Genomic DNA, 48,067 nt, shown 5'->3' with positions numbered 1-48,067 from the left:
TAAGCTTTGCAGAAGCAATTGCATTAATGAAGTTTAAATGATGACTTAAAGCAAATTAGATAGATTACATTACGGATAACCATAAAGTTGTTTTGAGAATTATAGTTTCATTTAACTAAAAATTCAATACTCAATTATGAAAGGTGGTATATATCTTAAAAAATTACGTCTAGAGGCAAATTTGTCTCAGACTCAAATGGCAAAAATTATTGGTAAAAGAAACGAAAGGATTTCAGAGTGGGAATCCGATGTACATTCAATAAAATTAATTGATTTTATTGAAATAGCTAAGAAACTAGAAATTTCCGACTTTAATAAAATTCTAAACGTTGGATAATCGAATTATACTCTATCGATATGAAAAAATTTATAATCTTAATAATGCTATTTACTGGGTATAGTATTTTTTCACAAGAACAAAAGATATCCCCATCTAAAGAATATGCTTCTGTATATCTTAAGGCTTTTTATCAAGGTAATACTATAAGTTATGATAGGAAAGGAGCTTCTAAATCACCATTAATATCAATGCCCGATGGGAAAACATATATATTAGAAAATTTTAACGATCCTAAAAACCCCTTAGAATTTCAATCTGTGAATCAAATTCTAAATTATATGGCTTCTTATGGATGGAGTTTAACGAACTCCAATATTTTACCCTATGAAGGAGGGGGAGGAAACGATAGTAAAACAGTGCTTTTAAATACAAATCAATATTGCCAATATCTAATATTTGAAAGACCCTCTAATAATTAGTTTAACATAAAAAATAATCATGGACGAAAAGAAAGAACCTAAAAAACAAATCCCTCCCTTAAGTGAAAGGGATAAAAAGCTATATGAACTTCTGACTAATCCCAATATTAAAATTAACCTAGTTTCAAAATTTAAATGTTAGGTAAGCTCTTAAGATGTTTAAAATTAAATACATAAAAAAAGAGTTTAAAAAAAACAAAAAACTACCTCTGTCTAAAAGAGAATATCAAATTTTACATGAGGATTTTGAAATGTTTTTAGATATTTCTCTGGAGAAAAGAGATAAACAAATGCAATCTTTATTAGCTGAAGTTTATAATTTCAAAAAAGAAATATCCTTTATTACAATTGCTTTTATAGTAACCCTTTTTGCCTATTTAATCCAACGCATATATGGTGCTGCTGCACTATATATTTTTTACCTAATACTAGCTATTGATATATTTATTCTACTAAGTGTTATAAAAAAAGGAATCAGTTACTTAAAATCCTTTATATCACTAAGCAAAGAAAAAAAGCGGTTTAAGAATTATTACAGCTATCATTATAAAATCATCTTTGGAACAACAAGCTATCAAAGCTATCTGGAGCGATTAAAGATGAAATCCTAAATATCAAGAAAACAAAAGGGATAAGGATCTATCGGTTTACTATTTTTTAAAATTTCAAAATGCAGGTGCGGTCCAGTACTTTTTCCTGTATTTCCAACAAAGCCAATAATATCACCTTTTTTGATGCGCTGCCCTTTTTTAACTACTGAAATATACATGTGAGCGTATCTAGTTGAATATCCATAAAGATGATCGATAAAAACCTGGTTCCCGTACCCTTTATTTGATTTGATTACAGTTTTGACAACTCCTGAAGCTGCTGCATGGATAGGAGTACCTATCTTGGCCGCAATATCTAAGCCTAAGTGCTGTTTATATCTCCCATCAATAGGGTGGAAACGTCTACCAAATCGAGACGATATTCGCTTTTGTTTCTTAGGGTTTAACGGGTTGATCGAGGGAATATAATTGAACAATACTTTATACTTTACGTAATTCCCTTTAAGCCCCTTTTTTATGGTGCATATAGCTGTAGTATCATTCGATGCAATTAAGGCTTCATTAATTAGCTCTTTTCGTGTCTGAGCTTGTATAAGGCAATAAAAGAAAATAAAAAATAGTGTTTTGGTCATAGAAGTATAAAGCCCCCCTAAAGGGGAGCTTTTGCTAATTAATTATTACTAAGGTCTGTTATTTATATCCGCCCTAAGTGTATAGGTATAAATAACTGGTTCTGTCGTTGTCGTATGTATTTCACCTACTAAAAACTTGGTTACTCCATTATCACTTGTATATCCTTTTACATTAATCATCGTTCCACAATTACAAGTCATTGCAATAAATTGTGAAAGAATTGAAATAGACCCAATCAGATCATTTTCAACTTCAATAGAAAGCATATCCTGACCATAAATAAAACCATTTGGAAAAAGTGTAATATCACATACCTGAGTACTATCATTTTTCACAACTGTATTGGTTTCGGGTGAAAACACATAAAAATCATCACGATTACAATCATCAAATCTAACTAATGAGTTTGTTCCATTGGATGAATTTATACTTTCAATAAACCATTTTTCACCTGTTATAAAATCAATTGAAATAGGTTGTTCTTTTGCTTCACTATCCCCATTATCATCATCACTGTTACATGAAAATAACAACAATGAAGCAAGGATAGTTAATTTGAATAGCTTTTTCATAAGATATACTTATAGGATTAATTTATAATTTGACCATTAAATAATCGCTGAACACGAACACTAAATGGACGTGATTTAAAACCATTGTTATCTATAACAACAACATCAATAAATACATTATTATTAATACGTCTGATATAACCACAACCAAAGCGCAATGAAGAACTGCTTCCACAATCAGTATCGTTAGTAAAAGAAAATTCAGTATTAGTAAGGTTTACATTATTTACTAGCACTCCATTAATTTCATAACCTACTATTCTTGAAGAAGGGTCTTTATCGAAATTCACCTCTATTTTAGACGAGTAATTTCTATTTCTAATGCTACCACTTCCCGCACTTCCATATCGAGCTGCTGTAATAGTTGGTATTTTATAAAAATCAACGTCTATAGTTTTAGTGACTTCTACTCCATTACTAGCAATAAGGGTAAAGTCAATAAAATTATCACCTGCAGTAGAAGATGCAACCCCTAACCTATTTAAGCCAGTATTAAAGTTAAAAGCAGCTCCTTTTGTTCTTGAAATCCCTTGATAAATCATATTTATATTCTGAGCTGAATCGACTCTTAATTGATAGGTTAGCCCACTAGCCAACTGATTCGTTGAAATTTCAAAGGTTGAAAACTCCCCTGTTCTAAATGTGGTTGAAATAGGACGAACCGTAAAATCAAAAGTAACGGGTTTAACAATTATTTCTATCTCTACAGGATCTGGTAATGTGTCTCCAAATTGATTGACAAGATTAAAAGTCATTTTTACTCTACCTGGTTCTATCGCTTTAAAAGACCAAGAGAAAGTTTTATCAGTAATATCATAATCTGTATTGGTAGAAAGTGTTGCTCCAGAAGCATTTTTAATTTCTTGATCTGGTCCTGTTATTGAATAGCTAATATCAAAAGTTGAAACACCTGCTAGTTCATTAATTACAAAATCTAGATCCATCGTATCTCCAACCGTGATTTCATTATTTGTAGTAACATCTAATGAAAAACGTGCGCCCAAATACTCGATTTCAACCTCTTTCGATACGGTCAGTCCATTACTTTGGGCAACCATATGAGTGGTCACCTTGTGTGTTCCTTTAGTTAGCCCTTTATACGTTCCTTTAAAATTCAGTGAAGGAACAGTGATAACTTCACCCGCATTATACTCAACACCATCAACAACCATAGTTCCATTAGATGAAGACTCAAAAGTCATTGTATAGTTATCAGGAGAAGTACCTCCTTCTTCTGTAGTTACATAAGTAATATCAACACTATTTCCTATGTCTACTGTCGCTAAACTTCGAGTTGCTGTAAAATCAAAAGATCTGTCTTTTACTTCAATTTCTATGACGATATCTTTCTTAACACCACTACTATTAATTGCAGTAAATTTGAATTTAGGTTTTCCAATTTTCGTTGGTCTAAAAATCCAAGAAAAAGAGCCAAGAGATACATCTACATCATTTCCTGCAGTAATTTGATTTACTCCGCTAAAAATTTCTGCTTCTGGTTCCTCAATAACATAACCTAAAGTATATGTAGCGTTTCCTCCATCGGGTTCAAACAATGTGAAATTTAGAAGTACGTCATTCCCTAATGTTGTACTTAATTTTTCTGGTGCACCTCTAAACTCGAAATTAATAACACTTACAGCAAACTCTTGTGTGGTTTCTACCTTTTGACCATTACTATCTGTAACCTCTAAACTAATAACATTAACTCCTGTCTCTTCTAAAGTGACTTGATAGTTATAGGTTCCTGGTAAGAGTTCAAAAGTTTTTTGCTGATCTATGGTTCTAACGACTTCACCATCTTGATTTAAGACTTGAATTTTACCTTTCCCTTGTGATAAGAAAACTTTAGCAGTATAGGTAACGGATTGATCTTCCCCTTGATTATTTAAAAGGATCGTAAAAGGTTTTGCCTGATTCAAGGTCGCCATACCATTTATGGCGTTAATATCTATTGTAAAAGGATTTTCTCTAATTAGGTAAGTTAACTCTAACTTTTCTTGTCTTACTTTATCTTTTACAAAAACAGTGACTTTAGCTTCTCCGCTTTCTGTTCCGACAAAATCATAATTAAAGTTGAGATCCTTTAAAACCACCCACTCATTTTGTGGTATTCGAGTTCCGTCCTCTCTTTGGTAAAAGCCTTTACCTTTATCTACCGAATATTGAAATTCATAGATTACAGTAGTAACTACCTTTTCAGGTTGAACTTCAAATATGGTTTGTTCCGGAACGTTAATCGTTAAATTCTCTCTATGGTTCTCCTGAAGCTCGAAAGGAAAAGAGTCGATTACAATAAAATCTTTTTGGCAAGAATCTACCACTAAACCTAGTAAAGTGATAAATAATATTTTAAGTAGTTTCTTCATAATGTAATATTTAGAAAACATAATATTTGATACCTAGACCTACGTATGTAGCGTAGTTTCCAAGGTCACTATTAACATGATAAAATTGATTTGCTACTAAGGAAACTGTAAAAAAATCAGAAATGAAATAATTAAAGTTAGTTCCTATGTATGCACCGTATATAACTTGGCTTTCACCCTCAATTACAGCTCCTGTGTCAAGCTCTTCTTTTCCATCATTTAAAATTTCATAACCTATCACACCACCGCCACCGATTTCATTGGTAAAACGACCATCTTCAAAATTGATAAGTCTACGATAGTACCCTACATTAAGGGTGATATTGTTATAATCTAGGGTTTCTGTGCCTTGATCTATCGATGCTAAAGAATAGTACACTGAAGAGTTAATACTATTCTTTTCTTTCCAGAAATGGTTGTATTCAACCATAGCACCAAAGCCATTTGAAGTATATCCTCCAGATACCCCTACAGAGGATCTTTGAGCCTGCATATAAAATGGCGAGAGTGCAAGCAGGATATAAATGAGGTTTTTCATAGTAATTAAAGTTTTACAGGGTTATTAATAATTTGATCTTTAATATTTATACCGAGGATTCTTTCTCCTCCTAACTCCTTTACACGTACGGTTATTGCCTTATTTTCACTAATTGATGTTTTAGCAATAACGGCAATGAAGGTGTGGCGAGATTTTCCTTCTACACGTTTAGGGTCATTATGTATATAAGTTGTGGGGATGGTATTCCTTTGATTGGTCGAATACCCTTCCATATCGTTAGTGCTTTTATAGTAGCGTATCCATTCAACATCATAAGCCTGGCCGCCTTTATTTTTTAAGTCAAAAAACAAATAAATATGATCGTCCAAATAGGCTACATCTCGTAAGGAAAATATCATTTTATATTTCTTTTCAAGCTTCCCTACAATACGTTTGGATCTTTTGGTTTGTCCAGCACAAGCCTTTTTAATTTTTTCTATAACTGGATCAAACTCTCCTTCTTCTGATACATTTAGATTCGGTTCTGAGTAGGTAACACTTGCCAAAGAATTATCATTTTTAATAGCCTTTGACTTTTGCTTTTTAACTTTTAGTGTACCTTTTACTGTGGCTTCTGCACGAGCAATAGGATGAATGTTATTAGTCACCACAGTTTTGACAACTAGATCTAACTGGTAGATACTACCATCAGCCGTAAAGACAATAATATTTGTTCCTTTCTTTGGAAAAGCTTTTGGGTTAATATTTAACTCAATAGAAGTTTCCCCTCCTTTTTTAGCTTTAAACTCTAAAGGATTTCCATTTTTAACATCCTTTATCGGATCTTCAAAAATTAACATAGAGGTATAGCCTTTAGCTATCTCTATTGTTTTTTGCCCATAAGAAAAAAGACTTATAAGCAATGTGGTGGCGAGAATAAAGAGTGTTTTCTTCATAAATTAATATTTGATTTTTAGGTTAACCTGGTGATCGTTATGGAGTAATATTTTTTCTTGTTTTCTAAGCTTTAAAGATTTAAAGAAAGAGCCTACATCTCGTATTGCATTTCCTAACAGTCTATTGCCTGTCGATTCGCTAATAGCTTCAGAAGCTTCTTCTCTTGCAGTATCTTCCTGAGCTTGTTTGTATGCTCTCCAAAGCTCTCCCGCTCGTTTAGAATAAATACCTTCTCTATAATCATAAGCATCATAGGATCTAATCTCTAAAGGAACTCCTTCGATGTTGGCAATATCTAGCATGACCCTTGTTTGATTTATAGAGATATAAGCGAATAAGGATGTACCACTTAAAAACGTTTTGCCTTTGATCGTTAAAGGTTCATTAAGGATCAATTCCAATCTATCGGTGGGAAGTATATACTGATCTCCAAAAATTACGGCTCTTACCGTAATGAATTCAGGTGAATTACTCTTAGAGATTGCAGACTTTGATAATTCGTCTTTTTCCAAACGCTCTAAATATTGAAGGTGTTTTTCCTCTTCACTTAAGGCAGGTTTTGAAGTCTTACGTTCTGAAGTAATATCTATTGTTGCCGGTGTACTGGTATTCTGAGCCCCTGCAATTGCAATAGTATTTTGTCTTTCTATTCTACGACGTTCGGCCTCCAGCTCCTGAATCGCTTTTTGCATCTGCAGGGCCGCATCTGAATTTTCATTTGCATAAATATCATCTTCTGTTATCGGTGTTTGCTCTGTGGTTTGTTGAGTATAAAAATCATTAGCGTCTTCTGTAGAAAAGGTATTTCCTTTTTCAGAATTCATTAAGTCCTCATAGGTAAAACTGTTTTCGTCAATTTCATTTTCAAACGATGGAAAATCACCATTATCACTTGACTTTGGCAGACTTATCAGTACTATTGCTAGAATCAACAATCCCCCTAACACCCCAAGTATAATTTTTAGTTGTTTAGTCATTGGCTTTAAAATTTTGTAGATAATCCGTCATGTACCACCCTAAATACGATTCAGGATATTTTGCAGATCTTTCTGTAATTTTTCCTTTAGCGACAAAGGGTATTTTTCTAGAAAGATTTGCACCTTCATAAACCTCTAGCTCGCCTAAAAACTGAACAGCATAAGGTTTTTGTGATAGATCCATTTTGAGCATCTTAATAAACTTTCCCTTATAGGCATACCCTCGATATAATGCGTCATTGTAATGCTTGTTTTGCTTGAAAAAACCCCACAAGCGTAATGCGCTTTTTTCCTCCATTATGAATTTAAGTTTCGCCTGATTTTCTTTAAGGGTAATACGATCAAAGGTGTTTCCCAAATAGGTAGTTTCACTACAAAATTTGGTAACTGTAGTTTCTAATACTTTTTCTCGTGTGGTAATATGACTTTGAACCTCATTACCTTTTTGATCGATAACAACAAGCTTGTCCATTGTAGAAGAAAAGATCATAAAAGCAAATACCAGCACCATTGCTACAATAGCCACGCAACCATAGACGTATAACTTTGTTTGTTTTGCACTACTTTTTTTACTCTCTACAAGTCCATTATATAACGTTTCTTTGTCCATAATAATTAAATAGTTCTATACACGTATTGCCCTGACTTGGCATATAAAAAGATCTTAATCACCAAAATGAATAAGATGGTAAATACATTATCATAACCATAATCATTTGATATGATCCTCTGTATAATTTCAGCAAAGAGATTTGCGATTATAAAAGCAGCTCCTAACAGGTGACATTGTATCATATGTCTGAGCCACGTTTTCCAAGTCTCCTTATAATTGTTCTTATCATCACTCATAAAGAGCGCTAACATGGCTATGGGTGCTGTAATTTCTAGAAGGACTAGCCACATGTAACGTCCAAGCAGCACTAAGGAATATAGATACTCGTCTATGATCCCTACCCCAAACTTAAAATTCGCTCGTATAACAGAGGCTATTTGATCTTTGATCGATTCCAAACTTCCTAAAAAGCCCTTAGATAAATCTGCTCCCCAATGACTAGGATCATCGGGTGTTCCGTCCATTGTAGCCTCTTTTCGTACAATATCACTTATAGAGACTTCTTTAAAACCAACCAAATTATAAATAACACGCTCCCCGTATGAGATCATAATTTCTACAATACTAATGATCGAGGGGAATAAGAATAGAAATGCGATATAAGGCCCTAGTGGTTTGAGCAGGTTTAATATAGCTTTATAGTCTATTCCTTGCTCGCTTTCAAGTCCTTTTCTATACTCAGCGACTATTTGCCAAATACACCAGAGTAAAGCGAGAATAGTAACTACTGTCACAAACGCAGTTCGAACACCTGTTGCAGCAACTGAAGTATAGGCTTTTCGTGCTATTTGTTCCCCTATATGGGTAGTCTGTAAAAACATCATTACTTAAGCTTTGCTAATAGTTTGCGATTGTTATTCAGGGTACGAAGTCTATTTTCAGTGTGTCGTGCTGATGCTGTAACAGCGTCCAGCTCTTTTGATATATCATCTATATACCTCAATCGCTCAGAATCATTCATCTTAAAAAGATCAGAAGTCAAAAGATCTTTTACTAATGCTAATAGCTCATTGGTTTTCGCTACATACTCTAAATGCTTATTGAAAAAGATTTGAAGATCATCCTGACCTAAGTACCTCATGGATTCAATTCTTTTTTTCGATTTTGACATATTGACCAGTAAATCAGCACCTCTTTTTAAGGTTCTATAGACCTGAGTGGAAGCCGTAACTTTACTATTTACCTTATCGATTAACTCTTTACTATCCTTCAATAACTTTAAAGACTTTCGCATTGTCTCTGTCTGAGCGATAGATTCTTTTAAGTTGGCAATACTCTTTTTGAGTTTTGTACTTTCGATCGTCTCCAGCGTTGGCGCACTGGTGATAACGACAGCTCCTGTTTGTGCGCTCAATAGACTGCTAATGAGTAGGCACAAAAACAAAATCAGTTTTTTCATTTTTGTAGTTCATTAAATTATTAATACTTGATGGCATATCTTTAGTTACTTTATAATCATCGGTGAGATACTGCCAATCGGCACCATCTGTTTGAAATGCATAAAGTTTTTGTTTTGAAAATTCTAAACGTCCTACGACAGCGTATTTTTCTAGAAAACGAATAAATACTTCTGAGTACCTTGGCAAAGCACCCGTAAAGTTATTTTCAATAGATCTCATCAGATCGATATGCTCTTGATCTGTGATTTCAAAATCTTCCGCTATGGCATTATACACCACATTAGTTGATGGAAGTACATACAACAATTGTGTGTTAGATATAATCCCCTTAGTGTATTGGTCTGGTGGTAGTTGTTTAGTGGTTTGAAGTATAATCCCTATAAAGGCATTACTCTTTCTAAACTTTTGGAATCCGTACGCTACCGTTGGATGTATAGCTTCCCCCGTATAATCATCCTGAATCATTACAGTTTCCCCATATTCATCATAGATAAGTCCTCCACGAATATTTCGGTCCTTTATAATTTTCTCGTTTACCGTGTCCTGAAGGATGGTATAAATAAGGGAGATCATAAAAGGATCTTCTTTGATTTCGGTAAGCTCAAAAACAATCAGATCTTTTTCCTTGATAGAGCCTTCAATCTCAGGATTTGGTGCACAAATATTCGCATACATCTCTCCTGGTAAGAAATGAACACAAACATTTAAAAAGCTTTCTAAATCAAAGCTACCTTTAGGAATTTCTCTACGAGCAGCAATATCCACATAATGTTGTTTCACGTAATTGTAAAAACTTGGAAAAGAATAATCTTCACCGCTATAATTCTCGTAGTAATCTGAAATAAGTTTGACTATGGCACTATTAAGATTACTATCCTTTCTAGCATCCATATTAAGCCTCCAATACTTTAGAATAATTTGATTTAAAGAAACCAATTGTGAAGGTTCTATAGTATTGGGGTCAATATCAAAAGGATTAATACCCAAAGGGGTATTTGATGTAAACTTAATTTGTACACTTTGCTCTGGATACAGTTTAGTCAAATTTGCTGCGGATTCTCCGAACTCTACATACACTATTTTAGTATTGTTCTGCAGGTGTTGGTTTACTAGATCCTGAGCTAGTGAGGACTTTCCCCCCTCAGTAGGTGCAACTATACAAAAGTTCTTGGCGTGTCCTCCAGTTCTGCTTCTACCTACAGTATCTCTTAAAAAGGGTTTGTTATGAATACGATCAAAAAGTACGATCCCCTCCTGATCGTCTTTAAAGTCACTGTAATTGGTAAAAAGACCTAAAGAGGTTTCTAAATCGGATAAGAAAAAATAGGATTTGCTAAGTAAAGAAGCTCGCCCAGGTATCGATCCTATAAAAAGATTTTCAGCGCCTTCAAAACTTGGAGAATAGTAAGTCATATCTTTATTAGAAAAAATATCCCTAAGCTTTCTTTTAGCTTCCAACAAACGCTCTTTATCTTCATGGAAAAGCATTACATTAAAGTGAGATTTGACTAAGGTTAAATCCCCTTCAATAACATTTTCCTGATATTCGGATAATCGTTTGAATGTTCTTAAAATACTACCTGAGTATTTTTGATGTTTACCAAATTTTGACTTTCGTTGCTCCAGCTCATCTCGTAACCTTTTATTTCCTTCAAAGTATAAGAGTTGATTGTAAATATGATTATACGGGAAGTACACGCCTAAATCATCCATAAAACCACGTTTTAAGGTTACATTTCTACGCCTTAAACTGGTGTCTTTAACAACATTTGAATATTCTTCAGGGAAATAACTACCATCAGATAAAGCAAAGAATTCATACTTTTTACTCCCTACAAAAGAGTGCTCTGTAAAAGAGAGATCAACTAAAGCTCCTTCTTCAGCAAAGCCATTGACAAACCTATCTACATAAAAACGCACTTCATTTTCTTGCATTTCGGAAACTAAAGTTTCCTTAAGTCCATTTAAAACACCGATACCACTGGTTACGGATTGATGAAAGGCATAAAAGCGTTCTTTATCATTCTTTTCTAAAGCTTCTTTATAAGACAAAGGCTTACTTTGATATGCAGTTTCAAGAGATCTTAAATTAGAAATTGTAAAGACCAGCACGCAGGTATGATCGGTATAAAATCTATTGTTTAGGTGGTGTTTTTGTGCCTGAGATAAGTAACTATCATCGTAATAATGAAAGTTAGGATTATACCGCTTTTCAATACAAATGTCTTGCTTTAAAAAATAAGAATCCTCCGGCATAGCATTACGCAAAGCCACAGAAAAGGCGGCCAAGCGATCGTCTAAAATCTTTTCACTTATAGAATAAGGTTCAGGATTTTGCATAAAATACAAAAGTGATATATCACCATTTTTAGATAAAATGGCATTGCCTTTAATATTTAAAATGCTATATGCAGCTTCAGATGTTATCATAAGTTTTCTCTTAAATCACGATTGGTTATATAGCGGGATTTTTTGGTAAAGGAATATTTCTGATACTTAGATTTTTTTCTAAAAAATCCATAAAGAGCAAAGAAAATAACAGCGAAAAAGACAGCTAGGAGAATCAGTTTTAAAAAAGCTCTAGAAGAAGCATTAGAACCGACTACCAAGATCATAGAAGCTAGAATAAACCCCATGCACATCACAACAAGCATCATTAAATAGAAGTACTGTGGTGTTAGACCATACAATAAAGGTTCATGTTCTATTTTTCGTTGTATTTTAAACTTTCTAGCCACCTATATTAATTCTAATAGAAGTCGCTAAACCAACAGCAATACCTAGAACAGCGACAAATAGATACACATAAAAAGCAATCATTGCAGCTTGTTTTACACCCTCCTTTCGTTTTCCTTCATCATGCGGGTCATTGATATTTTTCCAGTTCTTTCCTAATCCTGCTGCAGCCCCTATAAGGATTATAAGAATAACAGCCGGTACAAAGTATTGATTAATACCTTTTTGTACTTCATCTCTAAAAGATTGGGCATTTGCCAACATAGGCAATAGTAGTAGTAGGGAGATAAATAGTTTTCTCATAATTGGTTCATTAATGTTAAAATAAGTTTTGTACTGTTTCTATAATTTTTTCAAAGTTTTTATATAAGGTTTGATCGTTAACCTCTCTTACTGTGGGTACTTGGTAACTTTCATCAATTAAAAATTGATTGAATTGTAAATGAAAGTCTAAGAAATTTGAGTTTTGGGCATTCCCTACAAATTCTCCTGGTCTTAGATGTTGGAAAAAATGCGGTTCATATTTATACTCTTCTTTCAAAGTGTAGCTCATACCAGAGGTCGTTCCCCCTTTGGAGTTAGCACTTTTCGATTTAGTTTTCTTTATGATATCCTCTTTTGGAAATTGCTCAGAAAATACTTTTTGACTGTAGCTTTCTGTGGACTTTCCTATATATTGGTTTCCAAGATTACTCAGCAAACTTCTGCGCTCTGCAACCGTATAAGGAATTTCAATTTTGGTTATGGATTGAGTGATAAAAGTAAAGGACACCTTATATTCACGAAGCACCGAGGGCATTTCCTCAAAGTTCTTTACCTTAAAAGTTGTCGCTTCATCAAGGAAATAAACAAAATCAATCTTGTTATGAAGCGAAAAACGCCTTGCTGACATTTGTATCATCATCGATATTACAGGCGATACAATATCTTTTAATCCATAGCTATTACTAACGCATAACAGTTTTGGTTGTGCTGGGTCTATTAAGTTAAAATCGAAATCATCTCCACTAAGCACATAACAGATCTCTTTATTAAACGCAAATTTTCCTAAGATTCCAGATATGGAACTTAAATAAGAACCCGCAGCTTTTGGGGTGCTTTGTGAAGTATCAATAAAAGCTTTTCCAAGCGCCTTACTTTCTGGACGGCCTTCTAAAAAGGTTTTTACTCGACCACTAGAATTTTGAAGTATAAAATGAGCAATGTGAGGCAGTGTACAATACTGTGGGAAATCATAGTAAAATCGTACCCCTACCCCTTTTAAGATCCCTAAACCTCCCTCAAACCATTCATCTTCTTTTGCATCTTTTCCCATATAACTACGTGCAAAATCTTCCAAATTCTGAACAATATCATTGACCTTAAGTAAGCTAGGTTTGATAATATTACATCGATAGGATTTTGAAGGATCAACAAAATTCATGTAGTAGAAAGTGAAAGGATAATCCACTATCACCTTTTCTAATAAATAGGCTACTACCCTTGTATAATCAAAATCTTTAAGATCATACACAAAGCCTGCAAAATCGAATTTTATATACTCTCTTAAAAGTTGACGACCTATACTTTTTGTCTTTCCTGAATTGGCTCCAGCTACCACTAGAAAATTATCGTAAGGATCTGAATGAACTAGGTCTTTATCCCCTGAAGTTTCAATAGTAAATCTAAAATTATTGTCCTTTAATTTAGGGGTACGGGTAGGCTTTCTTTTCTCTAAAAGTTCTTCATCATCTTTGGTAATAAATGAATATCCAATGTAAAATGAACTTGCTAAAGTACCAGGAATAAACATGTTATTGATATAGGTTGTAAGACCTATAGGAATCACAAAACGATTGAAAAGTAAATAGCCTAATAAACTAAGGACAAAACCAACAACTACAGAAAGTAAAACTCTAACGATAAATGTTTTAGATAATTTAATCTGAAAAGCGATCGTTATCATTGAAAAACAAAGTAGTACTCCAGAGAGCGTAAACAATATTAGTTTGTAATTTCCACTATTTAGTACCTCAAAAAATTTCATTTTTCTAGCGATTTTCCAGTCAGTATTCCTTTTAGTTGTTGTTTTATATTGAGCGTCAATTCCCTTTTACGCAGCTCTTTTTTTAGCTCTTTTACAGGTGTAAATGCACGTCGTATTACCTTCTCTTCAGTCTTAAATGTGCCTTGTAAAATATGGTGCTTGGCTTGCTGTAAAGCCCTCTTGGTTTTCAGGTGTATCTCTTGTTTTTTCGGATCTCTTTGATACTCCTTAGCACTAGAATCAAATTGCTCTTTCTCTTGTGATTTATAGTCATATTTCTCATTAAAATACTCAGCACTCACCTCTTTAAATACCTGTTGATTAAAACCAATAGTACAGTCTTTATCATTACCAGGTACTTTATGTTTTGTGTTAAGTCTTGGCTTGGCAAGTGGTGAGAGCTTCATGTTTTGGTCCTTATTATTTCTACTAACAACTACATGAATATGAGAGTTAAAACCTGGTTTTTGATCTCCTTTTTTTATGATAGAACCATCAGCATGCCTTTTATAATCTCCTAATGATTTTAGCTCTTTTTTAAGGGCTATTTTATCGACAATACCAGCATTTCTAATCTTAAATTTTAGTTGGTCAATTGCACTATTATGCATCACATTTGGATCTTTATGATTATAGTGTCTTTGGTGTTCTACTTTTGCCACATACACCAGATCATTTGCCGTAATACCACGATTAAAATTAGCAGCATATAAATTCATAACTCCCTTAGTATACTCTTGTAGTTCTTTTTCAAAAAGTTCACGTTCTTTTTGGCTTAATTCTTCCAAAGAATTTACCTCCCTTTTTACCCCAATATGAGCCAAAATATGTTGCTGTTCTCTTGCTGAAGGACTAATCGAAAGTGAATAAAATTTAGCATCATTAGTACCTAAATTTTTATGGTTATTATCCAGCAAATCCATTGCCTGATTTTTATATAATTCATCATCATTTTGATTAAAAAAACGAGATTTATCTTCATCATCTTTACCCTCGTTTTCCTTCTCCAAATAGGTCAAAATATTATACGATGATCCTTTATTATCACCTCCAATATTTTCATATGGCCTATCGATTTTAACGAACATATTTTGAAACTATTTGTGTTATTTTCTTAATACTATCTGTAAAAATATTTCGATTGATAAGGAAGGAATCTCGTGCCATTTGACTACTCATTTTTGACTCTTCTAGATTTTCAATAATTGATTTTATCTCTTGAAAATCGCTGATATCAAAACTTGAATCTTCTTCATTTTTTGATAATTTTTGACCGTCTCGTATAGTGGTTTCTAACTCAGAAATTTGCTGATCTTTCTTTTTCAACTGCTCCCCCATTGCCGCAATTTGTTCTAATTCTTCAGCAGAAAACGGAACTTCTTTTTGAGTAGAAACCACTCCCCTGCTTTCATAAATTTTCTCTGAAATTTTTAATAAAGGATCAATTTTTTTAGTCTCAATACTGCGCAATATTTTAACAACTCGCTCAACTTGTCTTTCAACTTCGACGGTCGGATTTGCAATTCTCTTTTCAGGATTTGCACCCGTAGCATCGAAGTAATCGAGCATCAAAATAATACGATGCTCATAGGTTTTTCCAGGCATTAATTTTAGCCTGTTTTGAGTCGCCGAAGTGATTCTCATTGGTTGATTAAAAAGCGGTTGTGTACAATTTGTGAACGCCCTAATCCCTTTATTATTATAGGTTTAACGTAATTTTAAGAACAAAATGTTTACACTTTGTAAAACACCAAAAACATAAGTAACTGATATTGTGTGTATTATCGTATTCTATACGATACCTGCTTGCTCTATCCATATACGGTCAAAGGAATTTGACCTTATGGATCTTACGAAGGGCTGCGCCCTCCGCTTCTTTCCCCTACCTGAAGGCACGAAGGGTTGGGGTTAAGAAGTGGAAAAGGGTGGAGCTCTCGTCAAGATCCATAAAAAAGAAGTACCTCATTCGGTTGGCTCCTCCCCATAGTGAAACGAAGGGTAGGAGTTAATCGAATAAGGAGGTACTGCGCCCTACCAAGAATGTCCACAAAAAATTAACCCGACGGGAAGAAAACAACAGAAATAAAAAAAGACAATTTGAAAAAATAATTGTAGCGTACGCTACACAATTTGTTTTTGAAAAGCATACTGAAAAAAAATAGTCGGATTGGCGAGATTAACTATTTATCGGGGAGTACCCCTCAAAAGAAAAAATATAGCGTACGCTACACAAAAGCAATCAAAGTCAACATAGGAAAATAGAAAAACAAGGGTGATCACATGAATCATTTATTTATGATCTCCAGATTAAAGTAACATACAAATATTTGGACTGCAAAATGCATTAAGGCGCTGCCTTAACAACCGGGCTTTTACCTCCTACTGGAATATGAAAATTTACTCTAGCGAACCCTACACAATATTGACTATATTTATACGTCTTAAAAATGTAGCGTACGGTACAAATTATGGAAACACATAAACCCACTGAAGAGTTTTATTCTCTATTTCAATTTTTATACGATTTCCTGAATCAAAAGTTATTTGATAAACAACTACCTGCCTGCATGATAACAGTCACTAGAAAAACCAATACTGCAGGATATTTTCAGCCTGAAAGATGGATCAACGATAGTAAAATTAAGAGCGATGAAATCGCCATAAATCCCACCTATTTTGACCTATACCCGCTCGTGGAAATTTTACAAACATTAGCACATGAGATGTGCCACTTGTGGCAATATCATTTTGGAGAACCATCCAAGCGCACGTATCACAATAAAGAATGGGCTGAAAAAATGCAAAGCATTGGACTCATGCCCTCCAGAACAGGAGAACCAGGAGGAAAACAAGTTGGCCAAAATATGAAGGAGTATCCAATCCCAAAAGGAAAATTTATAAAGGCCGCAAACAAATTAATCGAACACAAAAAGTTCAAACTTTTATGGTTTGACAGAGTTAAAAAAGAAAAGCAATTGCCTGAGAATTTTCAGGGCATAGAAAACGAAGTTTTTTTATCTGAGAATCCAGTTTATTTAGATTTAAACCTAGATGATCGATTATTACAAGTACATCAGAATTCAGATATTGAGAAAATCCCCAACAAAAGAGGAAAAGGAAAGTATCTATGCGAAGCTTGCGAAACGCACCTATGGGGAAAAAAGGGGTTGCATATCATTTGCGGTGAATGTGACACCCCATTTATGTGGGTAGAGCCTGAAAATTAAGGTATTATTAAGAAAAAAAGAGTAGTAAATCAATACATTTGAAATAGTGGAGGCCATGTCGTGGCGACAACCTTCGACTCACGGAACGTGAAATCAAACACCCTCAAAAGGGTGTTTTTTATGTTTTGATCCTCCAGTTCTGGCTACGGTGAATAAAAAAAGACCACCCGAAGGCGGTCCAAAGTTGAGTTTAATGCTGCTGTGTTACTCTAGCAGCTTCTTTACCGAACTCTTGAAGCACTTGCCAAAAAGTTCGTTTTGGTCTCTTAGGATTTTTAACTTTCTGAACTGTTACGAGGTGAGAACCAATTTTGAATTTGAACATAATTTTACAAATTTTAGTTAATAATTAATTTGTGTAACTACCAGACCATGAGTAAAGTTTTGCGCAAATTTTCCAATGAAAAATTGGATGGGTTCCCCTGAAGCTTGCGGAAGAGGGTTCATGTAATTTTTTATGCAGAGAAATTTGAAAGCAAATAGTTTACGGGTCTACCTTTACACCAATTTATTATGAATTGTAGCCCTTGAAGATTCCCCCTAGCCTTCCCAAATAAGCGATACCCTATTGATTTTTTTTAGGTTCGATACCTTTTAAAAATCATAGCGTTAGAAATTTTATTATTTTTGTTGTGCGTTAGGGATGTGAGAACCCCTTTCGTGAACATATGTGCAAATTTGCAGATAACGGCCGCTTTTGTTAGCGGCTTTTTTTTGACAGAATGTCACCAAAGTATAGATTTTATCTATAGTTGAGCTTGTAAAAAAAGCCGCAAAATCAAAAAAATCATTTTTAAAAACGATGCAATTTAAGCCGTTTTAAGCGCCTGAAACAAAAATTCGAGCGCCTAGTTTGTTTTTTTGTTTTAAATGGTCGTTTAAGGCTAAAAATTGCGAAATTCGGCGTATCAAGGTCTTTTTTGAGATGAATTTGCAACTTGTTCCTTTGTTCTCCCTTTTGGTTCTTTTGGAAAAGAACTGCACTACTTTCCTTTTTTAGCCTCGCGGCGTTTGAGCAGGAGGGTGGGTGGGCAGGAAGATAGGTTTGAAGATTGTTTTATGTTTCGGGGCTCAAGGTTTTATTAAATAGATGCCAACTTCAACACAGCGTAAATTTTCAAACCCTTGTTTTTCAATCATTTGGAGTTTTTTGTTTTTTGTATTCTTCCAACTCCAACACAGCGTAAATTTTAATATCCCAACTTTAACACAGCGTAAATATTGGCATTCCAAGTTAAACACAGCGATATTTATTAGTTCTTCCAAGTTCAACACAGCGTAAAAATTAATTATCCCAACTTCAACACAGCGTAAATTTTGATATTCCAACCTGAACACAGCGATATTCATTGTTTCTCCCAACCTGAACACAGCGTAATGACTTTTTATCCTATGTAAGAATAAGTAAGAAAGTACCTACACATTTTAATTACGTAGTCCATTAGAAAAACATGAGGATAATACTATTGCAATCAGAATACTACGAGTAGAATTAAAGGGAACAATCAAATAAATTCTATTATCCCAACTTCAACACAGCGTAAAATACTTTTTTGATTCTCATTGGTCTGACAAAAACTATAGTACCCCAACCTGAACACAGCGTAAATTATTTCAAAATCAATTTCATATAATGTGATTCAAAAAACTTATAGTGTTGGGTCAGTTCAAAAAACAAATCTTTGATCTCTAAATATTCAAATTCTTGCCCTTTGAACTTGTTTTTAAATACGTATCTCCCGTCATTATAATAAACGATTTTTTCAACTAAATTTATCTTACCAATGTTTATTATTTTCTCAAAGAAACTAATCGCATCTCTCTGAACATCATCATGCCTACCTTTATAGTCCACATAATTAGACACGTATTTACTTGTTTTCACTTCGTAATCTTTAGGAGATAATAACCATAAAAGAAATCTTTCATAAATAATGGCTTCACCGTGCGAGAACTTTTCATAATTATTTGAATAATAAACAGATAAATCCTTAAACAATTCAGTGAAAAATATGTCGGTATAAATGATATTATTTAGCGCTTTTAGTTCTTCTTTGCTTTTATTTTTCCACTTAACAATGGGTGTATTATAAGTTCTTGCCCCTTTTCCTTTAACCCAAGAAAGTTGAAGTTGTTCTATCTCGTTAGTAACAGCAGGTGAAAATGTGTTATTGAATTTATCATTTATACGGTTTTTCACTCTTGAAAATCCTCCTTTCTTTCCGAGGGTTTCCGTCGAAATATTCATTACCTGGGCAAGCTCTTGTATTGAATATACTATTTGATTCTCTCCCCTATTTGAACAAATGTTGATTCTATTTTTAAGTTTCAAATACCAATCTTCAAGGTTTTTCTTTCTAAGTGTGTTATAGGTTGAAATATTAGCGTTAAAGAACATTTTTTTTAAACTATATTCAAACTGTTCACTTAATTTATATAGGTAAGTAAGCTTCTTTGCTTTTTTACGCTTTTCTATCACGACTTGAATATCTTCTATAAATCGAAAATCAGAAAGTTTTATAATCTCAGCATATTCACTTTTTGAAAGGTATGTATCTAGGGTTCCTTCGTGCATTAATATCAGTAAAGCATTTTCTAGTCTAGAATCTAAAATACGGTAAGCTGATACCCTCCCGTGTTTCTCCTGAAGCATTTCAGCTTCTTCTTTAGAGCGACCAGAATATTTGTGATAAATAGGATTAGGGTGTTTTCGCTTTAAATTCTCGACACCATGATTCATCACACTTGCAAAATGAGTAGGATCTAAAGTAGAATATCCGAAAAGATTCTTTTGAAAATTGAAACACATGTATAGGAGTAAACTTTTTAATAGGTCTTCATCCTCGTTGTATTTTTTCAATTTATCAATATAGTAGCCTATATTTTGGTCTATTCTTATATTATCTAATCTAGCTAACTTACTCATGTCCATATTATTTTAAATAACAGCTTAAATCCTGATTTAGTATAAAACGTATTATAAACAGTTATTTAATTATTGAATATATGTAACACTATTTAATATATATAGTGTTGTTTAACATTATTCAACATAGTATATACTACTTACCTCTTTTACTCTTTTTAAAAGACTCAGGCGCTTTTTTCACTTTCACTTTCATTGATTTAGCCAAGAGCTCCAAACCTTCTTTTATTGCATCACCAAAAGTGTAGTCGAATTCTCCATTACTAAACTTTGTAAAAGCGATATCGTAAAGCAAATCTTGTGATGAACCATAAATATAGAGTCTCTTGTATTCTTTTTTATCGACATTAGAACTTTCAACTTTAGCTACTTTGGTTTTTGCTGGCTCTTTTTTGGTGGTTTTTTGGGTAGTGTTCTTGTTATTCCCTCCTGCCAATAAACCAGCTAGACCTTTTTTATCTTCATTATCCATATTGTTCTATCTTTTTAATACACTCTTTTGTAAAATTCATATAATCCTCAGCTCCGTTACTTTTATTATTAAACTCAAAAATGGTTTTATGTTCAAACTGAGCATCAGCAATGGCAGTAACATCTCTAATTTTGGTATTGTAAAGAGCTGGAGTCCATCCATTGTTATCAAATTCTCTTAAAATAGCCTTACTTCGTTTTAATTTCTCGTCATACTTCGTTAGTAAAATCCCTAGTATTTCTAAGTCCTCATTTACAGCACCTTTAACATCAGTAATAAACTCTATCATTTGATCTATACCATCTAAGCTGAATTGTGCTGCTTCTACTGGAATAGTAACATATTTACTACAAGCTAAGGCATTAATGGTAACTAAACTGACTTCAGGAGGGCAATCTATAATCACAAAATCGTACTGATCTTGAATTTCTGTAAGCCTTCTTTTTAAGATCAGCTCTCTTGATAGTACGTCTTGAATTTTCAAGGTAATTCCTGAGAAATCTAAATTAGCAGGGATAAGATCGATGTTTTCCCTAACATTTAATACCTCAAAAGGTTGGTTCATAAAAACGTCATAAATCGTAGTCTCCGATTTATCAACGCCAAAGTTTTTGGATAGATTACCTTGCGAATCAACATCGACTAACAAAATTTTGTATCCTAAAATAGCTAAAGAAGCTGCACAATTTGCAGCGGATGTTGTTTTACCCACCCCTCCTTTACTATTAATATAGCACTTTGTGATTGTTTTCATTCTTTTAATTTAAAAGTGTATGCAATATACTAAATACATTCAGTATATTAAACATTGTTAAACATTATTTAATAGATAAAATATAATAAATATTGTTAAATACTATTTAACTTATATCATACTATACAACATACTAAACTGATTTAACATATTTCATATTATACCATATAGTATATATAAACATTAAAAGTGGAAGAGAGAAAGAAACTATTTCTTTAAAATATACAGGTAAGTATGGATTAAATTCATTAATTTAGTCCTCACGATACTAAATTTTAGTATTAAACAATATTTTAAAACATGGGGTAGGCTTTGGCGAGTATACCCCATGTTTGCTTTTAGATGTGACTATTCAGATTCTTTGTTACTAAGTAATAAAACTTCATTAACCAAAACTTCCGTTACATAACGTTTAGTTCCTCCTTTATCCTCATAGGATCTACTGGTTAGTTTTCCTTCAATTGCAATTTTCTTACCTTTTTGAACGTAATTCTCAAAAATAGTAGCCACAGAATTCCAAGCTACCAAATTAAACCATTCTGTCCTTGTTTGCTTTTCTCCGTTAGCATTTTTGTAATCTTCGTTTACAGCAATACTAACTCTCGCTACTTTTTTTCCGCTTTCTAAATCTACGATTTCAGAATCTTGTCCCGCATGTCCAATTAATTGTACTTTGTTTTTAATACTCATGATAATTTGATTTTATTGGCTAACTGCCTGATTATTATATATTAAATATACTACATATATACAGTATATACAACATTATTTAATACTATTATACTATACTAAACATATTTAATATAGTATATATCTATCGATATATCATTCAGAATTGAAAATTCTTATTAGGAACCCCGAAATTATTTCATCGAATGTAAAGTTTAATCACCCCGACTTCAACAGTATAACTCACTATTCATATAACGGACAAATATTTTAGGAAGTATGACTGTAATTAAAAATTAGATGGGCTCCCCTGAAGCTTGCGTAAGAGGGTTCATGTCATTTTTAATAAAATGTTTGATTGTTAAATAATGAATAGTGTACGTTTTGAACCAGGAGGGGGCTTAAGACTTCCATTCGATTAATGAAATAAAAAAAAGATGCAGACGAAATTGTATTGTGTACTCTTGACTTGTCCGTCAAGAGTATTTTTATGGCATGAAAAGTAAGAAAGTGGTGTTAACCTTTTTCTTGCTTTGATGTTTTTGTAATTCCATACAGTTCTGCAAGCTCTGCGCAGCCAACTGGATGGAAACAAAAACCATGACCTAAAAATAACCCGTGAGGTTAACAATAAACAATTGAGGATTCCTTATTCAAAAGAGTAGGGAAGGGGAAAGTGTTTTTAATTCAAAGCGAAGCGGCCAGAGATTAAAAACTATTTCCCTGCAGGGATCATGCGTTACTGATAGTATGAAAATCAATTACAAAATATGGAATTAGAGCTACATTATAGATAAGGCGACTAAAAGAAGCTTTAGCTATGATAGTAGTTCTTTTCAGCATTGTAATTATTGTAAGGATAGCAGTTTTTAACGCCCTACAAAGCATATTTTTCTACAATACACTCAATAAGTAAGTAACTACATTTTCAGGTCTTATACAGCTAGTACACCCTTACAAATTAATAGTACCCATACCAGGATTTTACAACAATGATTTCTCTTTTCTGAAGCAAAAGAACAACCAAAAATTAAAACACAATTTCGATCCCTCATTGCTAATTTAATTCGCTTTGGTTTTAAAGTTCATTGCACGAAAAAAGAAAACAAATATTAATTCTAAAACCTTTTAATTATGGATTCTATTAAAAAAGTAAAGAACATCGAAGTACAAGATCACATTGAAATTGTAGCAACAAAACCACAATTATTTATCGAAGAAAAAGAAGTCGATAATAATTCAATAGTATTAAAAATACGCATCGTACTTAAAGAATTAGGCAAGGCAGCAAGCCACGCAATTCACAGGTAAAAGCTACCAAAGATGCTGCTTATCTTACCAGAGATAGGCAGTATTTTAATTTATAAGATGAGTAAGGAAGATCTTAAAACAAGAAAGACCAAAGGATAAAATAACTTATATTTAAGACGTTAATACAACAACAAATTAGGTAATGAATAGTGAGGAAAATAATTTTATGGGGTTTTCAGGGAAGGTAATTCCTGAAGAAACACTCAATACACTTCAATTTCAAATCGACTTCAAAAGGGAAGAAATCATAAAAGATGAAACCTTCATGAGACACTTAAATAATGAAAGCATCAAGAGTGAACACTTAGAAGAAGATCCAGAGATCATTCGCTGGTGGTTTGATACTTTTGATAAGGCATTTGGGATTATTCCAAAAGTACCTGAAGGTTATAGCCACCGATTAATCTGCCTTGAAATAGAAAAGCTCTTTATTCAAATGGGGGATTTTGAATAACTAAGAGTTAATCGTTTAACTTTTCTTTCATTGAAAGGTGATAGGCGTAATCATCCTCAGAAAGATGCGCTTTTAAAAACTCATCGTAACCAATATCATTCTTTTCCATTACAAAGCGTGTAAAAGGGGCTGCCGTTTTAGCCTCTTCAAAACCTTTTTCTTTCATCACATCTGCAAAGCCTCTATCTGGCATATTGGCAAGCCATTCATTAAATAGCTCTTTTGTAGGCTCAAAATCTTTAGATCGGGTGTGATACCTATAGGCAACATTGCCAAGACGAAACATACGTGCATGAAATTCTCTTTGATCTTCAGGGCAGTTTTTAAGGAACTCTTCTTGATTTTTTTGTTGTTGTTTATTTGGGTGTTTCATTTCTAATACATTGAAAATTGCTAAAATACTTAAAAAGCAACACCATACACGTATGGTGTTGCAGGAATTAGATGTGATACTAGATCGTATTACATAGTTGTATCATATCTGATCTATCGTGCATCCAATCCTCAAAGTTGTCATCTGGTGCAATTAGATGTATACTTTGCAGAAAATAGAATAACTCAGATGTTGTCCACTCACTCAGATCATGATTATTAAGATTTATTTTCACATAATCTTCTATAAATAAGTAGTCTGAGATTTCAAGTACTTGATCTAAAGTACTACTATCTTGCTCATCATCGTTGATTTGCCATTCAACATTTTCGGAACTATCAAAAGCAAATATGGCCACGAAGTGCCATATTGCTTTAGCCTGTGTTAGACTTATTACTTTTTTCATCCTAGAATACTTTCAGATGAATAAATCGTTAACTCTAAGGTGTTACACTTTGTTTTATCAAATACCTTAAGGGTACAATGGTCTCGAAGCTCACTAAGATCAATGTTCCCTTGTACTGAGGAATAATACCCTTGTTCATTGAAACGCAAGGTCCATTTATCAAATGCTGCTAAAGCATCATCTTTTGTATTGTAATGGGTATCTTCAAACAGGCTAATCCCATCAGGAGAAAACACTTGAAAGATTTTGTTCTCTTCTGAAATTTCAGAGAGTAAAGTACAAACCCCATTTCCCAGCATATCCATAAATTGCTTGGTTTCCAAAATATAAGAATGGTTCTTTTCTAATGGGTTATAAACCCAAATCCTGTCCTTTCCTACAAATTCTACAATTTCATAGTTACGACTACCAATTTTAAATTTTGTGCCAACACAAATTAGAGATTCTTTGAAACTTAAATACATAATAATTAAATTTTTAGATTAAACAATATTTGTACTCATGCCAGTGGTAGACTGGGTTTTCGCTCAAATTTTCCAATGAAAAATTGGATGGGTTCCCCTGAGAAGTCGAAGAGGGTTCATGTCATTTTTTATGCAGAGAAATTTGATGGTAAATACAGCGAGCTGAACTTCGTACCCATATTGATTACATCCCCTCATGGAGTGGCTGTAGCATTGACGATAGGAAGGGCTGCAGACGTGGAATGAGACCGCTTATAAGCCACATGGCGTTTGAATGGGGTGGGTGGGAGGACAATAAACAAAAAAGAGCCGTACTAATACGACTCTTTGTTAGGTTCTATACCTCTGTTAGCGTGTCATAGAGTGATTTATCAATCATTGTGTAATCATTCCAACCGCTAAATTGTTCCAACAATTGCATAGATGTTGTTTCCCCTTCGGTGAAACAGAAAATCGCAAAATCTCCCTTTATTTTACAAAAGGAAATGATCTCTTCTTCGCTTACTTGGTTTTTAATTAAGCTGGTAACTTCAGCGCCAAAGATGTAGTAAGTTCTCTCTTTTAACACATACTCTTTAATAGGGAAAAGAGGTTCGCCCCAATCGGGAGTAATTTCATGCGGATAACCGTCGACCATCACATGAATTTTATTGTTTTGATCTACGATGATTTCTCTATGCCAATCATCAAATCTATGAGTTGTAAAAAAGGTTTTCATAATTAAGTATTTTAAAGTTAAAATCTCCTGTTTGTTGGCACAGGAGAAAAAGCCAGATTTTTAGAAGAAGTACGGTGCTCCTTGCACTAATTTTTCATCTATTGACATTAGCAGATCATCTAAATACACGTCATTTTTTATCTCAACGACCTTATCATCCTTTATGTAATAGATCTTAAATAAATCCATAAAGTTTAAAGTGATTAGGACTTGGCCTTGAAACAGCTTTGCATCTACTTCATAGTATATTGCAGTTTGGTCTATTTCTTTGCTAAAGGTGATTTTCCAGCAATCAGTTATAATTAACTCATCGATAAGTTGGAATAATTCCGAAGTGTCCCAATTTCTACAATTGGTGGTAAGTTCAGCTAACAGCTCTTGTGATAATTTCATAATGAAAAAATTTTAATGATTAAACAATATTTGTACTGTAGCACAGTGTTAGACTGGATTTTCGCTCAAATTTTCCAGTGAAAAATTGGATGGGTTCCCCTGAGAAAAGCGAAGAGGGTTCATGCCATTTTTTATGCAGAGAAATTTGATGGTAAATACAGCGAGCTGAACTTTGTACCGATATTGATAATCCCACTCGTGTAGTGGCTGCAGAAATGACGATAGGAAGGTCTGCAGGCGTGGAACGAGACCGATCTCTTTTGGTTCTTTAGAAAAAGAATTCGTTTTATGATGGTTCGATACCATCACAAAAGGATAATAGTATAATTAACAAAAAAAGGTATAGCGACAAATCACTATACCTGGTATACTCCTAAGAATTAAATAAATTCATAGTGTCGGTTTTATCCTTTTGAACTGGAGTTTTTTTTACTTCCTCTTTTCTAATAGACTTCATCCTTTCTTTGAGTGCTTTTACTCTTTTCTCATAGATCCAAATGCGCAAGTGTTTTAGATCTCTTTCTTCATCTCGTGAAAGCTGTTCCGGAGCAACTTCTTTTGTCATTTCTACTAACTCTCTTTTAAAGCTTTTAACATATTGAAATCCAAGCCAGGTGTAGATGTTAGTCCAACCATACGGTAATGGATGTTCGAAAGTACGTGGTATCATATAGGCCAATGTTTCCGTTAGTGAAGCCATTTTTTCTCCTGACATTAAGGTGAACATTCTGGAGATGGTAATATTTTCTAACACATGCTTTGGTATGGCACTTTGCCATTGAGAAGGATATACAATAACGGGAGCTGTCAAACAGTCCATAAACGTAAAAACAAACTCTTCGCTGTCTTTTTTAGAAGGCTGTTCAATTATGGTGGCTTTTTTAGGGGTAGGCTCATCATTAAAACCAAAGTCTAGTTGTAGAAATTCCTGTGAACTCATAATACATAAATTTTAAATGAAACAATATTTGTACTAGAGGTCAGTGTTAGACTGGGTTTTCGCTCAAATTTTCAAGTGAAAAATTGGGGGAGACCTTTAGGGGGTTCCGATTTTTTATGAAGAGAAATTTGATTGGTAAATCCAGCGAGCTGAACTTCGTACTTATGTTGATGAATTCCCTCGTGTAGTGGCTGCAGAAATGACGATAGGAGGAGCTGCAGGCGTGGAACGAGACCGATCCCTTTTGGTTCTTTAGGAAAAGAATTCGTTTTGTGATAGTTCGATACAAGCACAAAACGAGTATATTACAGGCAAATACCTATTGAATTACTACTTTGAGTTAGGTGCTGTCAAGTTCTGATTCAAAAGTGTTTAAATCCATTGCGTTCTTGATTGGTCGGAAATCCAATGCGCATAGGGTATTACTTCATCTTAGAGGCGGAAGCGACTAAAAGAAGCTCACGTACTCTTAGAGAAAGTTTACACTAGGGGTATTTATTGTAGGGAGAGCAAGGTTACAACGCCCAAAAAGAAAAACTAACTTGATTAAGTCAAAATTTTTCATTACCTTTGCTACATAGTCTAATATATTAGACTATGATGGTATCATTATGAAAATTGAATCATTTAGTAGAGCAAAAAATCACATCATTGCTTTTTTTGAAGCTTCGCCAATGTATGCTTTTACGCTAAATGATCTTCGTGAAATTTTTGTTACAAACCGTGAACTATGGCGTATTGCAGCATATCGAAATATTAAAAGTTTTATTGATTTTATAGAAGATAATAAGATCCTTATCCTTCAGGTTCTCCAGGACAGTGAAGGTTCTGAAAAAAAAATATGGTCCAAAGAGAATGCTAATAATTTCGATACTGGCCTGACCATTAAAAAAGAGGGGTATTTGTCAAACTATAGCGCCATGCAAGTCCATCAACTAACCTTACAAATTCCTAAAACAATATATGTCAGTTATGATATGTACAAAATGCCTTCTTATGCTAAACCTAAAACTTTAGAGCAGGAAGCAGTGGATCGAGCTTTTAAAAAAAAGCAGCGTACAAGTAATGATATCTACATCTCAAAGGCTAATAATTTCAAATATTCATTTCTCCAAAAAAAACATGAATCTGTTCATGTGGGAATTATTAAAATCGATCGTTACGCTGTAACCGATTTAGAACGCACTTTGATTGATATCGCTGTTCGCCCTGCCTATTCAGGAGGGGTATTTGAAGTGCTAGAAGCCTTTAGAAATGCAAAAGACAAAATAGATCCTAAAAAGTTAGACCGCTACTTGGATAAGCTAGACTATATTTACCCTTTTCATCAGCTTATAGGTTTTTATATGGATCGAGCTGGATATTCTAAAGCAGCAATAGTTCCATTCCAAAACAAGGTGAGTACCATCCTTTTTTATTTGACGTATGATTTATCCACTACGAAGTTAGATACTACTTGGAATATGTATTATCCTCTAGGTTTTTAATATCCTTAACTTTATCCATAACGAAATTAAAGTAAAAGTCAAAACCTTTAGTATCTGTTGCTGTGAGTGTATCTACTACACTATTCCAATCCTCTTTTTGAAAGTCTTTGTACTGTGGTAATAAATCTAAAAAATGAATTGGAACGAGCTTGGCATCAAAAATATTCTTGAACATGATTTTATTCTTCTCAGAAGTAAAATCAATACCAAAGGAATTACACAAATTCCAAATATCATAGAAATCACGAGCACGACCTTTTTGACGAGCTGTAGGGATGATTTCTCTATACTCAGGAATGGATTGACATAAGGCACGTATTTTTTCAAATACAATCATCTCAGGGGTGTATACATAGAATATTGTACCATCAACATCCACAATTTTCTTATTTGCAGTGTATTCATAGCTACTAATCTCTACCTGAAATTGCGTAGACTGATTCGGATAAATTTTATGTGCTAAACGTCTAGATTTATCTACATCATCAGGATCGTGCAAATCAGCGTCAATAACTTTGAAATTAAGAAGATACCCTTTCCACTCTTTTACTTTATTTTGTTTGGGCTTTTCTATAAAGCGTATATCGAATACATAGAGATTATGCTTTTCAAATTCGGTATTTAGTAAACCATAAAGTATCATTTCAATACGCTTAAATTCCTCTGGAGAGAAATCACCTTCAATTGAAAAATCGATATCTAATGAAGCTCGGTCAGTAATATTGTAGGCTAATTGTAACGCATTTCCACCTTTTAATACCAAGCCATACATTAATTTTTCATCACTTACTAAAGCTCTCAGGGTAAGCATCTTGATTTTTTCAACCATAAGGGTTTTATTTTTTGAAATGACTATGAAAATAAGACAATAATAAACGAAAATCTACTTTTTTGTGGTAAACCGTAATAAATCAAAGAAAAAAAGTGAAAAAGTAAGGTTCAGCCTTACCAAAAGTAAGGTTGAACCTTACCACTCTCCAATTTTAAAGCCTTTATTTTGTATCTGTAAAGAGTAAGAGTTTAAAAAAAGTGCGGGTCACCCGTACCAGTTTCAAATTTAAAAGCTTTTATTTTGTCTTAACAATAGTAACGGTTTAAAATAGTGAGTTAAAGTTATAACACACATTATAAACAAAGAGTAGTTAGTCGGAACTACAGAAACAACCGATGAAGATATTTGACAATATTGAGGGAAGTAATCTTAAGAAAACAAAATTAAGTACATATATTTGTATTGGAATTAATGTGATTCTATTTACGTTTATTCTGTGTTATATATTTATGTAAACTTTATAGATTAAAGATTTTTAAGATGTAAGTTGATTTCAAAATTATAAATATATAATAAGGCTATAAGCCGAAGTTAAATACTCTAACCCTGCTTCTGGTGGGGTTTTTACTTGCCTTAATATTTTTTATCTCTTAAAAAAGTGCGGTTTTCCCGCACCAAAAGTACGGGAAAACCGTACCACTATCTATATATTAACTGTTAATATTGTAGTAACGAAAAGTAACCAACTCTAAAAAATAATATTTAATACACTCAAATGAAAAAAACAGATTCATAAAACGGTTAAACTAAGAAGTTAACACACTTAAAGCACCCAAATTTAAACACTTAAAATCAATGAGAACACTAATTATAACGTGTGTCTTACAGCTATTGCTATGCTCAAAGTTAAAGGCACAAAAAAAACTAAATTGTGAGCTTAATTTAAAAATTGTAAACCACGAATTAAGCCTTCCGAATTCAAAAGAGAACTATCCTGAAATTATTGAATTACTAAAACCATGTGCAGAAAAAGGAGAGGCAGAAGCACAATTCTTATTAGGTAGGATATACCAAGTTCAACAAACAGAAGCAACCTATTTAAAAGCCTTTACATTATTTAAAAAAGCTGCTAAACAAGACCATGGTTTAGCTATGGTTCATTTAGGAGATTTGTATAAAAATGGAAATGGCGTTGATGTTAATATTAAAAAAGCTAAAAAATGGTACAAAAAAGCCCATGAGCTAGGGAATCAGAAAGGTACTTATGCGTTAGGATACTTATTTTACAAAGGCTTAGGTGGAGTACCACAAAATTATGAAAAAGCAGTTCAATTATTTGAACAAAGTTCCTATCCAATGGCAAAACACTGGTTAGCGATGTCTTACTTTTTTGGAAATGGTGTACGTCAAGACAGAGACAAAGCTATTGAATTACTTAAAACTCAAAACAGTTTGAATGAAACTACACTGATTTCCTGTATGGAAAAGCATAAGCATTCAAGCTTTGAACTTACCGATTTTCAAAAAAAGGTATTAGAAAACAGTAAAAAAGGAATCAAAAAATCAACGTCTGCATTTTCCGGCACATGGGATGGTACGCTTTTACAAATGGATTGGTCAGAACAAAAAGTAGTACAACAAATACCCGTATCAATAGCTTTTAAAAAGGGCGAACAAGAACCTAATTTTAATTATGAATTAGCTACAGGTAACTATAGTAATTCCGGTACAGCTAGTCTATATGCCGACGAATTTATATTTGATGATTTGCAAATTACATTGGATCGTAATTTTTATGCAACACCATCAGAAAAGACGATTGACTATTTAATTAAACATGCCGAGGCTAGTATCAAATTAGTAGATGAAAAAGAATACCTAATAGTAAGCTTAACTAATTATGCAAGTAAGCTCAAAGAATTAGGAGGAGATTTTAAAATGATTCTTACCAAAAGAAAAACGCAAACACAGAACGGTGTTGAAATTTCGCAGGAAGCCTTAGAACATTTACAAGGTGCGTCTAATACCAAATTTATCAAACTGTATCCTAATCCTTTCAGTACTGAATTATTTGTAGCCTATAACCTAACTAAAGAGAGTCATATTCGTATTGAAGCTACACACTTAAATACAGGAAGTAATCAAATTATTGAAGAAGGAAAACAGCAAAGGGAAGGAGAATATATCTATTACTTAAATGGAAATCAATTGCAACAAGGCATGTACGTAATTACCGTATATGTAGATGGAGAAAAGAAAACTGAAACGATTATTAAAAACTAAAAAAGCATGAAAATTAAAAACTTATGTATCATATTTTGTGTTTTAATAGCACAATGTGTATTTGCACAAATACCATCAGAACAACCTGTAGACCCACTGGATCCTTCAGGGCCGAGTATACCCGTTGAACCTAGTATACCTGAAGAATTTGATTTTCCAGATGGTATTATTAGTATAGAACTTCCTCCGTGTGATTGCCCTGGAGAACCCAAAGATTTTACTTTTAATTTTAGCAGTAATTTTGGTAGTGCTTTTGAAACTGCTTTAGCCAATGACAGAGCAGCTATTTTAGCAGCTCGACAAGGAGCTATTGAATGGTATAACAGACAAACTTCTATTCTTAATGATAGAATAGAGGGAAAACTACGTAAAGATTTTCCAAATTACCCTGAAGCAAGAACAGCATACTTTAGACATACTGAAAATCAGTTTATAGATAAAAGTAGATCCATATATACCAGCGAGGCACAAAATAAATGGAGAGCGTTAGGAAATGAAAATTCTAAGATGAAAAAAGGATTAAAACTTTTAAAACAGAGAGAAGCTGAGCTAAAAGCAGGAAATATTGATAATTCATTATACCGAGAGCTAAAGTATGGGAATCAAACCATTGGTAGTTTACGAAATATTAGTGCGGTTAGAAACGAAATCAGTAAAGCTATTTCAAAAATTGTTGAGTTTTCGTGGAAGCATGGAGAGTTAGGTAAAGTATTGACTAAACTTGTAGAAAATAATGCCATTACTCCTCAAATAAAGAATGCAGCATTTCAAAAGAAATATGATTATCATAGAGGTCTCGATATCTACAATAAGGCAAGTTACATACAATTTTTATTGCATTATGATGAATATATAAGACTAATAGGTGGACCTAGAATAATTCCTCCAGGATTAAATGCGCTGTTTCTTAAATTTGGAGACAAGGTACAAATGGGTAACACTGATTTTATTATTGATCAGATTAGCAAAGCCATAGATGAGCGATTAGATCCTTTCCATCCAAATCACTGGGAAATTATTTTATATGAAAAATATAATGGAGGGTACTGGAATATAAATAGAGCGAAAGCAGATCACAAAGCATTACTAGATCGCTTATTTGATAATATACTAGCAAACACACCGTTAGGTTCCAATTTTAGTGTGGACTTTTTAGTAGATAAGTTTAGTATCACCAATATAGATCAATTTAACTTTTTAAATGATGATCCTAATAAAGCCAAAGAATTAGAAAACTTATATAAATTAGCTGCAGCAGATTTAGATGGAGGGCAATCAACAAGAACAGGGATTAGAGTTGAAATTGTATCAGGAGGAAATCTATTTTCTATCGTTAGAAAGCTTGATATCACCAATGCTTATCAAAAAAGATGGTTAAAAGCCAATCCTCATATTGTTTCTAGGTTCTCGACCATGCTAGCTTTTAATGATGGGCCTAATACAGTAAACCCATTACGAGCAGAAGTTGTAAGAGGTGGACGTATTCAAAAATTAATTGAAGATTTAAAAATTGAAGATACTGAACAAAAGAGATTATTATATGACAATGAATCTGATGCTTTGAGAATTGTTGATTTGTTTTCAGGTAATATCGTTCCTGCTGAATTTATCAAACAATCTATAGCAAACGGCTCTATTAAATACGTTGCTGAAAACTATGAGGCTAGTTTAAAATCACCTACCGATATTGATTTAAGTGATATTTTAGACAAGATTAATTCTCCGCAAACAGCAGACGATCGTTATGTAGCTCAAAAGTTTTTATGTATTTATAACAAAATATTAAAGTCTCCAAATTATAAGAAGTTATTCGTGAATTTATTTCAGGACAGTAAAAGATTTAATGTAAAGTTTAAAATTGTTGAAGGTATCCGTTCTATAACTCCAGGAAAAGAACCGAATGGTTTGGCTCAAATAAGAGATAGAAAAAAAGACTCGAATGGAAATTTATTAAAAACAAATGTAACTATTTTAATAAATAAGAAGATTTTAAATACAGGAACAAGTCAAACAGGTTCTGTTTTAGATATAGCCAAAACTATAATACATGAAAGTATTCATGGGTACATTTCTATTAAAATGCTGGATTGTAAATTGGGTCTAACACTTAATAATTTAAATAATAAAGAATTTGAAACGTTAATTAACGAATATCACGATGGTACCTGTGGAACACAAGAGCAGCATGAGTTTATGTTTGATTTTATGATACCTAATATGGTACAGATTTTGAACGATATCAGAGATGATTTGATTATTGAACGCCATAGGGATGCAGTGTCAGAACCTTTATATATTCCAGGAATTAACGGTCCAATACCTTTTAGCTGGAATGATTTTTTCTATAATATTTCTCTAGCTGGTGTAGATAGAACAGAAAGTTTCATAGAAGAAATAAAAAATAATACTCGCAATAATCTAATACATCAAGGATATAGAAGACTTAGTAGTAAACTTAGTAAAGAATGTAACTAATATGAAAACAATAATAATAACGCTATTTTTCTCAATAATAACTAATTATATAACAGCACAAGCAACTGATAATCTAGATAACGAGACGTTATTTGTACTTTTTGAAAAATCAGAGAGTACAAATAAATCTTATGTTTTATCAAAGAATAAAAAACATAAAGAAATAAAAAATTATCTGTATTTCTACACTGACTATAATTCAGAAATTAAATTTTTTACTTTTGATTGTTCCGCTTATTTTTCTTTAGATGATCAGATAAATAACACTAATCCTGCTAAAAGATTCTCAATCCATAAAAGCTTTTTGGAGAATAACTTTATTATTGACAATTCATATATCGATAAAGTAGGTTTTGATACCGTATTTGAAATGTTATTTAAAAGTAAAACCATATTTGTTATTGATAAGTCAGAAATTAAAGGGGATAAAATCACACTTCGTGAAGCTAAATTAGATTATCCACCAGAAGAATAATTATTGATAAAAGAGTTTATGATCAATGAGAAAACTAATTCACACATCACTCTATCTATTTCTTTTTAGTTTGAATGCACAAATTAAAAAGGAAACCATATTCTTAAATTTTGAATCCTATATAAAAGAAAAATGCTTGATAGAAGATGGGAGTGGCTCAAAGATGCAAATTTTAAAATATAGAAAAGAAATGAGTAAAAAACGTACTCTATTTAAAATTTGTGATGAACAATTTACTTTAAATAATAAAGTAAAAATAGATACTTGTAATTTAGATTATTTAAAAAAAATTAAGTTCTCTACTATCGAGGAAATGAATAAAAAATGGGATAATAATAGAAAGGAGGACTTGTTTTCAAGTAGTGCCTATGAACAAATATTCATTCTGGAAAAGAATAATAATAAAATTATTAAGTATCCTGTAATTTGGAGCAGTAGTTATACCGAAAAATAAAAGTATTTAAGTAATACATATAGGCAAACTTAGTAAGTGTAACTAACATGAAAATAATTCTAATAGCATTCTCTTTAATATGTTTAACTAATTGTAAGGCAAAAGGGAATACTGAAAATTTAGATAATGAGACATTATTTGTTCTTTTTGAGAAATCAAAAGAAACTACAAAAATTGATGATTCAAGTAGAAAAAATAAAGATCTAATAAATTATATTTATTCCTATAGCCATGAGAATTCGAAAACTGGTTCTTTTATTTTGAGCTGTTCTACTTTTTTTTCTTATGATGATCAATTCAAAAACATTAACAGAAGTAAAGTATTTACAATTAATAAAACGTTTTTAGACAATAACTTTATTATTGACAATTCATATATAGATAAGGTGGGTTTTGATATCGTATTTGAAATGCTATTTAAAAGCAAAAACATATTTGTTATTGATAAGTCAGAAATACAAGGAAACCAAATAACTCTTAGAGAAGCTAAATTGAGCTATACTGCTGAAGAATAAAGGAAGTTACTAATCAATAAAAACTAATTCACATATCAATTAATTATCTCATAATTCAAATTAGTTGACAAATGAAAGTCCCTCAATATAGGTCTAAAGTAGGGGCTTTCTATTATAAAAAATTGTTATGAACTATTTAAATCTAAATTCTTCAGATAAGGATTTATCTGTTGTTTTTTTGGAACAACCTATATCTATATTTTATAACGAAATAGGAAAAGAAATCTACTGTGATTTAGTATTCATACAAAATTCTAATGAGTTAAAGGACTTATTTTATGTAGTATCAAAATCAATATCAATTATTCTAGTTAGTAAGCTATTAAAAAACATACTTAAAGAATTTAAACTACCAAAACACCAATTTGTCCCGTTTCCTTTACTCCATAATAATCAGATATACACCTACTATTTATATTATAGTATAGAAGTCTCAGAAAATATTCATTTGAGAGAAATAGAACCATCCTTTGAAGTTATTCAGACACCTTCATTATATGAAATGGTAGGTGACAATGATTCCAATTATGATATTATAAAATATAACGAAAGTGTATTCTTAAGTAAGGGTCTTTTTTACAGGCTAAAGGATGAAAAGATACAATTTTAGTTTTCTTACCCTCACCCCTGAGAAAACGAGCATGGCACATTTAATATGTGCTGTGCTTTTTTATGTTTTTTGAAGATATAATGCGATAAATAAAACCAGAAACAGGAAAAACCCTGAAATAAAACAACTTAACAATTGTATATTTAAATCCGAGTGAGTCAGCTCGTGTATATATACACGCACGTAAAGTAGTAAAAAACCACCTTGAATTGGGTGGTTTTTTATTTTCCAGTTCATAATATCCACTACTATTAAGCCACATGGCGTTTGAATGGGGTGGGTGGGAGGACTAAAAAAACCGATACATGTTGTACCGGTTAAAATAGATTATGCCATTGCATATATTTCCTCAAAAAGCTCTTTATCTAATTGTTTTTGTTTGGTAAAGCTCTTTTTCAAATCGTTGTGAAGTACTGCATTAAACGCATTGTAACCTAACCATAAATTAGGTTTTTCGTTCAGTAGAATTGATTCGTTATCCAAGATCTCCAGAACTCTTCTTGACTTTTTGGAAGGATCTGAATTCTTGTCGCTACATTCGTACTTAAATAGCTTTGTTTCCTCCAAAACTTGTCTCACAAATTCTTTAGTATCTATAAGTTTAATAGATTTCATCTTATCGAATTTATGCGTGATTTTGTAAAATTCGTTATCCAAAAACTTCTGAAATAATTCCTTCATTTTCGGCATTAAAAGCATCGTGTTATTCTTTGTACGTCGTATAGAGAACTCAATTTTTGCGTCGGAAATATGTAATCCATTAGAGCACACTTTTCTGTAGAAACCGAAATGACCTGAAGTTTTTTCGCTACCATCATAAGAGTTTTTAAAACGTAGCATAGGTAGAATAACATCTTTATCATTCTTCACTGTAAATTGTGATGTATCATCAATAATAAAATCAGTGATAAAGGAACGATCAGCTCTATTAATGGTTTGCTTTTGATATTTAATCTGAGCATCAATTAGCATTTCCTCTGCTTTTTTAAATAACATCTCATTAGTAATATGCCCGTAAGAATTAGATACTACATTTACAATCTTCCTATTTGAAACAATTACGTTGTCATAACCTCTCCTGGTTTGGAACTCCGTTAACCCTTTGAAATTTAACACTTCACAAGTAACAAATACTTCATCTTTTTTTAATTTTTCTAAATACATAATAAAAATTTTAGATTAAACAATATTTGTACTCATGCCAGTGGTAGACTGGATTTTCGCTCAAATTTTCAAGTGAAAAATTGGGGGAAACCTTCAGGGGGTTCCGATTTTTTAGACAGAGAAATTTGACTGGTAAATACAGCGTACTGACCTTCGTACTTTATATTGATTAACCCACTCGTGTAGTGTCTGCAGAAGTGACCAAAGGAGAAGCTGCGGACGTGAACGAGACCGTTTTTTATAGTAACTTTCAATTAAAGGAAATCATGTTGTACTTTCCAAAGTACCAAAGGGAGAACAAGGGGAACAAGTTGCAAATAGCAATGCTCATGGAACTAAGCACAAAAAAATAGATGTGCTTTCCCTGAAAGAAAACACATCATATCTTACTTTAAATTATTTATACTTTAAATGAAAAAGTTCATTTTGACAGGGAACAATTTCCATTCCCTTATATTCAAAAACATCAATTTCTCCAGCTCCAGCTTCTTGGGCCAAACTGTAAAACTCTTTATAGCTCCAAAAAATATCATCTTTTCGGGAATCATAATTGCTAACCCCTATAGAACTAAAGGGCAGTCCAATTCCTATCTTTCTTTCCAGTGAGGTAAATTTTCGTTTAGGAGTTATCATTAAATCTTTATAGAAAAATGGTTTCATGGTGTAAAAAATTAAAAAGGAGCCTATTGTAATAGACTCCTTAAGTGTTTATGCATTGACTAATGTATCAGCTACTTGTTTTTGTAACTCTGTAATACGCTCCTCAATTCGTTTTTCTCTTGCTTGCTCTGCATTGGTATACACTTTCTGAATTTCGTCTAATTCTTTCGTGTAGGTTTTTTGCATCACATCATAAAAAGCAGCATTAGTAAGAGTATTAGTATGGTTCCTACATTGAGTGTCTACTTGCTGCACTAACAATTGACGTAGTAGCTTATAAAGCATATTTAGATCAAAATACTGTTTGATAGCATTGAATTTTTCTACCGTACTATCTGCTTTAGCTCCGGCAATTATGATTTCCAAATCTTTAAAACTACCAATCCTTGTTAGATGACCTATATTATTATAATAAAGAGATATTGCTATTGCTGCTATCTCATCTTCGTTTATCGCTTCATTTTTATTGATATAGTCTGTGTCTTGGATTTTATTTACTACTTCTGCAAACTGTTTATCATGCTGCAATTGCTTTTTACGGATTTCTTTTTCTTGAATCGTTTCAATTTGTTCCGCTGGGGTTTGATCTGCCATTTTCTTCTCTGAACGAGGTATAACATAGTCACTAGATGTTTCTTCTTGTTCTTCCTCATCTTGTTCTAATCTCACTAGAATAGGATTGAATTTATAAGTATTCGTGTTAAGAAGTAAACCACTTACATATCCGTTAGAAGGCGCTTGTTCATATACTTCCTTCTCCTCATTATAATCTTTAATCTGAGCATCGTACTCTTCTTGTAACTCCTCTTTGGAGTAGTCATAATCTTCCCAATCTTCTTTAATGGCTTTCTTAGTAGGCTTTACTGGCTTCTTAAGATATTCGATACTATCAAGTAGGTAGATCTTTAAGCCTTTAGTCTTCATTAAGCTTAATACGTTTTGATTTTTTGGTTGATCCAAATACCAACTTCTAACATCCGGTATCAGTAAGATATTTTCCTCTTTTACATAGTCAATTAAGTTGGACAATACCTTTTGTTTTTTAGCTTCAAAACATACTGATTTCGTACACACCTGTTTACCATTACCAAATAAATTGCCTTGATTTGCGGCATTAAAAGGACACACATTGCAAGCACCTACAGTAGCTATTAAACTTTCATCTTCTAGAGAAAAAGGAGCTTTCTCTAAATCACTTGCATGTTGCTCAATCATTCTTTTTATAAGATTCTCATTAAATCCATTCTCTAAACTCTCTAACATAATTTCTTGCTCTTCTGGCTCAAATAACGCCACAGCAACACCTAATTTTAATGTCATTTCACCAGCTCTTACAAACACCTTAAAACCTTCGATTAGTCCTGCTAGTTTTAAACGTTGTTTTACAAAGTTTTCAGTCTTACCACATCGATTTGCAATTTCCTGTGCACTAAATTTTTCAGCTAGTTTGGCAAATCCTTCTGCTTCTTCGGTAGGTTCTACATCTTCTCTTTGTAGGTTTTCGATAAGTTGAAGCTCTAAAATGTTTTTGTCCTCAAACTCTTTAACCATTGCAGGTATGGTTTCTAATCCAGCTAGTAGACTTGCTCTGTACCTACGTTCTCCCATCACGATAATAAATCCATCTCCTTGAGCTCTTAAAGTAATTGGCTCTATCACACCATGCTCTTTAATGCTTTTTGATAATTCCTCTAATTTTTCTTGATTAAAGGTCTTTCTTGGCTGATTTTCGTCTACACTAATAGTTGACAATGCGATTTTTTGAATTTCTAAATTCTTCATTTTAAAAAATTTTAATTAAACAATATTTGTACTCATGCCAGTGTTAGACCGGATTTTCGCTCAAATTTTCAAGTGAAAAATTGGATGGGTTCCCCTGAGAAGTCGAAGAGGGTTCATGCCATTTTTTATGCAGATAAATTTGATTGGTAAATACGGCGAGCTGATCTTCGTACCTATATTGATTAAGTTCCCTCGTGTAGTGTCTGCAGAAGTGACCAAAGGAGAAGCTGCGGACGTGGAACGAGACCGCTGTCGTTTTGGTTCTTTACCGAAAAGAACATTCTTTGAGATGGGTTAGATCCCCATTGCAAAGAATTCCCCGAATAAAATAGTAGTACAGAAAGAGGAATTAATATGAGGTATTCAAGTATACTCTAGAAGCTGGACGGTTAAAGATGCTTATTTTTGCCCCCGTAGTTCTATAATTTTTTATAGGATTATTAATATTTGATCGAGGGGGCGGAACTTTGGCGAGACTGCCCCCTTAAATCAAATTCATAGTGTTATTCTATTTCATTGTGGTTTTCCACAATAACTCTAGGTTAAAAAGTATTTATTTCATGGCTATAAAAATATGGCTGTGATAAAAAGAATTAGAGAAATAATACTATACTATTTGAGCTTCAATACAATGGTTAGTATATCCTTTATGAAAGGATTTCAAGCAGCCATAAACTGTTTAGAAGCAGACGATCATCTATATGCTGCCGATCATCTAAAAAAGGTTTTAGAAAGGTTAAAACAAGATTCAGAAAAGCCTTAAAAAAGGCTTAACTGCGAATCTCGTAATAAACGTTGTTTCTTAACTTCTGCATACTCCTCGATACGCTCTTCATATTTAAGGCTTTCTATAACTAGGTTTGCCAAATCCATGATATTATCTGAATCAGGATGTTGCTCTATGAACCACAAGATCTGCCCTGGCATTATCCAGTTAGATCGATAAATAGATTCCTCTATATCTATAGCATTAAGTTCTAAATGAAATATAGGAGTAAGAAGATCTTTAACCTCAGTATTTAAATAGTTTTCTTGGGTTTCACTATTGGTAAAAGGCAAAAAAGTAAAGGAAATTTCATAGCTGATTCCATGAGTAGTTACGGTACTCTTAGAATCTTTAGTTAAATGAGATGGAATATTTTTAAGAAGCATTTTTGTATGTTTTAAGGTGAGAAAAACTCCTGTTTTAAAGGCACAGGAGAAAAAGCCTTAAGAGGTTAGTAGTTGTCCCAATCAACGTTGCCCTTTTCTTTTTCAAAGGCTAACTCGATCTGCTCTTTAGTTATTGGATAATCTTCCAAAGCCTCGATGACATCTGCTAAATCGTAGGTTAAAAATGTCTCGTAGTTGTAGAGTTCTCTAACGATGATCTTATCAACTCCATTTTCTTCAAGATCCTGCTGAATCCCTTCTTTTTGAATTTGTTTTAAACCTTCTAAAAGGGTATCGGCGTGTTCTGAAAGGCAAAACATACCTCCAGGAAACTGAGTATATTTTTCTCCTTTAATTCGACTTTCTTCAAATTGTTGACCAGAAAAGGCAAAAAAAGTACCAGTTGTTTTAAATAGTTCAGATTGTTTTTTTGAAACGTAGTCACATAAACTTTTCATTTTGAATAGATTTAAAATTATTATTTATGCGTCATGGCAGCGAAAGATGAGATTTTAGAAGGGAAGGAAACGGAATAAAAAATGACCAAAGGAGTGGTTTATGCCGTAGTCTTTCTGAAGTAAATTGAACGAGCTGAACTTTGCCTAAATAGTAATTGATAGCCAAGCCCGTACGGGCGTACCGATCTGTTTTGCTTCTTTACAAAAAGATGTCATTTTATCCTGGTTCGACACCATGAAAAAATGAAAGCTTACACAATTGAAAACAATGTGTAAATTTTTATGCCGAATACAATTAATTTGGTATTATAAAAAAAAAGAGCTGCAGAAATGAGGGTAACTTATACAAAGTATAAGTATTTCTACAGCATCAAAAATAGTGGGGCTATCATTGGTTTTTGAAGGGGCGATCGCTCGTATATAACAAACCAACTTTATATCAGCCCCACTAAAATATACATCGAAGCTTTTTTAGTTAAGCCCAAAATAGTGTTCCTGAATATTATCCTTAGAGTCTTTTTTTAATGTTTTAGTTTCAGTACATTTTTCCTCACTCTCATAAATGATTCCTCCTACTTTAATAACGTTAGGTTTTAAATACATTTCGGTTCGAGCTTCTTTTTTATCGTAGAACTCTGTATAGTTTTCTAGTGTTACATCAGAAAATTCCACATCATAGGTTTCTCCATCATTTTCTAATCCAGATATACGTAATGTCCCTGATATCCTTTGATATATTGGAGATAATAATTTTCTAATCAATGTAAAAGTGTCCTTGTTTTTATCTAGTACTAGATATAAGTCGCAATAGGAGGGAACCAATATATTTTCAACGAATCTAGGAGAACCTGAAAGGATCATTTTATTAGGATTCTTGATTGGATATTCTGTTTCAAACACAATAAGGGTAGCTTTAACCATATCGTTATATTGTTTTATCAGCTCTACCTTAAAAAGCTTATATAATTCCAAGCAGGTACAATGATTTTACCTGCCATATAAGGGCCTTTGGTATTACTAGGTATTATTTTTCTTCTTTCTGAGTGATTGATAAGCAAGTTTAAGTCTCCAGCTTCATTTTCAATAGCTCTTAATATGTTTACAATTACATCATAATTCACAATTGAGTTACTATCTAAAATAGTATTGACAGTATCTAAAGAATAAATGCTTACCATCTTTATTTGTACATCTGGAGGGCAATTTGACCAAACGGTCATAAATTTTTCTCTTAGAATTGAGATATCTAAATGTTCTGACATAATTTCGTAGCAATATTGATTAAGTAACTGTATTCACATCGAATCAAAACTGTTTCATAAGAGTTTCAAACATTGACAACTTCTATAAGTTTAGTTATATTTGAATGGATACAAAACAAGAATTAACCATAACAAATTTACAGAACTTTATTTAAAACCAGATAAAGTTCTGCAAAAAAGTTATGGTATTTTATATTATAAATGAGGGAACTAGACGAAATAATAGCCATTATAAACTCACATGATATCAAAGCTTATAAAATCGCTAATGATCTACCCAAAGGAGTAATCTCAGAAAATGGTGTTAAAAAAATACTGAGAGGAAAATCGAAAAAACCTCATAATACGACTATTGGTGTATTGAATTTTTATATCGATAAGTTCATATTAAAGAACGAAAATTCTAATGTGTCTATAAACACAGAAAAACCTTCCCTTGAATCATCTGAGAAAAAAGAAGAAGAACTTCCTCTTTCATTATCTAGGTTAAGAGAAGGAAAAATTATAGAAGAAGATATTGAAGCATGTCTTTATATTATTAGGCATTATAGACATCTATTAGATGAAAAAGATGTCTTCCGAAACCTTTTAGAAACACGTGAAGCAATCGGACATAAGAAGGGAATGGAAGTAGCAAAAAAGCTATTTGATTCAAAAAAATAGGATAGAAAAAAGAGAATAAATTTCTTATGAAATTAATGCTTAGCTTTTGGTTTTATATAAGCTTCCAAGTCTTGAACTAGTACTTTATACGTTTCATCCCGTTGCCCAAAAGCGTTGTTTAGCTCTTTATATTCAATAAGTTTTTGTTTTTCTTCTTTAACCAGCAAACGTATATGTTTTAATTCCTTTTCGCCTTCTTCTACTTGCATAGCAATCAATTCCTTCCTTTGAGAAAGGATCTCTAAATCATACAGCAAGGTATCACAAGTCTCTTCAATGTCAGTATTTCGTTTGCTTCGCTCTCTACGAATATCAAATAGGGTAAATCTTTGAAGAAAATTGAAAAACCGCTGTTTTAACTCTTGAATATTCTTTCTCTCTTTTAACTTTATATTACTCATCATCTTTCAATGAAATTCCGTTTTTATTTAAAAAATCCTTTAACTCCGAACGTGAAACATATTCACCATTACGTTCTTTTATCTTTTTCATGAAACTCTCTATCTCCATTAATTTCTCCTCACTTTCAGATTCAAAAAGTTTAGCCTCAAATATTCCTTTTCTAAGCAATAGAATAAGTGTAAAACAGACAACAGCAATGCATAAATTCCAAATGAGGTTTTCATTCAGATTATATGAAAATACTTCTACTAAGTTGAAAATGATTAAGAAAAGAGGAAAAAGAGTTCCTATGAAATATGCTCTACACCATACAGCAAATACGAGCATCAACCATGTGATTTGATTACTAAACCCAACTACAAAATTGTAGATATTTTTATGATCTAAAAAAGGTACATCATCAGGTGCATTAAAAAAAAAGAAATGAGAAATTGCAGGAATGACACTTAAGGCTGCTATAAAAGAACCAAAGACACGCATTTTAGTACTACTATGATATTCATACTTTCCTATAATACGTGCCTTTAAATCCATAGCTAATTATCTATTCCTTTTTTGATCTAATCTTGTTTTACTGTAATAAGGTGAAAATGTTTCTACAGTGTAGACTTCTCCTTCATTTCTAGTTTCTGTGTCACTTTTATCAGGTGAACATCCAATGATTAAAAAAGTTAATAATAAAACGGAATAAAGACTAAATGACTTCATAAGATATAAAATTTAATGGTTTGTTATATCCTTCTAAAGTACTAGCATTTATGAGTCTATACCCGTACAGTTATAATTATCTCTTTCTCATATGAATAAATATACAAGTATTTAAATCATTACAAAATTTTCTTAATCGATTGATTTTATTTTTTTTAAACAAGAAATTGTTATAAAAAAGGAGGCGAAACTACGATTATTATGTTCTCTCTTTTAAACGTCCACCAACAGATCTATGATACTCATAATCTTCTTTTGATAAATGTTCTTTTAAAAAAGCGTCATAACCTATATTGTATTTTTCATTTACGAATCTTTTAAAAGCTAAAATCGCTTTTCCTTTTTCAAAACCTTCCTCCTTCATCTGTTTTTGAAATCCCTTATCTTCTATAGATAATAACCATTGCTGATAATCACTTTCATCAGCTTCAAATTCTTTTGAGCTTTGATGATATATAAAGCTAGCATTACCTAATCGATAGGTACGAGCTAAGAACTCTTTAAGACGTTCTGGAGCTTGTTCTACTGCTTTTTTCTGAATCAGTCTTATATGTTCGACAGGATGTTCCATACATCTTTATAATTAAAAAATTTCCTCTAAAGCCCCAATACATGTATGTGGTTAAATATAGATAATAAAAATTGCATCCATTTGAGGATATCCGTAACAGATTTACCGATTAAAATCTCTCCAGTTAGAATAGGAATCGGACACTATTGGCAATAATGTCCGATTTTTTTGTGTCCAGTACAGCTCTAAGATGTGTATTATTTGACTTAGCAACTATTGTTTTTGTTAAAAAAAAGACATTATACAGAAGTAATGTCCGATTTTTGTATATTAGAGGTATGGAGGAAATGCGTTTGTATGATAAGGAGGGAAATAGATTATATCTTACCCCTGAAGAAAGAAAACAGTTTTTAGAACATGTAAAAAAGGAGCGTATTAAATATCGCACTTTTGCGGAAACACTTACTTATACAGGTTGTCGAATTTCTGAAGCTTTGGAGATTACCCCTTCAAGAATTAACATCGATCAAGAGGAAATTGTCTTACGATCTCTAAAGAAAAGGAAAGACGATGTATTTCGTTCTGTACCAGTTCCTCCAGAACTGATAAATACATTAGTGCTCGCTTTTGATTTGCGAAGCAAACAAAAGAGTAAAAAAAATGTAGCTAGCCAACCGCTATGGAGTTGGAATCGTAAGCACGCTTACGAGATCATTAAAAAATTAATGATTAATGCAGGAATCCCTGAAGGGAAACACAGAATGCCCAAAGGCTTGAGACATGCTTTTGGTATAAATGCCATAATTAAAAAAGTTCCTGAAAGCACTCTACAGAAATGGATGGGACATTCAGACACTAAAACAACAGCTATTTATACCAATGTTGTAGGGCCTGAAGAAAAAGTATTGGCACGCAGAACATGGGAATAGGTTTATAACAAATGTCAAATTAAAAAGTTAGATAAAATAACGTTTAAATAATCGATGGTAAAAGACTCAATTAAATTAGAAGATATACAAGGGTTATGGATTGGTATTACTCCTGATACTGTAACCAAATATTATCTTGATATAAAGAAAAATCAATCCGCTTTCAAAGCAACTTTTTCTCACGGATTAATTCATCTTTTGTCAGAAAAAATAGAAGAAGATCTAGATTCAAAATTGAATTATATTGAAAATTTGAATTACTTACTATCCATTGGTAAACGTAAATTATCTATAAATTTTGAGTCTAGTAAAAACACAGTCGTAATGTCAAAAAATGTTATTAAAGAGCTATTTATAACAATTGACAACAATGAAATAGAATTCTATAAAAACTAAACTATTCTATTTTATAGACAGCTCAATTTAAATACAATCAAACCTATGAACATAGATAAAGATAAGTTAATAAAAGATACTACTATTAGAGCAATTAAAGACACGCTAAAACAAGGTTTATTTAAATGGTCTGATACTGGTAAATTAGTTTCCTTTGATACATTATTAGACGTATTAAGTATTGAAGAACCTATATCACTTGAAGAAGCTCAAGAATTGTATTCATTTTTATTTAATGATTCAAGAATCACTAGAGTATAATTAAAGCAAATTAGCTAAATCAACAGGTCATCACAACAGAAATTAATAATCTAAAAGTATGGTTACAGTAAACATATTAGATAGTAATGAACAAATCATAGTTTCATTGAATACAGTAGAAAAAATAAATTCATTTTTTCAAACAAATTTTTCTCAAAATTTAATTGAAATCTCAATGACGCTTATGACTGAATATATAAATATAAATTATGACGGAAGTACTTATCGTCTTTCAGGACAGCAGACAAATAATATTGAAGGAACATCTGTTATAACTTATAAACCTTTCTAGAAATAAAACCTATAGATATGTTTGGCATAAACACAGCTAAAGACCGCTTAAAATCTTTAAAATCCAACTATGATAAATTACTAGAAGAGCCGTTAAATATATCTTTAGCAGAACAAACATGTTCTGATGCATGGCATCTTACTGATTGGGTATTAGAAGAAAATAAAAAATTAGATTCATCACTAACCAAAGAAAAATTTAGAAAAGACTTATATGCTAAATGCCCAGAATTTAAAATTTTACATGATCTAGTTAATACATTTAAGCATAAAGTTTTATCAAGACCAAAGGCTCAAATCAAGAAAACTGATGTTCATTCTGGTCCATTTAGTAGTACCTTTTCAAAGGAATTTGATGTTTCTAGATTAACTGTGCATTATGATAATAAACAAATAGATGTAGATGATCTAGTAAAAATTGCGATAAATTATTGGGATAACTTATTAAAATAACAGATGGAAATATCTAAAGAAATTTATGTCATAATAGGTGCTTTAATAGCTGGCTTACTATCAATTATATCTGCTATTGTTGTTCAAAAATCTCAAAGTAAAAGAGAATTTTATAAACTTGCTTTTGATGTTGCCAAAGAAGAATACCAAACATTATTGAAAATGTCTTCTCCAGGCACAACAGTTTTTCCTTTAGAAGTTTTTGTTGCTTACCATCTAAAGTTTTTAAAAGTTACCAATCGTAAAAAATTCAAAGTTTCAGACTTAGACGAAGTGAAAGCCTATAAAGTAGAAATCGAAAATTATTATAAATCTGAGGCGAAAACAATAACAAGAAGATAAACTATATCAATTAATAACTAAAATATCAAATTATGGCACTTGCTAAAATTGTTGGCTACAAAATAGATAATGATAATAAACAAATTAAATTATATATAAACGATCAAAATACACTTTCTATACCTGATTTGAATGATATAGAATTTGAAGTGTATAAATTTCTATTAGAAAGTTTTGATTCTGAAAAAATTACAAAAGCTCATGATCCTACTATAAATCAATTAATTATATCAGGAAATGTAGATAGTAGTTATGTTAAAGGTTTTAATATAAATTATTTACCTAAAGCTTTTGATAACAAGGTTTATAATATAAACTTTAATGATGTTAATACTAAACCTAATGTAATTACTTTACCAGACAATCATTTAATTTTTCTAAGCT

Annotated in this window: 58 protein-coding genes; 21 read left to right on the top strand and 37 right to left on the bottom strand. The window is 32.4% G+C overall.

Features of this window, described 5'->3' with window-relative positions; translation table 11 throughout:
- The first annotated feature begins 136 nt into the window (after window positions 1–136).
- The 3 genes from BVC87_RS19780 to BVC87_RS19770 all read left to right on the top strand — a co-directional run bounded on the left by BVC87_RS19780 (window position 137) and on the right by BVC87_RS19770 (window position 1,370).
- Window positions 137–337, top strand: a complete 201-nt coding sequence (locus tag BVC87_RS19780; RefSeq protein WP_075344141.1) for a helix-turn-helix domain-containing protein — start codon at window positions 137–139, stop codon at window positions 335–337.
- A 20-nt stretch (window positions 338–357) separates the two neighbouring features.
- Window positions 358–759, top strand: coding sequence for a hypothetical protein (locus BVC87_RS19775; RefSeq protein WP_143569858.1), 402 nt, complete (start codon window positions 358–360; stop codon window positions 757–759).
- A gap of 155 nt (window positions 760–914) precedes the next feature.
- A complete protein-coding gene (locus BVC87_RS19770; RefSeq protein WP_075344139.1) occupies window positions 915–1,370 on the top strand; it encodes a hypothetical protein in 456 nt (151 codons plus the stop codon).
- On the opposite strand, the gene BVC87_RS19765 is transcribed toward BVC87_RS19770, so the two are convergent.
- From BVC87_RS19765 to BVC87_RS19695, 14 genes are all read right to left on the bottom strand, one after another.
- On the bottom strand, window positions 1,367–1,942 hold the full coding sequence (locus BVC87_RS19765; protein ID WP_083629648.1) for a M23 family metallopeptidase: 576 nt from the start codon (window positions 1,940–1,942) through the stop codon (window positions 1,367–1,369). The genes BVC87_RS19770 and BVC87_RS19765 overlap by 4 nt on opposite strands.
- A 48-nt stretch (window positions 1,943–1,990) precedes the next feature.
- Entirely contained in the window at window positions 1,991–2,515 is a 525-nt protein-coding gene (locus BVC87_RS19760) for a hypothetical protein (RefSeq protein ID WP_075344138.1), read from the bottom strand.
- A gap of 17 nt (window positions 2,516–2,532) precedes the next feature.
- Window positions 2,533–4,884, bottom strand: coding sequence for a TraQ conjugal transfer family protein (locus tag BVC87_RS19755; protein ID WP_075344137.1), 2,352 nt, complete (start codon window positions 4,882–4,884; stop codon window positions 2,533–2,535).
- A 10-nt stretch (window positions 4,885–4,894) separates the two neighbouring features.
- Complete coding sequence (locus BVC87_RS19750) at window positions 4,895–5,377, bottom strand: conjugal transfer protein TraO (RefSeq protein WP_075344136.1); 483 nt, start codon at window positions 5,375–5,377, stop codon at window positions 4,895–4,897.
- 50 nt (window positions 5,378–5,427) lie between these two features.
- Entirely contained in the window at window positions 5,428–6,318 is an 891-nt protein-coding gene (locus BVC87_RS19745) for a DUF4138 domain-containing protein (protein WP_083629645.1), read from the bottom strand.
- 3 nt (window positions 6,319–6,321) lie between these two features.
- A complete protein-coding gene (traM, locus tag BVC87_RS19740) occupies window positions 6,322–7,251 on the bottom strand; it encodes a conjugative transposon protein TraM (RefSeq protein WP_159439394.1) in 930 nt (309 codons plus the stop codon).
- A 37-nt stretch (window positions 7,252–7,288) separates the two neighbouring features.
- Complete coding sequence (locus BVC87_RS19735) at window positions 7,289–7,906, bottom strand: hypothetical protein (RefSeq protein WP_075344133.1); 618 nt, start codon at window positions 7,904–7,906, stop codon at window positions 7,289–7,291.
- Window positions 7,907–7,911: 5 nt separating this feature from the next.
- The gene (locus BVC87_RS19730) at window positions 7,912–8,460 is read right to left on the bottom strand and encodes a hypothetical protein (RefSeq protein ID WP_143569856.1); all 549 of its coding nucleotides are present in this window, start codon (window positions 8,458–8,460) and stop codon (window positions 7,912–7,914) included.
- Window positions 8,461–8,732: 272 nt separating this feature from the next.
- Window positions 8,733–9,308, bottom strand: coding sequence for a hypothetical protein (locus BVC87_RS19725; protein WP_143569855.1), 576 nt, complete (start codon window positions 9,306–9,308; stop codon window positions 8,733–8,735).
- Window positions 9,271–11,739: a TraG/VirB4 family ATPase gene (locus BVC87_RS19720; protein ID WP_075344130.1), complete on the bottom strand. Its 2,469-nt coding sequence runs from the start codon at window positions 11,737–11,739 to the stop codon at window positions 9,271–9,273. The genes BVC87_RS19725 and BVC87_RS19720 overlap by 38 nt, the downstream gene beginning before the upstream one ends.
- A 300-nt stretch (window positions 11,740–12,039) precedes the next feature.
- A complete protein-coding gene (locus BVC87_RS19710; protein ID WP_143569853.1) occupies window positions 12,040–12,309 on the bottom strand; it encodes a hypothetical protein in 270 nt (89 codons plus the stop codon).
- Between the two features lie 55 nt (window positions 12,310–12,364).
- Window positions 12,365–14,071, bottom strand: a complete 1,707-nt coding sequence (locus tag BVC87_RS19705) for a type IV secretory system conjugative DNA transfer family protein (protein ID WP_083629643.1) — start codon at window positions 14,069–14,071, stop codon at window positions 12,365–12,367.
- Window positions 14,068–15,159 (bottom strand): MobB family relaxase, encoded by a 1,092-nt coding sequence (mobB, locus tag BVC87_RS19700; protein ID WP_075344126.1) that lies wholly within the window; start codon window positions 15,157–15,159, stop codon window positions 14,068–14,070. Before mobB ends, BVC87_RS19705 begins: the two co-directional genes overlap by 4 nt.
- Window positions 15,149–15,715: a BfmA/BtgA family mobilization protein gene (locus tag BVC87_RS19695; RefSeq protein ID WP_075344125.1), complete on the bottom strand. Its 567-nt coding sequence runs from the start codon at window positions 15,713–15,715 to the stop codon at window positions 15,149–15,151. The genes mobB and BVC87_RS19695 overlap by 11 nt, the downstream gene beginning before the upstream one ends.
- Window positions 15,716–16,539: 824 nt before the next feature.
- On the opposite strand from BVC87_RS19695, the gene BVC87_RS19690 reads away from it, so the two are divergent.
- Window positions 16,540–17,298, top strand: a complete 759-nt coding sequence (locus BVC87_RS19690; protein ID WP_075344124.1) for a SprT family zinc-dependent metalloprotease — start codon at window positions 16,540–16,542, stop codon at window positions 17,296–17,298.
- A 190-nt stretch (window positions 17,299–17,488) separates the two neighbouring features.
- Here the strand turns inward: BVC87_RS19690 and BVC87_RS23875 are convergent, their stop codons facing one another.
- The 5 genes from BVC87_RS23875 to BVC87_RS19665 form a co-directional block, all read right to left on the bottom strand.
- A complete protein-coding gene (locus BVC87_RS23875) occupies window positions 17,489–17,623 on the bottom strand; it encodes a hypothetical protein (RefSeq protein ID WP_262509532.1) in 135 nt (44 codons plus the stop codon).
- A gap of 1,284 nt (window positions 17,624–18,907) precedes the next feature.
- On the bottom strand, window positions 18,908–20,224 hold the full coding sequence (locus tag BVC87_RS19680; RefSeq protein ID WP_143569851.1) for a hypothetical protein: 1,317 nt from the start codon (window positions 20,222–20,224) through the stop codon (window positions 18,908–18,910).
- 136 nt (window positions 20,225–20,360) lie between these two features.
- Window positions 20,361–20,696, bottom strand: a complete 336-nt coding sequence (locus BVC87_RS19675) for a hypothetical protein (RefSeq protein ID WP_075344121.1) — start codon at window positions 20,694–20,696, stop codon at window positions 20,361–20,363.
- Window positions 20,689–21,450 (bottom strand): ParA family protein, encoded by a 762-nt coding sequence (locus tag BVC87_RS19670; protein ID WP_075344120.1) that lies wholly within the window; start codon window positions 21,448–21,450, stop codon window positions 20,689–20,691. Before BVC87_RS19670 ends, BVC87_RS19675 begins: the two co-directional genes overlap by 8 nt.
- A 348-nt stretch (window positions 21,451–21,798) precedes the next feature.
- Window positions 21,799–22,143, bottom strand: a complete 345-nt coding sequence (locus BVC87_RS19665) for a single-stranded DNA-binding protein (RefSeq protein ID WP_075344119.1) — start codon at window positions 22,141–22,143, stop codon at window positions 21,799–21,801.
- Between the two features lie 1,110 nt (window positions 22,144–23,253).
- Here BVC87_RS19665 and BVC87_RS23540 point away from each other — a divergent pair.
- A complete protein-coding gene (locus BVC87_RS23540) occupies window positions 23,254–23,430 on the top strand; it encodes a hypothetical protein (protein WP_159439393.1) in 177 nt (58 codons plus the stop codon).
- Window positions 23,431–23,572: 142 nt separating this feature from the next.
- Window positions 23,573–23,884, top strand: coding sequence for a hypothetical protein (locus BVC87_RS19660; protein ID WP_075344118.1), 312 nt, complete (start codon window positions 23,573–23,575; stop codon window positions 23,882–23,884).
- A 7-nt stretch (window positions 23,885–23,891) separates the two neighbouring features.
- On the opposite strand, the gene BVC87_RS19655 is transcribed toward BVC87_RS19660, so the two are convergent.
- The 6 genes from BVC87_RS19655 to BVC87_RS19630 form a co-directional block, all read right to left on the bottom strand.
- Window positions 23,892–24,257 (bottom strand): hypothetical protein, encoded by a 366-nt coding sequence (locus tag BVC87_RS19655; protein ID WP_075344117.1) that lies wholly within the window; start codon window positions 24,255–24,257, stop codon window positions 23,892–23,894.
- Window positions 24,258–24,336: 79 nt separating this feature from the next.
- Window positions 24,337–24,663, bottom strand: coding sequence for a hypothetical protein (locus BVC87_RS19650; RefSeq protein ID WP_075344116.1), 327 nt, complete (start codon window positions 24,661–24,663; stop codon window positions 24,337–24,339).
- On the bottom strand, window positions 24,660–25,127 hold the full coding sequence (locus BVC87_RS19645; RefSeq protein WP_075344115.1) for a hypothetical protein: 468 nt from the start codon (window positions 25,125–25,127) through the stop codon (window positions 24,660–24,662). The genes BVC87_RS19650 and BVC87_RS19645 overlap by 4 nt, the downstream gene beginning before the upstream one ends.
- Window positions 25,128–25,464: 337 nt before the next feature.
- Window positions 25,465–25,845: a hypothetical protein gene (locus BVC87_RS19640; RefSeq protein WP_075344114.1), complete on the bottom strand. Its 381-nt coding sequence runs from the start codon at window positions 25,843–25,845 to the stop codon at window positions 25,465–25,467.
- Between the two features lie 60 nt (window positions 25,846–25,905).
- The gene (locus BVC87_RS19635) at window positions 25,906–26,238 is read right to left on the bottom strand and encodes a hypothetical protein (protein WP_075344113.1); all 333 of its coding nucleotides are present in this window, start codon (window positions 26,236–26,238) and stop codon (window positions 25,906–25,908) included.
- Between the two features lie 373 nt (window positions 26,239–26,611).
- Complete coding sequence (locus BVC87_RS19630) at window positions 26,612–27,178, bottom strand: hypothetical protein (protein WP_075344112.1); 567 nt, start codon at window positions 27,176–27,178, stop codon at window positions 26,612–26,614.
- 611 nt (window positions 27,179–27,789) lie between these two features.
- Here BVC87_RS19630 and BVC87_RS19620 point away from each other — a divergent pair.
- Window positions 27,790–28,665 (top strand): type IV toxin-antitoxin system AbiEi family antitoxin domain-containing protein, encoded by an 876-nt coding sequence (locus tag BVC87_RS19620; RefSeq protein ID WP_075344110.1) that lies wholly within the window; start codon window positions 27,790–27,792, stop codon window positions 28,663–28,665.
- On the opposite strand, the gene BVC87_RS19615 is transcribed toward BVC87_RS19620, so the two are convergent.
- On the bottom strand, window positions 28,631–29,494 hold the full coding sequence (locus BVC87_RS19615; RefSeq protein WP_075344109.1) for a nucleotidyl transferase AbiEii/AbiGii toxin family protein: 864 nt from the start codon (window positions 29,492–29,494) through the stop codon (window positions 28,631–28,633). The two genes, BVC87_RS19620 and BVC87_RS19615, sit on opposite strands and share 35 nt — an antisense overlap.
- Before the next feature lie 798 nt (window positions 29,495–30,292).
- Between BVC87_RS19615 and BVC87_RS19610 the strand changes: the two genes are divergently transcribed.
- The 6 genes from BVC87_RS19610 to BVC87_RS19585 all read left to right on the top strand — a co-directional run bounded on the left by BVC87_RS19610 (window position 30,293) and on the right by BVC87_RS19585 (window position 36,249).
- Window positions 30,293–31,720: a tetratricopeptide repeat protein gene (locus BVC87_RS19610; protein WP_083629641.1), complete on the top strand. Its 1,428-nt coding sequence runs from the start codon at window positions 30,293–30,295 to the stop codon at window positions 31,718–31,720.
- 6 nt (window positions 31,721–31,726) lie between these two features.
- Entirely contained in the window at window positions 31,727–34,195 is a 2,469-nt protein-coding gene (locus BVC87_RS19605) for a hypothetical protein (RefSeq protein ID WP_075344107.1), read from the top strand.
- Window position 34,196: 1 nt separating this feature from the next.
- The gene (locus BVC87_RS19600; protein ID WP_075344106.1) at window positions 34,197–34,670 is read left to right on the top strand and encodes a hypothetical protein; all 474 of its coding nucleotides are present in this window, start codon (window positions 34,197–34,199) and stop codon (window positions 34,668–34,670) included.
- A gap of 25 nt (window positions 34,671–34,695) precedes the next feature.
- Window positions 34,696–35,124, top strand: coding sequence for a hypothetical protein (locus tag BVC87_RS19595; RefSeq protein ID WP_075344105.1), 429 nt, complete (start codon window positions 34,696–34,698; stop codon window positions 35,122–35,124).
- Window positions 35,125–35,171: 47 nt separating this feature from the next.
- Complete coding sequence (locus tag BVC87_RS19590) at window positions 35,172–35,639, top strand: hypothetical protein (RefSeq protein ID WP_075344104.1); 468 nt, start codon at window positions 35,172–35,174, stop codon at window positions 35,637–35,639.
- 127 nt (window positions 35,640–35,766) lie between these two features.
- The gene (locus BVC87_RS19585) at window positions 35,767–36,249 is read left to right on the top strand and encodes a hypothetical protein (protein ID WP_075344103.1); all 483 of its coding nucleotides are present in this window, start codon (window positions 35,767–35,769) and stop codon (window positions 36,247–36,249) included.
- 327 nt (window positions 36,250–36,576) lie between these two features.
- Here the strand turns inward: BVC87_RS19585 and BVC87_RS19580 are convergent, their stop codons facing one another.
- From BVC87_RS19580 to BVC87_RS19550, 7 genes are all read right to left on the bottom strand, one after another.
- A complete protein-coding gene (locus BVC87_RS19580) occupies window positions 36,577–37,413 on the bottom strand; it encodes a DUF932 domain-containing protein (RefSeq protein WP_075344102.1) in 837 nt (278 codons plus the stop codon).
- 396 nt (window positions 37,414–37,809) lie between these two features.
- Window positions 37,810–38,073 carry a hypothetical protein gene (locus BVC87_RS19575; RefSeq protein WP_075344101.1) on the bottom strand — a complete coding sequence of 88 codons (264 nt, stop codon included), beginning with the start codon at window positions 38,071–38,073 and terminating at the stop codon, window positions 37,810–37,812.
- Window positions 38,074–38,121: 48 nt separating this feature from the next.
- Entirely contained in the window at window positions 38,122–39,855 is a 1,734-nt protein-coding gene (locus BVC87_RS19570) for a ParB/RepB/Spo0J family partition protein (RefSeq protein WP_075344100.1), read from the bottom strand.
- A gap of 759 nt (window positions 39,856–40,614) precedes the next feature.
- Window positions 40,615–41,007, bottom strand: a complete 393-nt coding sequence (locus tag BVC87_RS19565; RefSeq protein WP_075344099.1) for a hypothetical protein — start codon at window positions 41,005–41,007, stop codon at window positions 40,615–40,617.
- A 65-nt stretch (window positions 41,008–41,072) separates the two neighbouring features.
- Complete coding sequence (locus tag BVC87_RS19560; protein WP_075344098.1) at window positions 41,073–41,465, bottom strand: DUF7659 family protein; 393 nt, start codon at window positions 41,463–41,465, stop codon at window positions 41,073–41,075.
- Window positions 41,466–41,936: 471 nt separating this feature from the next.
- Window positions 41,937–42,386 carry a hypothetical protein gene (locus BVC87_RS19555; protein WP_075344097.1) on the bottom strand — a complete coding sequence of 150 codons (450 nt, stop codon included), beginning with the start codon at window positions 42,384–42,386 and terminating at the stop codon, window positions 41,937–41,939.
- Between the two features lie 23 nt (window positions 42,387–42,409).
- Window positions 42,410–42,727, bottom strand: a complete 318-nt coding sequence (locus BVC87_RS19550) for a hypothetical protein (RefSeq protein WP_075344096.1) — start codon at window positions 42,725–42,727, stop codon at window positions 42,410–42,412.
- A gap of 201 nt (window positions 42,728–42,928) precedes the next feature.
- Here BVC87_RS19550 and BVC87_RS19545 point away from each other — a divergent pair, with 201 nt between their 5' ends.
- Entirely contained in the window at window positions 42,929–43,390 is a 462-nt protein-coding gene (locus BVC87_RS19545) for a hypothetical protein (RefSeq protein WP_075344095.1), read from the top strand.
- 32 nt (window positions 43,391–43,422) lie between these two features.
- Here BVC87_RS19545 and BVC87_RS19540 read toward each other — a convergent pair whose 3' ends face one another.
- The 4 genes from BVC87_RS19540 to BVC87_RS19530 form a co-directional block, all read right to left on the bottom strand.
- Window positions 43,423–43,794 carry a hypothetical protein gene (locus BVC87_RS19540; protein ID WP_075344094.1) on the bottom strand — a complete coding sequence of 124 codons (372 nt, stop codon included), beginning with the start codon at window positions 43,792–43,794 and terminating at the stop codon, window positions 43,423–43,425.
- A complete protein-coding gene (locus tag BVC87_RS19535) occupies window positions 43,784–44,326 on the bottom strand; it encodes a hypothetical protein (RefSeq protein WP_075344093.1) in 543 nt (180 codons plus the stop codon). The genes BVC87_RS19540 and BVC87_RS19535 overlap by 11 nt, the downstream gene beginning before the upstream one ends.
- A 6-nt stretch (window positions 44,327–44,332) precedes the next feature.
- On the bottom strand, window positions 44,333–44,500 hold the full coding sequence (locus BVC87_RS23535) for a hypothetical protein (RefSeq protein ID WP_159439392.1): 168 nt from the start codon (window positions 44,498–44,500) through the stop codon (window positions 44,333–44,335).
- Between the two features lie 199 nt (window positions 44,501–44,699).
- Window positions 44,700–45,071, bottom strand: coding sequence for a hypothetical protein (locus tag BVC87_RS19530; protein WP_075344092.1), 372 nt, complete (start codon window positions 45,069–45,071; stop codon window positions 44,700–44,702).
- A 155-nt stretch (window positions 45,072–45,226) separates the two neighbouring features.
- Between BVC87_RS19530 and BVC87_RS19525 the strand changes: the two genes are divergently transcribed.
- From BVC87_RS19525 to BVC87_RS19495, 7 genes are all read left to right on the top strand, one after another.
- Window positions 45,227–45,940 (top strand): tyrosine-type recombinase/integrase, encoded by a 714-nt coding sequence (locus BVC87_RS19525; RefSeq protein ID WP_200799213.1) that lies wholly within the window; start codon window positions 45,227–45,229, stop codon window positions 45,938–45,940.
- Window positions 45,941–45,994: 54 nt separating this feature from the next.
- Complete coding sequence (locus tag BVC87_RS19520) at window positions 45,995–46,336, top strand: hypothetical protein (protein WP_075344090.1); 342 nt, start codon at window positions 45,995–45,997, stop codon at window positions 46,334–46,336.
- A 45-nt stretch (window positions 46,337–46,381) separates the two neighbouring features.
- Window positions 46,382–46,597: a hypothetical protein gene (locus tag BVC87_RS19515; protein WP_075344089.1), complete on the top strand. Its 216-nt coding sequence runs from the start codon at window positions 46,382–46,384 to the stop codon at window positions 46,595–46,597.
- A 58-nt stretch (window positions 46,598–46,655) separates the two neighbouring features.
- Window positions 46,656–46,889: a hypothetical protein gene (locus BVC87_RS19510; protein WP_075344088.1), complete on the top strand. Its 234-nt coding sequence runs from the start codon at window positions 46,656–46,658 to the stop codon at window positions 46,887–46,889.
- 17 nt (window positions 46,890–46,906) lie between these two features.
- Entirely contained in the window at window positions 46,907–47,341 is a 435-nt protein-coding gene (locus BVC87_RS19505) for a hypothetical protein (protein ID WP_075344087.1), read from the top strand.
- 3 nt (window positions 47,342–47,344) lie between these two features.
- Window positions 47,345–47,683, top strand: a complete 339-nt coding sequence (locus BVC87_RS19500; protein ID WP_075344086.1) for a hypothetical protein — start codon at window positions 47,345–47,347, stop codon at window positions 47,681–47,683.
- 32 nt (window positions 47,684–47,715) lie between these two features.
- On the top strand, window positions 47,716–48,067 hold a 352-nt coding region (locus tag BVC87_RS19495), incomplete at its 3' end, for a hypothetical protein (RefSeq protein WP_143569850.1).

It is taken from the genome of Tenacibaculum agarivorans, assembly GCF_001936575.1.
Classification (GTDB): Bacteria; Bacteroidota; Bacteroidia; order Flavobacteriales; family Flavobacteriaceae; genus Polaribacter; species Polaribacter agarivorans.
The sequence above is the reverse complement of the archived record's forward strand: the minus strand, read 5'-3'. Positions and strand labels throughout refer to the sequence as shown.

What these genes read in the sequence shown, in the direction of transcription:
- BVC87_RS19780 (WP_075344141.1), top strand. Translation starts at nt 137, where the DNA reads ATGAAAGGTGGTATATATCTTAAAAAATTACGTCTAGAGGCAAATTTG.
- BVC87_RS19775 (WP_143569858.1), top strand. Translation starts at nt 358, where the DNA reads ATGAAAAAATTTATAATCTTAATAATGCTATTTACTGGGTATAGTATT.
- BVC87_RS19770 (WP_075344139.1), top strand. Translation starts at nt 915, where the DNA reads ATGTTTAAAATTAAATACATAAAAAAAGAGTTTAAAAAAAACAAAAAA.
- BVC87_RS19765 (WP_083629648.1), bottom strand. Translation starts at nt 1,942, where the DNA reads ATGACCAAAACACTATTTTTTATTTTCTTTTATTGCCTTATACAAGCT.
- BVC87_RS19760 (WP_075344138.1), bottom strand. Translation starts at nt 2,515, where the DNA reads ATGAAAAAGCTATTCAAATTAACTATCCTTGCTTCATTGTTGTTATTT.
- BVC87_RS19755 (WP_075344137.1), bottom strand. Translation starts at nt 4,884, where the DNA reads ATGAAGAAACTACTTAAAATATTATTTATCACTTTACTAGGTTTAGTG.
- BVC87_RS19750 (WP_075344136.1), bottom strand. Translation starts at nt 5,377, where the DNA reads ATGCAGGCTCAAAGATCCTCTGTAGGGGTATCTGGAGGATATACTTCA.
- BVC87_RS19745 (WP_083629645.1), bottom strand. Translation starts at nt 6,318, where the DNA reads ATGAAGAAAACACTCTTTATTCTCGCCACCACATTGCTTATAAGTCTT.
- BVC87_RS19735 (WP_075344133.1), bottom strand. Translation starts at nt 7,906, where the DNA reads ATGGACAAAGAAACGTTATATAATGGACTTGTAGAGAGTAAAAAAAGT.
- BVC87_RS19730 (WP_143569856.1), bottom strand. Translation starts at nt 8,460, where the DNA reads ATGATCTCATACGGGGAGCGTGTTATTTATAATTTGGTTGGTTTTAAA.
- BVC87_RS19725 (WP_143569855.1), bottom strand. Translation starts at nt 9,308, where the DNA reads ATGAAAAAACTGATTTTGTTTTTGTGCCTACTCATTAGCAGTCTATTG.
- BVC87_RS19720 (WP_075344130.1), bottom strand. Translation starts at nt 11,739, where the DNA reads ATGATAACATCTGAAGCTGCATATAGCATTTTAAATATTAAAGGCAAT.
- BVC87_RS19710 (WP_143569853.1), bottom strand. Translation starts at nt 12,309, where the DNA reads ATGTTGGCAAATGCCCAATCTTTTAGAGATGAAGTACAAAAAGGTATT.
- BVC87_RS19705 (WP_083629643.1), bottom strand. Translation starts at nt 14,071, where the DNA reads ATGAAATTTTTTGAGGTACTAAATAGTGGAAATTACAAACTAATATTG.
- mobB (WP_075344126.1), bottom strand. Translation starts at nt 15,159, where the DNA reads ATGTTCGTTAAAATCGATAGGCCATATGAAAATATTGGAGGTGATAAT.
- BVC87_RS19695 (WP_075344125.1), bottom strand. Translation starts at nt 15,715, where the DNA reads ATGAGAATCACTTCGGCGACTCAAAACAGGCTAAAATTAATGCCTGGA.
- BVC87_RS19690 (WP_075344124.1), top strand. Translation starts at nt 16,540, where the DNA reads ATGGAAACACATAAACCCACTGAAGAGTTTTATTCTCTATTTCAATTT.
- BVC87_RS23875 (WP_262509532.1), bottom strand. Translation starts at nt 17,623, where the DNA reads ATGTTCAAATTCAAAATTGGTTCTCACCTCGTAACAGTTCAGAAAGTT.
- BVC87_RS19680 (WP_143569851.1), bottom strand. Translation starts at nt 20,224, where the DNA reads ATGAGTAAGTTAGCTAGATTAGATAATATAAGAATAGACCAAAATATA.
- BVC87_RS19675 (WP_075344121.1), bottom strand. Translation starts at nt 20,696, where the DNA reads ATGGATAATGAAGATAAAAAAGGTCTAGCTGGTTTATTGGCAGGAGGG.
- BVC87_RS19670 (WP_075344120.1), bottom strand. Translation starts at nt 21,450, where the DNA reads ATGAAAACAATCACAAAGTGCTATATTAATAGTAAAGGAGGGGTGGGT.
- BVC87_RS23540 (WP_159439393.1), top strand. Translation starts at nt 23,254, where the DNA reads ATGGATTCTATTAAAAAAGTAAAGAACATCGAAGTACAAGATCACATT.
- BVC87_RS19660 (WP_075344118.1), top strand. Translation starts at nt 23,573, where the DNA reads ATGAATAGTGAGGAAAATAATTTTATGGGGTTTTCAGGGAAGGTAATT.
- BVC87_RS19655 (WP_075344117.1), bottom strand. Translation starts at nt 24,257, where the DNA reads ATGAAACACCCAAATAAACAACAACAAAAAAATCAAGAAGAGTTCCTT.
- BVC87_RS19650 (WP_075344116.1), bottom strand. Translation starts at nt 24,663, where the DNA reads ATGAAAAAAGTAATAAGTCTAACACAGGCTAAAGCAATATGGCACTTC.
- BVC87_RS19645 (WP_075344115.1), bottom strand. Translation starts at nt 25,127, where the DNA reads ATGTATTTAAGTTTCAAAGAATCTCTAATTTGTGTTGGCACAAAATTT.
- BVC87_RS19640 (WP_075344114.1), bottom strand. Translation starts at nt 25,845, where the DNA reads ATGAAAACCTTTTTTACAACTCATAGATTTGATGATTGGCATAGAGAA.
- BVC87_RS19635 (WP_075344113.1), bottom strand. Translation starts at nt 26,238, where the DNA reads ATGAAATTATCACAAGAGCTGTTAGCTGAACTTACCACCAATTGTAGA.
- BVC87_RS19630 (WP_075344112.1), bottom strand. Translation starts at nt 27,178, where the DNA reads ATGAGTTCACAGGAATTTCTACAACTAGACTTTGGTTTTAATGATGAG.
- BVC87_RS19620 (WP_075344110.1), top strand. Translation starts at nt 27,790, where the DNA reads ATGAAAATTGAATCATTTAGTAGAGCAAAAAATCACATCATTGCTTTT.
- BVC87_RS19615 (WP_075344109.1), bottom strand. Translation starts at nt 29,494, where the DNA reads ATGGTTGAAAAAATCAAGATGCTTACCCTGAGAGCTTTAGTAAGTGAT.
- BVC87_RS19610 (WP_083629641.1), top strand. Translation starts at nt 30,293, where the DNA reads ATGAGAACACTAATTATAACGTGTGTCTTACAGCTATTGCTATGCTCA.
- BVC87_RS19605 (WP_075344107.1), top strand. Translation starts at nt 31,727, where the DNA reads ATGAAAATTAAAAACTTATGTATCATATTTTGTGTTTTAATAGCACAA.
- BVC87_RS19600 (WP_075344106.1), top strand. Translation starts at nt 34,197, where the DNA reads ATGAAAACAATAATAATAACGCTATTTTTCTCAATAATAACTAATTAT.
- BVC87_RS19595 (WP_075344105.1), top strand. Translation starts at nt 34,696, where the DNA reads ATGAGAAAACTAATTCACACATCACTCTATCTATTTCTTTTTAGTTTG.
- BVC87_RS19590 (WP_075344104.1), top strand. Translation starts at nt 35,172, where the DNA reads ATGAAAATAATTCTAATAGCATTCTCTTTAATATGTTTAACTAATTGT.
- BVC87_RS19585 (WP_075344103.1), top strand. Translation starts at nt 35,767, where the DNA reads ATGAACTATTTAAATCTAAATTCTTCAGATAAGGATTTATCTGTTGTT.
- BVC87_RS19580 (WP_075344102.1), bottom strand. Translation starts at nt 37,413, where the DNA reads ATGTATTTAGAAAAATTAAAAAAAGATGAAGTATTTGTTACTTGTGAA.
- BVC87_RS19575 (WP_075344101.1), bottom strand. Translation starts at nt 38,073, where the DNA reads ATGAAACCATTTTTCTATAAAGATTTAATGATAACTCCTAAACGAAAA.
- BVC87_RS19570 (WP_075344100.1), bottom strand. Translation starts at nt 39,855, where the DNA reads ATGAAGAATTTAGAAATTCAAAAAATCGCATTGTCAACTATTAGTGTA.
- BVC87_RS19565 (WP_075344099.1), bottom strand. Translation starts at nt 41,007, where the DNA reads ATGCTTCTTAAAAATATTCCATCTCATTTAACTAAAGATTCTAAGAGT.
- BVC87_RS19560 (WP_075344098.1), bottom strand. Translation starts at nt 41,465, where the DNA reads ATGAAAAGTTTATGTGACTACGTTTCAAAAAAACAATCTGAACTATTT.
- BVC87_RS19555 (WP_075344097.1), bottom strand. Translation starts at nt 42,386, where the DNA reads ATGGTTAAAGCTACCCTTATTGTGTTTGAAACAGAATATCCAATCAAG.
- BVC87_RS19550 (WP_075344096.1), bottom strand. Translation starts at nt 42,727, where the DNA reads ATGTCAGAACATTTAGATATCTCAATTCTAAGAGAAAAATTTATGACC.
- BVC87_RS19545 (WP_075344095.1), top strand. Translation starts at nt 42,929, where the DNA reads ATGAGGGAACTAGACGAAATAATAGCCATTATAAACTCACATGATATC.
- BVC87_RS19540 (WP_075344094.1), bottom strand. Translation starts at nt 43,794, where the DNA reads ATGATGAGTAATATAAAGTTAAAAGAGAGAAAGAATATTCAAGAGTTA.
- BVC87_RS19535 (WP_075344093.1), bottom strand. Translation starts at nt 44,326, where the DNA reads ATGGATTTAAAGGCACGTATTATAGGAAAGTATGAATATCATAGTAGT.
- BVC87_RS23535 (WP_159439392.1), bottom strand. Translation starts at nt 44,500, where the DNA reads ATGAAGTCATTTAGTCTTTATTCCGTTTTATTATTAACTTTTTTAATC.
- BVC87_RS19530 (WP_075344092.1), bottom strand. Translation starts at nt 45,071, where the DNA reads ATGGAACATCCTGTCGAACATATAAGACTGATTCAGAAAAAAGCAGTA.
- BVC87_RS19525 (WP_200799213.1), top strand. Translation starts at nt 45,227, where the DNA reads ATGTCCGATTTTTTTGTGTCCAGTACAGCTCTAAGATGTGTATTATTT.
- BVC87_RS19520 (WP_075344090.1), top strand. Translation starts at nt 45,995, where the DNA reads ATGGTAAAAGACTCAATTAAATTAGAAGATATACAAGGGTTATGGATT.
- BVC87_RS19515 (WP_075344089.1), top strand. Translation starts at nt 46,382, where the DNA reads ATGAACATAGATAAAGATAAGTTAATAAAAGATACTACTATTAGAGCA.
- BVC87_RS19510 (WP_075344088.1), top strand. Translation starts at nt 46,656, where the DNA reads ATGGTTACAGTAAACATATTAGATAGTAATGAACAAATCATAGTTTCA.
- BVC87_RS19505 (WP_075344087.1), top strand. Translation starts at nt 46,907, where the DNA reads ATGTTTGGCATAAACACAGCTAAAGACCGCTTAAAATCTTTAAAATCC.
- BVC87_RS19500 (WP_075344086.1), top strand. Translation starts at nt 47,345, where the DNA reads ATGGAAATATCTAAAGAAATTTATGTCATAATAGGTGCTTTAATAGCT.